49 protein-coding genes and 1 riboswitch (2 of these 50 cut by a window edge) are annotated in these 57671 nt (G+C 45.5%); of the genes, 18 read left to right on the top strand and 31 right to left on the bottom strand.

Translation table 11 applies throughout. The features are described 5' to 3' along the window. The 4 genes from OB236_RS17375 to OB236_RS17360 all read right to left on the bottom strand — a co-directional run. Nucleotides 1-995, bottom strand: the 5' portion of a protein-coding gene (locus tag OB236_RS17375; RefSeq protein WP_262685137.1) for an ABC transporter substrate-binding protein. Its footprint begins 28 nt before the window's first position; 995 of the gene's 1023 nt are visible here — the first part of the coding sequence; it begins with the start codon at nt 993-995; its stop codon lies off the left edge, out of view. Between the two features lie 164 nt (nt 996-1159). After that, on the bottom strand, nt 1160-2770 hold the full coding sequence (locus OB236_RS17370; RefSeq protein WP_262685136.1) for an AraC family transcriptional regulator: 1611 nt from the start codon (nt 2768-2770) through the stop codon (nt 1160-1162). Nucleotides 2771-2795: 25 nt separating this feature from the next. Then, nucleotides 2796-3299, bottom strand: a complete 504-nt coding sequence (locus OB236_RS17365; RefSeq protein ID WP_262685186.1) for a nucleotidyltransferase family protein — start codon at nt 3297-3299, stop codon at nt 2796-2798. Nucleotides 3300-3395: 96 nt separating this feature from the next. Beyond that, on the bottom strand, nt 3396-3710 hold the full coding sequence (locus OB236_RS17360) for an antibiotic biosynthesis monooxygenase family protein (protein WP_262685134.1): 315 nt from the start codon (nt 3708-3710) through the stop codon (nt 3396-3398). Nucleotides 3711-3970: 260 nt separating this feature from the next. Between OB236_RS17360 and OB236_RS17355 the strand changes: the two genes are divergently transcribed. Continuing rightward, nucleotides 3971-4228 carry a GlsB/YeaQ/YmgE family stress response membrane protein gene (locus tag OB236_RS17355; protein ID WP_262685132.1) on the top strand — a complete coding sequence of 86 codons (258 nt, stop codon included), beginning with the start codon at nt 3971-3973 and terminating at the stop codon, nt 4226-4228. 135 nt (nt 4229-4363) lie between these two features. On the opposite strand, the gene yicI is transcribed toward OB236_RS17355, so the two are convergent. Continuing rightward, a complete protein-coding gene (gene yicI, locus OB236_RS17350) occupies nt 4364-6694 on the bottom strand; it encodes an alpha-xylosidase (protein ID WP_262685131.1) in 2331 nt (776 codons plus the stop codon). 135 nt (nt 6695-6829) lie between these two features. On the opposite strand from yicI, the gene OB236_RS17345 reads away from it, so the two are divergent. From OB236_RS17345 to OB236_RS17335, 3 genes are all read left to right on the top strand, one after another. After that, complete coding sequence (locus tag OB236_RS17345; protein WP_262685130.1) at nt 6830-7732, top strand: AraC family transcriptional regulator; 903 nt, start codon at nt 6830-6832, stop codon at nt 7730-7732. A gap of 9 nt (nt 7733-7741) precedes the next feature. Next, the gene (locus OB236_RS17340; protein WP_262685129.1) at nt 7742-8404 is read left to right on the top strand and encodes a pentapeptide repeat-containing protein; all 663 of its coding nucleotides are present in this window, start codon (nt 7742-7744) and stop codon (nt 8402-8404) included. Nucleotides 8405-8503: 99 nt separating this feature from the next. Beyond that, complete coding sequence (locus tag OB236_RS17335) at nt 8504-8947, top strand: NUDIX hydrolase (RefSeq protein WP_262685128.1); 444 nt, start codon at nt 8504-8506, stop codon at nt 8945-8947. A gap of 98 nt (nt 8948-9045) precedes the next feature. Here the strand turns inward: OB236_RS17335 and OB236_RS17330 are convergent, their stop codons facing one another. Further along, nucleotides 9046-10545 (bottom strand): IMP dehydrogenase, encoded by a 1500-nt coding sequence (locus OB236_RS17330; protein ID WP_262685127.1) that lies wholly within the window; start codon nt 10543-10545, stop codon nt 9046-9048. 330 nt (nt 10546-10875) lie between these two features. Here OB236_RS17330 and OB236_RS17325 point away from each other — a divergent pair, with 330 nt between their 5' ends. The 4 genes from OB236_RS17325 to OB236_RS17310 all read left to right on the top strand — a co-directional run bounded on the left by OB236_RS17325 (nt 10876) and on the right by OB236_RS17310 (nt 17044). Next, nucleotides 10876-13881 carry a hybrid sensor histidine kinase/response regulator gene (locus tag OB236_RS17325; RefSeq protein ID WP_262685126.1) on the top strand — a complete coding sequence of 1002 codons (3006 nt, stop codon included), beginning with the start codon at nt 10876-10878 and terminating at the stop codon, nt 13879-13881. 114 nt (nt 13882-13995) lie between these two features. Beyond that, nucleotides 13996-14802 (top strand): DUF2935 domain-containing protein, encoded by an 807-nt coding sequence (locus OB236_RS17320; protein ID WP_262685125.1) that lies wholly within the window; start codon nt 13996-13998, stop codon nt 14800-14802. A 165-nt stretch (nt 14803-14967) separates the two neighbouring features. Next, entirely contained in the window at nt 14968-15543 is a 576-nt protein-coding gene (locus OB236_RS17315; RefSeq protein WP_262685123.1) for a TetR/AcrR family transcriptional regulator, read from the top strand. A gap of 73 nt (nt 15544-15616) precedes the next feature. Continuing rightward, complete coding sequence (locus OB236_RS17310) at nt 15617-17044, top strand: DHA2 family efflux MFS transporter permease subunit (RefSeq protein WP_262685121.1); 1428 nt, start codon at nt 15617-15619, stop codon at nt 17042-17044. Nucleotides 17045-17138: 94 nt separating this feature from the next. Here the strand turns inward: OB236_RS17310 and tenA are convergent, their stop codons facing one another. Together tenA and OB236_RS17300 are read right to left on the bottom strand one after the other, a co-directional pair. After that, nucleotides 17139-17810 carry a thiaminase II gene (gene tenA / locus OB236_RS17305; RefSeq protein WP_262685119.1) on the bottom strand — a complete coding sequence of 224 codons (672 nt, stop codon included), beginning with the start codon at nt 17808-17810 and terminating at the stop codon, nt 17139-17141. A gap of 27 nt (nt 17811-17837) precedes the next feature. Next, entirely contained in the window at nt 17838-19112 is a 1275-nt protein-coding gene (locus OB236_RS17300) for an acetylornithine deacetylase (RefSeq protein WP_262685118.1), read from the bottom strand. 193 nt (nt 19113-19305) lie between these two features. Further along, nucleotides 19306-19389: riboswitch (cyclic di-GMP riboswitch) on the top strand. A gap of 55 nt (nt 19390-19444) precedes the next feature. On the opposite strand from OB236_RS17300, the gene OB236_RS17295 reads away from it, so the two are divergent. After that, complete coding sequence (locus OB236_RS17295; RefSeq protein WP_262685117.1) at nt 19445-20266, top strand: transglutaminase domain-containing protein; 822 nt, start codon at nt 19445-19447, stop codon at nt 20264-20266. Between the two features lie 10 nt (nt 20267-20276). Here OB236_RS17295 and srtB read toward each other — a convergent pair whose 3' ends face one another. The 3 genes from srtB to OB236_RS17280 form a co-directional block, all read right to left on the bottom strand. Then, nucleotides 20277-21104 (bottom strand): class B sortase, encoded by an 828-nt coding sequence (gene srtB, locus OB236_RS17290; protein WP_262685116.1) that lies wholly within the window; start codon nt 21102-21104, stop codon nt 20277-20279. Nucleotides 21105-21195: 91 nt separating this feature from the next. After that, nucleotides 21196-27963 carry an SdrD B-like domain-containing protein gene (locus tag OB236_RS17285; protein WP_262685114.1) on the bottom strand — a complete coding sequence of 2256 codons (6768 nt, stop codon included), beginning with the start codon at nt 27961-27963 and terminating at the stop codon, nt 21196-21198. 609 nt (nt 27964-28572) lie between these two features. Then, on the bottom strand, nt 28573-29760 hold the full coding sequence (locus tag OB236_RS17280; protein ID WP_262685113.1) for a response regulator: 1188 nt from the start codon (nt 29758-29760) through the stop codon (nt 28573-28575). Between the two features lie 104 nt (nt 29761-29864). Here OB236_RS17280 and OB236_RS17275 point away from each other — a divergent pair, with 104 nt between their 5' ends. Next, the gene (locus OB236_RS17275) at nt 29865-30431 is read left to right on the top strand and encodes a GNAT family N-acetyltransferase (RefSeq protein ID WP_262685111.1); all 567 of its coding nucleotides are present in this window, start codon (nt 29865-29867) and stop codon (nt 30429-30431) included. Between the two features lie 40 nt (nt 30432-30471). On the opposite strand, the gene OB236_RS17270 is transcribed toward OB236_RS17275, so the two are convergent. Continuing rightward, complete coding sequence (locus OB236_RS17270) at nt 30472-30768, bottom strand: DUF6509 family protein (protein ID WP_262685110.1); 297 nt, start codon at nt 30766-30768, stop codon at nt 30472-30474. Nucleotides 30769-30897: 129 nt separating this feature from the next. Between OB236_RS17270 and OB236_RS17265 the strand changes: the two genes are divergently transcribed. After that, entirely contained in the window at nt 30898-31935 is a 1038-nt protein-coding gene (locus OB236_RS17265) for a CapA family protein (RefSeq protein ID WP_262685109.1), read from the top strand. 157 nt (nt 31936-32092) lie between these two features. Here OB236_RS17265 and OB236_RS17260 read toward each other — a convergent pair whose 3' ends face one another. From OB236_RS17260 to OB236_RS17250, 3 genes are all read right to left on the bottom strand, one after another. Then, the gene (locus OB236_RS17260) at nt 32093-32662 is read right to left on the bottom strand and encodes a 50S ribosomal protein L25 (protein WP_262685108.1); all 570 of its coding nucleotides are present in this window, start codon (nt 32660-32662) and stop codon (nt 32093-32095) included. Nucleotides 32663-32747: 85 nt separating this feature from the next. Beyond that, nucleotides 32748-33692, bottom strand: a complete 945-nt coding sequence (locus tag OB236_RS17255) for a DUF1861 family protein (RefSeq protein ID WP_262685107.1) — start codon at nt 33690-33692, stop codon at nt 32748-32750. Next, complete coding sequence (locus tag OB236_RS17250; protein ID WP_262685106.1) at nt 33658-33957, bottom strand: helix-turn-helix domain-containing protein; 300 nt, start codon at nt 33955-33957, stop codon at nt 33658-33660. Before OB236_RS17250 ends, OB236_RS17255 begins: the two co-directional genes overlap by 35 nt. Before the next feature lie 208 nt (nt 33958-34165). On the opposite strand from OB236_RS17250, the gene OB236_RS17245 reads away from it, so the two are divergent. From OB236_RS17245 to OB236_RS17235, 3 genes are read left to right on the top strand one after another with little or no spacing between them, the layout of a single operon-like run. Then, nucleotides 34166-35347, top strand: coding sequence for a glycosyltransferase family 4 protein (locus tag OB236_RS17245; RefSeq protein WP_262685105.1), 1182 nt, complete (start codon nt 34166-34168; stop codon nt 35345-35347). Then, nucleotides 35347-36453 (top strand): glycosyltransferase, encoded by a 1107-nt coding sequence (locus OB236_RS17240; RefSeq protein ID WP_262685104.1) that lies wholly within the window; start codon nt 35347-35349, stop codon nt 36451-36453. The genes OB236_RS17245 and OB236_RS17240 overlap by 1 nt, the downstream gene beginning before the upstream one ends. Continuing rightward, nucleotides 36446-37525: a mannose-1-phosphate guanylyltransferase gene (locus OB236_RS17235; protein ID WP_262685103.1), complete on the top strand. Its 1080-nt coding sequence runs from the start codon at nt 36446-36448 to the stop codon at nt 37523-37525. The genes OB236_RS17240 and OB236_RS17235 overlap by 8 nt, the downstream gene beginning before the upstream one ends. A 112-nt stretch (nt 37526-37637) precedes the next feature. Here the strand turns inward: OB236_RS17235 and OB236_RS17230 are convergent, their stop codons facing one another. The 3 genes from OB236_RS17230 to OB236_RS17220 form a co-directional block, all read right to left on the bottom strand. Beyond that, nucleotides 37638-39002, bottom strand: coding sequence for an MATE family efflux transporter (locus OB236_RS17230; protein ID WP_262685102.1), 1365 nt, complete (start codon nt 39000-39002; stop codon nt 37638-37640). 177 nt (nt 39003-39179) lie between these two features. Next, entirely contained in the window at nt 39180-40157 is a 978-nt protein-coding gene (locus OB236_RS17225) for an aldo/keto reductase (RefSeq protein WP_262685101.1), read from the bottom strand. A 155-nt stretch (nt 40158-40312) separates the two neighbouring features. Further along, entirely contained in the window at nt 40313-41191 is an 879-nt protein-coding gene (locus OB236_RS17220) for a CHAD domain-containing protein (RefSeq protein ID WP_262685100.1), read from the bottom strand. Nucleotides 41192-41389: 198 nt separating this feature from the next. On the opposite strand from OB236_RS17220, the gene OB236_RS17215 reads away from it, so the two are divergent. After that, on the top strand, nt 41390-42403 hold the full coding sequence (locus OB236_RS17215) for a serine hydrolase domain-containing protein (RefSeq protein WP_262685099.1): 1014 nt from the start codon (nt 41390-41392) through the stop codon (nt 42401-42403). A 69-nt stretch (nt 42404-42472) separates the two neighbouring features. On the opposite strand, the gene OB236_RS17210 is transcribed toward OB236_RS17215, so the two are convergent. The 6 genes from OB236_RS17210 to OB236_RS17185 all read right to left on the bottom strand — a co-directional run bounded on the left by OB236_RS17210 (nt 42473) and on the right by OB236_RS17185 (nt 48823). Continuing rightward, a complete protein-coding gene (locus tag OB236_RS17210) occupies nt 42473-44374 on the bottom strand; it encodes a heparinase II/III-family protein (protein WP_262685098.1) in 1902 nt (633 codons plus the stop codon). Between the two features lie 102 nt (nt 44375-44476). Beyond that, complete coding sequence (locus OB236_RS17205; protein WP_262685097.1) at nt 44477-45307, bottom strand: protein kinase family protein; 831 nt, start codon at nt 45305-45307, stop codon at nt 44477-44479. A gap of 93 nt (nt 45308-45400) precedes the next feature. Beyond that, nucleotides 45401-46189 (bottom strand): class I SAM-dependent methyltransferase, encoded by a 789-nt coding sequence (locus OB236_RS17200; protein WP_262685096.1) that lies wholly within the window; start codon nt 46187-46189, stop codon nt 45401-45403. Nucleotides 46190-46252: 63 nt separating this feature from the next. Further along, nucleotides 46253-47224: an ABC transporter ATP-binding protein gene (locus tag OB236_RS17195; protein ID WP_262685095.1), complete on the bottom strand. Its 972-nt coding sequence runs from the start codon at nt 47222-47224 to the stop codon at nt 46253-46255. 37 nt (nt 47225-47261) lie between these two features. After that, entirely contained in the window at nt 47262-48053 is a 792-nt protein-coding gene (locus OB236_RS17190; protein ID WP_262685093.1) for an ABC transporter permease, read from the bottom strand. Further along, the gene (locus OB236_RS17185; RefSeq protein ID WP_262685091.1) at nt 48050-48823 is read right to left on the bottom strand and encodes an ABC transporter permease; all 774 of its coding nucleotides are present in this window, start codon (nt 48821-48823) and stop codon (nt 48050-48052) included. The genes OB236_RS17190 and OB236_RS17185 overlap by 4 nt, the downstream gene beginning before the upstream one ends. Before the next feature lie 422 nt (nt 48824-49245). Here OB236_RS17185 and OB236_RS17180 point away from each other — a divergent pair, with 422 nt between their 5' ends. Both OB236_RS17180 and OB236_RS17175 read left to right on the top strand, forming a co-directional pair. Next, nucleotides 49246-50352, top strand: coding sequence for a DNA alkylation repair protein (locus OB236_RS17180; RefSeq protein WP_262685090.1), 1107 nt, complete (start codon nt 49246-49248; stop codon nt 50350-50352). A gap of 203 nt (nt 50353-50555) precedes the next feature. Further along, nucleotides 50556-50999: a LysR family transcriptional regulator gene (locus OB236_RS17175; RefSeq protein WP_262685089.1), complete on the top strand. Its 444-nt coding sequence runs from the start codon at nt 50556-50558 to the stop codon at nt 50997-50999. 300 nt (nt 51000-51299) lie between these two features. Here the strand turns inward: OB236_RS17175 and OB236_RS17170 are convergent, their stop codons facing one another. From OB236_RS17170 to OB236_RS17160, 3 genes are all read right to left on the bottom strand, one after another. After that, a complete protein-coding gene (locus tag OB236_RS17170; RefSeq protein WP_262685088.1) occupies nt 51300-51815 on the bottom strand; it encodes a GNAT family N-acetyltransferase in 516 nt (171 codons plus the stop codon). Between the two features lie 255 nt (nt 51816-52070). Beyond that, on the bottom strand, nt 52071-52883 hold the full coding sequence (locus tag OB236_RS17165; RefSeq protein WP_262685087.1) for an ankyrin repeat domain-containing protein: 813 nt from the start codon (nt 52881-52883) through the stop codon (nt 52071-52073). A gap of 154 nt (nt 52884-53037) precedes the next feature. Further along, the gene (locus tag OB236_RS17160; RefSeq protein WP_262685086.1) at nt 53038-53913 is read right to left on the bottom strand and encodes a LysR family transcriptional regulator; all 876 of its coding nucleotides are present in this window, start codon (nt 53911-53913) and stop codon (nt 53038-53040) included. A gap of 113 nt (nt 53914-54026) precedes the next feature. Here OB236_RS17160 and dapA point away from each other — a divergent pair, with 113 nt between their 5' ends. Continuing rightward, a complete protein-coding gene (gene dapA / locus OB236_RS17155) occupies nt 54027-54911 on the top strand; it encodes a 4-hydroxy-tetrahydrodipicolinate synthase (protein WP_262685085.1) in 885 nt (294 codons plus the stop codon). A 50-nt stretch (nt 54912-54961) separates the two neighbouring features. Here dapA and OB236_RS17150 read toward each other — a convergent pair whose 3' ends face one another. The 4 genes from OB236_RS17150 to OB236_RS17135 form a co-directional block, all read right to left on the bottom strand. After that, nucleotides 54962-55414, bottom strand: coding sequence for a GNAT family N-acetyltransferase (locus OB236_RS17150; RefSeq protein WP_262685084.1), 453 nt, complete (start codon nt 55412-55414; stop codon nt 54962-54964). 136 nt (nt 55415-55550) lie between these two features. Further along, nucleotides 55551-56339 (bottom strand): carbohydrate ABC transporter permease, encoded by a 789-nt coding sequence (locus OB236_RS17145; protein WP_262685083.1) that lies wholly within the window; start codon nt 56337-56339, stop codon nt 55551-55553. Between the two features lie 48 nt (nt 56340-56387). Beyond that, the gene (locus OB236_RS17140; RefSeq protein ID WP_262685082.1) at nt 56388-57260 is read right to left on the bottom strand and encodes a carbohydrate ABC transporter permease; all 873 of its coding nucleotides are present in this window, start codon (nt 57258-57260) and stop codon (nt 56388-56390) included. Between the two features lie 98 nt (nt 57261-57358). Continuing rightward, nucleotides 57359-57671 carry the final stretch of an ABC transporter substrate-binding protein gene (locus tag OB236_RS17135; RefSeq protein ID WP_262685081.1) on the bottom strand. It continues 1034 nt past the right edge of the window, so 313 of the gene's 1347 nt are visible here — the last part of the coding sequence; its start codon lies beyond the right edge, outside the window; it ends in the stop codon at nt 57359-57361.

Below are 57671 nucleotides of genomic sequence, written 5' to 3'. Positions count from 1 at the left end.
GCTTGATCCAGAATCAGCTCGGCAGCGAGTGGCCCGCGTCCTTTGGACCAAAGATCACGGCTAACCTCAAGTGCCTTTTTCTCTTTAACCGCTTTTAAGTTTTTATAGAGTGGATTGTTGTCCCATTTTTTCGGTTCTCCGTATAGAAACAGGTAGTCCGGGTTGTATTCGTTCAAACGCTCCAGATTGATCTTGGCAATGTCTGTTTTACTTTCAGCAGCAGACAAATCCTTTTTGCCTTCGAACAAGTAATTAGTGCCTACTTCGCTCAGCAATGAGCCAATGAAGGAGGTTTTGAGCCATACGGTCGAATCATCCTCGAACGCACCAACAACGAGCACGCTTGGCTTGTTCGTCAATTTTTCCTTACCCGATTTGATCTTGCCTTCAATGCTTTTCACGACTTTGTCCGCTTGCTCCTTCTTGCCAAGTACATCAGCCAGTGAAGTAAAGTTAGCAAGAATCGACTGATAGCTGCCATCATCCAACGCGACGGTCGGAGCAATTTCGGCAAGCTGTTTTTTGATCATTTCATGACGGTTCGGGCTCGCAATAATAAGATCAGGCTTCACAGACTTAATGATTTCCAGGTTGGGCTGCTTGGCCTGACCGGCATTCGCCACATTTTGCGGACTGAACTTGCCATTCAAATATTCAGGAAAACCGGAATCGCCAATACCGACAGAAGCTACAGGCTTCACATCAAGCGCTGTTACCATATCCACATAGGCAAAATCGAGAACAACTATTTTTTGAGGAACCTCTTTGAATTTCGTTTCTCCCCATACATGCTTGATCGTTTTTTCTGTTGCAGACGGACTCGCTGCCGGATTTGATGCTGTGTTCGTATTGGCTGTACTGCCTGCAGATGCCGCTGCACCCGTTTTCTCTTTATTGGTACCCGCAGCCGGAGTGGACCCACAACCGGACAGAACGAATGCACTCACTAATCCAACCATACTCATAACCAGCATCGACTTTCTTAAAGTAAACAAAGTAGTATTCCCCCATATCGATATCATCATGATTAACAAGGCTTCATGCAGATAATGAATATCATTATCAATGAGACTGTGTATTTGCTCGCTATAAAATTATATCTGGGGTGCTGCGAATAATCTATGAACATTTTTGCTCAATAGCTTGGACAATTCTGACATCATGGCTTCACAAATAAACCGATTGCTGCATCAATCATCATCTTATGACTCATCGCCGAGTAATCGATCCACGGATAAAGCTCAATCTCCAGGCACTGCTCCCGTCGTACCGCGGACAAATTGTTCCACGCCTGACTGGCTCGCAGCTTGCGCAGCAGCTTCTGATCGGCTTTATGCGAGGATACCATCAGCAGCATATAGTCAGCGTTTAATTCACTCAGCAGCTCTAGCGTTATGGTTCGTCTCCATTTGATCTGCTTCACCTCAGCAGGCGCATTTAATTTCAGATCCTGATAGAGCACACTGCCAATATTCCGCTCAACTCCATATATTCTCAGCTTGCCGCAGACGATTCTGAGAATGATGACCGTCGATTCCCCTATGAGGCTTTTGAGCGTTCGACTCGCCAGTGCTGCCTGACTGTCGTAATTCTGAAGCCATTCTTTCGCTTCCTTCCGCTTGCCTACCAGCTCCGCAATTTGATTCAACCTCTCTCGCCAAGGAATATCCCAGTAAGGTATAACCGCTGTCGGGGCGATCTGAAATGCATCTTTGTTGTACTTGGCCCACTGGGAGTCACATACAATCATATCTGGCTGCAGCTGAATCAAAGCATCCTTGCACGCCTTGCCATCCGCAGATATTCGGGGTACATGATCCAGCTTCCCCTCAAAAGAAGGCCCTCCCTTGCTGCCTACCCGCACCGATGCATAAGGAATGACGCCCAGTGCGACCAGATCACCATTAAAGGTACCCTTCATGATCACAATTTTTTGGCGGTGCAGCTTTACATAATAGGCAGGTGAATAGCCGGTTTCCTTCTTGAATACACGGCTAAAATACGATTCATCATTGTATCCCAAATGCTTGGAAATTTCGGTTAGGGAGCTTTGGGAAATTATCAGAAGCTCCTTCGCGCGCTTCATCCGCAGCATGGTCATATAAGCGGTTGGACTGATTCCCTTGAGCTTCTTGAATAAACGGGAGTAGTAGCTGGAGCTGAAGCCTGCAAGACGCGATAAGGCATCGAGTTGAATGGGCAGCATGTAATTGTGATTTAGGTACTCTACTGTCCGCTCTACGGCCGTCAGCTGCTGCTCCTCTCCCGTTTCGATTTCTGAAGCAGCCAGGTACAACAGTTCCTGTATCAGACAAGTTTGGCGATAGTGTCTGCGGCCTTGCTCCAATTCGCTCATACTATGGTGAAGCTGCTCGCACAGATGGAGCAGCTGCGGTTGACTATGTATATAAAATTCACCTTCCAGAGGAAAGGTCGTACCATCCTCCCGATACAGGTTCCCCTTTTCTGTTTTGCGGATTGGTGATTGATAACTGAATCTGATCCTGTAAATCGCCAATGGATCTGCGGAATCGGATGCGGCTTGAACCTTTTGTCCTTTTGCCAAAAATAACAAATGTCCCGGTCCCACACGAGTGGAAATTCCATCCATATTGAAAATTGCAGATCCTCTATGTATAAAAACGACCTGATAAGAGGAAAGGATCTCCGACTGCAGGCTCCATGGCTCAGATCGACGGATGTGATCCACATCGGAGACACGAACGACCAGCTCATTTAATTGGGAAAAAATATCATTCGGTACGATCATCGTGCCCTCCTTATGTAGTTTTCCGTCATAGTCCGATAAACGTAAGCTTCGGCCATATGGCTTCCCACTGCTTGCCGCGCACTCTCTTTTGATAATAGGCTTCATCCTTGAACAACGGGCTTTGCCTCACCCTGCATTCAAACATATCATCCAAACCATGCGGACACACATAGGATATTCGGTTATCTGCTTCCAAAGTAATCGCAACAGCCGTTGCCGTCTCAGGCCAATAGCTAATCGCATCCTGTATGGAAAGATAGGGCCTATTTCCGTTCTGAATATGCATGCGGGCCTGGTTTTTAACGGACCAGAGAGGGTTTCCTGTTGCTTGTTTTAGCTGCTGTTCCAGCTTTTTCTCGACCTCTTCGTCCAGCTCGTCTTTATTATAATAAATCACATCGATATCATTCAGCGGTGTCCGTGTATGGTATCCGTGCAAATAATCCCAAATATAATTACGGACATATCCCGCAGCAATGTGCCCATGAGGCAGCTCAAGCGATCGGACAACCGACAGATCGTTCATCATTTCAGCGTTATCCGATATTAGTTCAATAAACAGCTCATGATACTTCGACAACCAGCTTCGCTCCATTCCATTCATGTTTTTCACAGTTCCTCATTGTCAATTCGGTTCTTCATTTAAACCCAGCGGAATATCAATATAATGCTCAACAACTGGAAATGGATCGTAAAAATGATGCAATAAAGCCTTCCATTCCTCATAGGCTGGTGAGGTTCGGAAGCCTACCGTATGATCCTTCAGCAACTCCCATTTGACCTGCAAAATATATTTATTGTCCACTTCTACACATTTTTGCAATTCATGGCTGATGTAGCCGTTCATCTGGGAGATGATTCGGGATGCTTTTCTAAAATTGCTTTCGAATTCATTGCTTAAACCTGGTTTAACTTGTAAAACAGCAACCTCCAATATCATCGCATTCCGCTCCCTTTGTTTGATAAATCTGTATTTGCCTCTCCAACTGTAGAAGCAAATACGTACATTCATGATCATATCACATTTGTTGAAATCGTCGTGTAAACTACCCACAATTCCTTGAGATCAAACCGATTTAGAGCTTTATTCGACAAAATTTGCTTTGCTGCTTATAGTTTCAGACCAATCTGGAAAGGTTAATAAAAAGCAAGCAAGTAAACAAGTAAGTCAAGCAACATACATTAAAGGAGGAATACACAATGAGCTTTTTATGGTCATTAATTGTTGGTGGTATTATCGGTTGGTTAGCGGGTCTCATCATGGGTAGAGATATTCCAGGTGGTATCATTGGAAATATTATTGCAGGTTTCGTCGGTGCATGGCTGGGTGGTTTGCTGCTCGGAAGCTGGGGACCTGTAATGGGCGGTTTTGCTCTACTACCCGCGCTTATCGGTGCGATCGTGCTCGTGTTCATTGTTAGCTTGATTATGCGTTCAATGGGTAAGAAACGAACCTAAAACATAAGCGAAACCGTTAGGTATATCATAAGCATTATCGCAGCAAACAGCGTCGTTAGTCAGGAATTCATTCCTGGTTAACGGCGCTGCTGCTTTCCATACGCAATACCTATTCGACAAGCTGCTTATTTATGCCTAAAGCTCTATAGTAATTGCTGATGAGGTACCTGCTCCTGGTGTCACAAGAATGCCTTGCTCCGTAGCTTTCCAATCCGCGCCCAACACATTGTCAACCTCTGTAATCCCTCTCAGAATGAGACTCCAAGGTTTGGTTGAATGATGAATACCGATCACCTGAACATGAATCGTTGAGCCCGTTCGTTCAGCCTTAACGGTCAGCTCCAGTTCACCCTGTGTGCTATAGATGGCTGCTTCTGCCGCGCTCTGATCCTGCAGCTCGAAAGCATGTACAACAACATGATCAGCATAATCATAATCCGGACGCAAATGATTACTGCCGACGGCAATCATACTGTTCGGTCTGACCCATAATGGTAAACTGAAATAATCATGACGCTCGGTTATCCAGCTGCCGCCTTCTTTTCTTTCACCGGTCCAATAATTCGTCCAGGTTCCTCGCGGTATATAATAGGTAGCATCTCCCGTTTCATTGAAGATCGGCGCGACCAGCAAGGACTCACCTAACATATATTGCAGATCGAGTGGATGTGCTGCCCGGTCCTCAGGAAATTCAAGCACCATCGCACGCATCACGGGCAAGCCTCGGACCGTTGCTTCTACCGAAGCACTGTACAAATACGGCATTAAGCTGCATTTGAGCTGGGTAAAATGACGCAGCACATCCACCGCCTCAATCCCGAATAGCCAGGGCACCCGATACGATTCATTACCGTGCAAACGACTGTGTGAGGATAGCAGCCCAAAGGCGACCCAGCGTTTGTACACATCAGGTGGAGCCGTTTTTTCAAAGCCGCTAATGTCATGACTCCAAAAACCGAAACCGCACAGCCCTAGCGACAGACCACCACGCAGTGTCTCTGCCATCGAAGCATAATTCGCAGAGCAATCACCGCCCCAATGAACCGGGAACTGCTGACCGCCAGCTGTCGCCGAACGGGCAAATACCGCTGCTTCATGCTTGCCCAGTGATTGCTCCAGCAGCTCGAAAGTCGCTTTATTATAAAGCTGCGTATAATAGTTGTGCATTTTCATTGGATCAGAGCCGTCATAATAAACGACATCCGTTGGGATCCGCTCACCGAAATCGGTTTTGAAGCTGTCCACGCCCATATCGACGAGCCGTTTCAACTTACCCTGATACCATTTGACCGCAGCCGGATTGGTGAAGTCGACAAGCCCCATGCCCGCCTGCCACTTATCCCACTGCCAGACGTCACCTTCCTTGGTCTTCACCAGATAGCCTTGCTCCATCCCTTCATCGAACAGGGCTGATTTTTGCGCGATATACGGATTAATCCATGCACAGATTTTCAAACCCTTGCTCTTCAGTCGCTTCAACATGCCCTCTGGATCAGGAAATACGTCCTTATCCCACTCAAAATCGCACCATTGGTATTCCTTCATCCAGAAGCAGTCAAAATGGAACACATGCAAGGGCACCTCACGCTCGATCATCCCATCGATAAAATGATTGACCGTCTCCTCGTCATAGCTGGTCGTGAAAGAAGTCGTCAGCCAGAGCCCAAATGTCCACGCTGGTGGTAATGCAGGTTTGCCCGTCAAGGTCGTATAGTTGTTCAATACATCCTTGAGCGTATCGCCACCGATAATAAAATAGTCAAGCGATTCTCCCTCCACACTGAACTGCACCTTCGATACATTTTCCGATGCAACCTCGAACGATACCTTTTCGGGATGGTTAACGAATACGCCGTAGCCGCGGTTGGATAAATAAAAAGGGATATTTTTATAAGCCTGCTCGCTGCTCGTGCCGCCATCCTCGTTCCAGATATCGACCGTTTGGCCATTTTTCACAAATGGAGTGAACCTTTCGCCCAAGCCATAAATATATTCACCGATGCCCAGCTCAAGCTGCTCGCGTACATAAGCGCGGTTCCCCGGCGTCCGCATATAAGCGGAAGTGCGGTTTCCATTTCCCGTTAGGCGTTTCTCGGCATAATGGTAATCGATTTTCCACGTATCGGTTCGGGAAATATCGACCTTGAGCTTACCGCTGGACAGACTGGCTCCTTGCTCGTTATTCTCAAGCTGTACATGCGTTTCCCCGGTATTGAGCTCAAACGCTGGCCCCTTCACTGCCTTGCCTTTATGGTGCACAATCTGTACACGAATAACATCAGGGATAGGTGAGCTGTAACGCAGCGTCAATAAGGGACTATTCAGGGTGTCTCCCTTGCGCTGAACCTTTTTATCTGCCGCATATACCGTAATTGAATCTGCATCTGTACGAATATCGCGCACCTCTACCGCATAATGCGCTTCTACGCCTTCTCTGATTTGCCAATAACCATCCGTAAACTTCATTATTGTCCCCTCCAGACATTGAACTCTAATTTATCGAGCTTCCTATACTTCTATAATATTGATATGATTGAAGGAATTCTTCTACTATTATGACGAATACTAACAGTATCCTGATATTCAATGGAGGTCGCCGAGATGAACCGCGATACGTTGAAAGAAAATCGTATTCACGGACACCCCATGTATCCCGTTAGTGTCTATAAGCTGCAATACGCGGCTGGAGAGCCGATTCTGGATTGCCATTGGCATGAGGAATTAGAGTTCCTCATCGTGACATCCGGCCAAGCGCTCTTCCAGGTAGGAACCGAGATGATGGAGGTGAGCTCAGGGCAAGCTGTGTTCATTCCGAGTGGCGAGATTCATGCCGGGTTTCCGCTAGAAGGGAGTCCTTGCAGCTTTGACGCTTTTGTGTTCCACAGCGATTTTGTAGCCAGCTCCACCTATGATTCCATTCAGGAGAAGTTCATCGCTCCCCTGCTTAATCGTCAGTATACACCACCGATTCAGTTAAAAGGCGAGCTCGATTGGGAAAAGGGCGTGCTAATACTGCTCCAGGACATGATCCGTTCCAATGTGGAGGCAGAACCCTTACGCGAGCTGACGACCAAAGCTCGGCTGTATCTTATTATTGCGGAGCTGTTCTCACATGCTGCCGAGCGTGCTCAGGATACAGAAGCCTACATGAACCGCGAGAAAACGGAGCGCTTAAAAACCGTACTCCATTACATCCACGAGCATTACCAAGAGCCGATCCGACTTAAGGAGCTTGCTGTTCAAGCCAATATGAGTGAAGGACACTTCTGCCGATTTTTTCGTGAAATGATGCGTACAAGCGCTATTGATTACGTCAATCGTTTCCGAACCCGGCAAGCAGCCATACAGCTGGAGCAGAGCGACCACCAAATAGCCGCTATCGCTCTCGATACAGGCTTCGATAATATCAGTTATTTTGTTCGTGTTTTTAAACAGCATATCGGTCATACCCCATCCCACTACCGCAAAAATAGACAAGCCGAGCTGCGAGAATATGATACCTAAGGAGATCCTATGAATAAACCTGTGAACAAGAAAAAAACACCTGCACCACTCGAGGCACCCAAGCTGCCGGCCCACCTGCCGGAGCTTACGCTTGTTAATATGCAATCCTATGATAATATCGAGCTGGGAAAGGTCCAAGATAGCTTTATCGATAATTGTACCGCTCGCAAAGTCTCTTTTGATAAAATGATTTTGAATAACGTCACTTTCACCGAGACTTCACTGACCGAACTTGAGCTTACTGATATTGTTTTTGAACGCTGCGATCTATCCAATGTCAATTTTCAGGATGCGACCATCCATAGAACGGAGTTTAGGAACTGTAAGCTCATCGGCCTGGATCTGACTGGCGCTACACTTCGAAATGTGCGATTCCATCAATGTCTCGGTGATTATGCGACGTTTCGTTTTGCCAATTTCAAGCAGGTGCTGTTCGATGACTGCTCCTTACGCAGTGCGGATTTTTACAATTCCACGTTACACAAGACGATGTTTCAGAGCTGCCTTATCGATCTGGCACAATATTCCGGCACCAAGCTCGACGGCATCGATCTCAGCAATTGTCAATTCAGCTCATTAGGCGTAGGCTTGGAGGATTTACCAGGCTGTATCATTTCCCGTGAGCAAGCAGCCGTATTTGCCAATCTGATGGGGCTGGTTGTAAAAGATTAAACAGACTAGCACATAAACAGGAACGTATGTTTGCCATTTATTAATTTTTTGTGGTAATATATGTATCAAATCAATTGAATTCGTACAGGTGGTGCTTGGGTGAAAAGAGTCGATGTCGCTTCTGCTTTAATATACAATGAACAAGGTCAGCTGCTGGTGGTTAACAATATGAAAGGGAACGCTACCTATTGGAGTCCTCCGGGTGGGGCGGTTGAACAAGGGGAAACCTTGGAGCAAGCGGCGATACGTGAGGTCAAGGAGGAAACCGGATATGACATTGCCATTTCAGGCTTAAGCTCGGTCAGAGAAATTGTGTTCGCAGATGCAGGAAGCCATGTCCTGATCTTCACCTTTTTTGCCAATATTACGGGTGGGGACATGCTTATTCAGGATCCTGATAATGACATTACTGAAGTGCGCTGGGTTGACCTCCAAACAGCCAAGCAGCTCATGCCAGAACTATTTGAAAATCTACAGATTGATACTGCTTATCCATCCCCGGCTTTTTATGCTTTCGAAGGAACACGCTTACGCGGAATATAAAGCACTTATGGTTTTCAAAAGCTGCATTCCTATTTTAATAAAATGAAAAGGACGTGACCTGCCACAATCGCAGAAGACACGTCCCTGTATGGAATCCATTATTCTCCGGATAAGCCGCTTTCCTTCAGTATCACATCATGCGCTCCGCCTTCAACAAGGCTGGTTGCCGATACAATCGTGATTCTTGCTTCCCGCTGCAGCTCGGCAATCGATTTGGAACCACAATTACACATGGTCGATTTGATTTTGCTGGTCGTTTTCTCCAGGTTTTCCTGTAGGCTGCCCGCATAGGGCACGTACGAATCTACACCCTCTTCAAACATCAAGCCGCTCTTGCCGCCAGAATCGTACCTTTCCCAGTTGCGTGCCCGATTGGAGCCTTCGCCCCAGAATTCCTTAACGAAATTGTTGTTCACTTTCAGCTTGCGGGTTGGACTTTCATCGAATCTCGCAAAATATCGGCCCATCATCACAAAATCCGCGCCCATCGCCAAAGCCAAAGTGATATGGTAATCGTGGACAATTCCGCCATCAGAGCATATCGGGATATAAATACCGGTTTCTTCATAATACTGGTTCCGCGCTTCAGTAACCTCAATTAATGAGGATGCCTGACCGCGCCCGATTCCTTTTTGTTCCCGTGTAATACAAATCGATCCGCCACCAATTCCGATCTTCACGAAGTCGGCTCCCGACTCGACCAGATAAAGAAAGCCTTCACGATCGACAACATTGCCGGCTCCGATTTTCACATCAAAGTTGGCTTTCACATATTGAATCGTATCCCGCTGCCATTCGCTGTATCCATCGGAGGAATCAATGACCAATACGTCAGCTCCAGCATCAACAAGCGCCGGTACTCTTTCCTTATAATCCCTTGTATTAATGCCCGCACCTACAATGTAGCTTTTATTAGCATCCAATAGCTCATTCGGATGGTCTTTGTGCGCCTCATAGTCTTTGCGGAAAACCAAATATTCCAGACGCTGGTCATCGCCAACAATCGGCAAACAGTTGATTTTATGCTCCCAGATCAGATCATTCGCTTCCGACAGCGTAATTCCCAGCCTGCCATAAATTAATGAAGAATACGGCGTCATGAATTGGCTGATCGGCTTGTCCAGGGAGTCGCGGCTAATCCGGTAGTCGCTGCCCTTCACAATACCCAAGAGCTTGCCCTTCGCAGTTCCGTCATCGGTAACAGCAAGAGTTGAATGGCCTGTTTTTTCTTTTAAATCGAGCACATCGGCAAGTGTATGCTCGGGAGTCAGGTTCGATCGGCTGACGACAAAGCCAGCCTTATAGCCTTTGACTTTACGCACCATTTCCGCTTCTTCTTCAATCGGCTGAGATCCAAAAATGAACGAAATACCGCCGCTCCGAGCCAACGCAACCGCCATATGATGATCCGATACTGCCTGCATGACTGCTGATGAAAACGGGATATTCAGCGAGATTGCCGGTTTCTCCCCCTTTTTGAATTTGACGAGCGGTGTTTGTAAGCTTACATTTGCAGGTGTACAATCCTTGGTCGACAAGTTCGGTATGAGTAGATACTCGGTAAACGTACGCGAAGGCTCCGTGTAGTACTTGGCCACTTTTTCTCACTCCTCTTAAAGTTTTGATCACATATTTTCAGATAAATTTTTACAATCTTATCATTCAACCTACGGTGAGTCAACCTATTTTTTCTATTGGATACAATTAGCATACAATCAGCCGGTAGCACTTCCAATATACTCCCTCCTGAATACAAATCATGCAGAAATTTGGAGAACCAGGGGCTTTCGGTTGGCTCCTGGCCAGGAAGGATTTATACAACCCGTGTCGAAATATTTATTACTATGTCAAAAACAAAAATCCTCATCCTTATAGGTATCTTCCTGATTGTATTAACCGGGTTACGCTTAACTTGGTTTGTTTACCATATGACCCCCGAACATCCTCAAGTGACAGCAGGGGTGCTGGACTTACGAGATTGGGATCTGCCATCCGAGCACACGATTTCATTAAACGGTCAGTGGGAATTTTATCCGAATCTGCTTTTACATCCAAATTCAATTCACGCGCAGCCTTCCTCTAAGGAAAGAGGCTTTATTCAAGTGCCATCCAGTTGGGATAACAATCCTCAGTTTGATCTGGATACTTCATTTAACTACGGGACTTATCGGCTGCGAATTTTGACTAATCACACAATTGATCAATCCTATGGCATTCGAATCCCCAAAATCCAAACAGCTTCTCAGCTGTTCGTGAACGGTCGACTGCTCGGAAGCGCTGGTCATCCTGCAGAAAACCCTGATGCGTATATGGCTGTTGACATCCCTTACTCCGTATTTTTCACACCGGATACGTCTGAGATCGAGGTTGTTATTCAGGTATCCAATGCCAGCCGCTTTGGTCCCGGAGGCATCGTTCAGCCTATTCGATTTGGATTCCAGCCTGCCATCAACCATGAAACCCTATTTACAATGAGCATGCAGCTTCTGCTGTGTGTCTTTCTATTACTGCACGCGGTATATGCCATCTTGTTGTATTTCATAGGCTCTCGTCAAAAGGCATTGATCTACTTTGCTCTATTAAACCTGTTTACGATCCTTAGTGTTGTTATTGATGACGACCGATTACTGCTGATCTGGATGCCAATTCAACAGGATTGGTCTTTAAAAATTTTTTTTATAGCTTATATTGGTCTTACCGCATTCTTGGTGCAATTTATGAAGTATTTGTTTCCTGATTATACGAAAATGAAGGTTTTTGTCTGGTTTCCCTATTTTTGCAGTCTTTACAGCTTATTTATTGTTTGCGCTAATACCGAAGCTATCACTAAGACGTTGTTTTTGCTCGCCGTTATTTTATTACTCTCTAATCTGATTGTTCCAGGAATTCTGCTTCGTGCAGTAATTAAGGGGGACAATGATGCCATCTTTTTACTGCTGGGGGCCGTAGGCATCACTGCCAATATCGTATGGGGAATTACCCGAAATGCCGGTTCGATCGAGATGACCTACTATCCCTTCGATCTGATTTTTAACTTCCTCGGGTTTGCGATTTACTGGTTCAAACGGTCTTTCCGGAATTCTATTGAAATTGTGAAGCTTGCGGACAAGCTCAAAAAAGTCGACAAGCTGAAGGATGATTTTCTGGCGAATACGTCTCATGAATTACGCAACCCGCTTCATGGCATCATTAATATCGCCCAAACGGTCCTGGACAGCGATGGAAAAGCTATGAATGACACGAATACGCGAAATATGGAGCTGCTGATCAATGTAGGTCGTCGTATGACCTTCCTGCTGAACGATCTGCTGGATTTGAATCGGCTTGAGGAGAACAAGATTCATCTGCAGCGAACCCGAATTGACCTGCATTCCGTGGCCTCGGGTGTTGTCGATATGCTGCAATTTATGACTGAGGGTAAGCCGATTCAGCTCATTCTGAATATCCCGGAACCGTTCCCGAGTGTCTATGCCGACGAGAATCGGCTTATCCAAATTTTATTTAATCTGGTTCACAATGCTATCAAATATACAAACGAAGGCTATGTCACCATTACCGCTCACGTCGAGGCTGGAATGGCCAGCATTCATATTGCCGATACAGGAACGGGTATGGATGAAGAGGTACGGCTGCGGATCTTTCAGCGATATGAGCAAGGTGATTCCAGCATCACAGCTGTAGGCGGCGGTCTCGGACTTGGACTCAATATTTGCAAGCAGCTGGTAGAATTACACGGAGGTAATATCCACGTCAGCACGACATCATCCCAAGGCTCCATATTCACCTTTACCCTGCCGCTGTTCGACCCGGTAGAGCATCAGGAAGCAATTCTAAGAGAGCACCCTGCCCCCACCTCCGTCTATGAGGCTTCAGAAGTTATTTCAGAAACAGCCGTCGCGAGCGAGATTTCGCAGCATTCTCCTGAACCGATAGCTGTGGGCACGGGTATAAGACAACGCATCTTGGCTGTGGACGATGATCCACTTAATCTCAAAATTCTTCAAAGTATGCTGGAAATCGAAAATTATGATATCGTCACGTTAACTAGCGGCAAGGAAGCGATAGCACGTGTTGTAAGTGAGCATTGGGATCTGGTCATCACCGACATTATGATGCCGCATATGTCTGGCTATGAATTGTCGCGTCTCATTCGTGAGCGCTTCTCCTTATCAGAGCTGCCGATTCTGCTATTGACCGCACGAAGCCGTTCAGAGGATATTTATACAGGTTTCCATGCAGGGGCCAATGATTATGTAATCAAACCGATGGACGCACTGGAATTAAAATCCCGTGTGCGTGCCCTGACGGATTTAAAAAAGTCGATTGGTGAACAGCTTCGGGTGGAAGCAGCATGGCTGCACGCCCAGATCAAGCCGCATTTTTTGTTCAACACGTTAAATTCGATTTCTGCTCTTGGTGATCTGGACATGGAAAGAATGAGGCTTCTCCTTGAGGTATTCGGGACTTATATGCGTTCCAGCTTCAGCCTGCAAAACCTGGAACGGGAGGTTACCCTGGATAACGAGATTGAACTTGTCCGTTCCTATTTATATATAGAAAAAGAAAGGTTCGATGAACGGCTGCAGGTTGTCTGGGAACTTCAACAACACCTTCATGCCAAGCTGCCTCCGTTATCCATCCAGACGTTGGTGGAAAATGCGTTAAATCACGGTATACTCCAACGTGCCAACGGAGGCACGGTACGGATTCGGATTCGCCCTGCTGCGGACCATATTGAAATATCGATCATGGATAACGGTGTCGGTATGGATGAACAGAAGCTGCGAGGACTACTCGACGGTCGCCACGATAAAAAGAGCGGCATTGGTTTGTTCAACACCGATCAACGCTTGAAGCAGCTTTATGGTGCAGGACTTCAAATTCAAAGCACAGTTGATCAAGGTACGACCGTCAGCTTCAAAATACCTAAATAAACGGCGGACACACAAATTTCTTCCTACATACTGACATTTCATTTCGTCCAAATAATGTATAATCATGAACGCCTCGCATATGGTATTACAAATATACCTAGGGAGGTTATTCGTGTGCCGGATGCTTTTGTCGTACGTTCTATTGATGAAATTCGCTTTTGGTCCCGCATCATGAAAGAACATTCATTTTTCTTGAGATTGGGCTTTCGCTGCGAAGATACTCAACTTATTAATGAAGCGAATTACTTTTACAAATTGTTTGAAGGCATTGAACACAAATCGCATGCTTTGGGTTTGGATACGGATCCTTCCTCTATACGACAATTCAACACGGAAGTACATACAGCCGTTTCGCATATATGGGTGTTCAAAAGAAAAATATTAGGTCTGATATTGACCTGTCAGCTTCCCGGGCAAAACAACTTCCCCCTATTGGTCGATCATGTTAGTCGGGAAGCGAATTATTTTAGAAATCGTCTGGAAGAACTGAATCAAGGCAAGCTGGAGCCGCTGCAGGATGCGATTCTTGATGAAAATGTATTTTTCCTGAAAATCATGGCAGATCATGCCAAATTTATAGGACATCTTCTTGACCCATCCGAACGTAAGCTGGTAGATCAGGCCCGCGAGTTCAGTCAGGATTTTGATCAATTGCTGTTCCAGGCCCAGGATTTGAGCTCTATGCGGCCACAATCGCAAACGCAGCCTCTTTTAACCCAATTTCTGGATCAGAATCGAGTCTCCGTGAAATCATTACGCGATTTTAAACAAACGGCGAGAGATCTAATCTATGCTTGTAAAATTAAAAGTATCATCCACCCCTTATTGGCGGATCACGTTTTCCGGGAAGCGGAACGGTTTCTGGAAATTATCGATATGTTTGAAGGGGTATTGACTGCCTCAGGCAAGAAAAGGGAATGACCTCAAGATTAGACTGCATGATAAGGGCATGTTCAGCGGCGATCACTTTACGGTATTGTACCGGGAGTGGTCGCTTTGTTTTGTGAATGAACGTTGACAAATCCGGGATATACCCCTATCCTACTAATAGACCGGTTGTTATAATTTCAGGAGGAGGATTCAGCTATGGCAGACAAAAAAAATTCCAGAGACATTCTGATTGAAGTCGCTTCTCGGCTTTTTCGAATACATGGCTACTATGGTGTAGGACTTAATGACATTATTGAGGAAAGTGGTATTCCTAAGGGGTCACTGTATCATTATTTTCCCAAAGGCAAGGAAGAATTAGCTATTGCGGCAATTCATTATACGAAAGAGATCGTTATTGGCGAAATTCAAGAGGTATTTACAAGCATTGAAGACCCTGTACAAGCGATTCAGACTCATATTTACCAATTGTCCGAGGGGATTTTTGATAAAACAAATGCATTTCCCGGTTTGTCCATCGGAACGATAGCAGGTGAAAAACATTCAACAAGTGAGCCTATACGAATAGCCTGTCATTCTGCTTTTGAGGAGTGGCAATCTATGTACACTAAGAAATTATTAGGAGCAGGCTACAGCGATAAGCAGTCCAAGGATTTAAGTATTGTCATCAACGCTTTAATAGAAGGCGGAATTGTTTATTCATTAACTGCCACAAACGGTGCCCCTCTCCGGGCCATTGCTGAACAAATACCGTTATTATTATCTATAAAATAATTTCATACCGCATACGGCTTCAGAAAATACTATCAACACAGGTCAATCAAAGCTTTTATTGGAGGAATATCGCATGTCTACACTGGCATCACAGCAGCAGCAAGTCATTAGAACAACCCCTATTTTAATTTCCTTTTTAATTGCAGGGTTCATAGGATTATTTAGTGAGACAGCTTTAAATATGGCACTTGGTGATTTAATCAACGTATTTCAGGTTAGCTCTTCCACGGTACAATGGCTGACAACAGGTTATCTGCTGACCTTGGGGATTCTGGTTCCCGTCTCTGGCCTCTTGCTTCAATGGTTCAGTACTCGTCAATTATTTACAGCGTCATTGGTCTTCTCCATTATCGGAACGCTCGTCGCGGCAGTAGCACCGGGCTTTGGCATGCTCATGCTAGCCCGTGTTATTCAAGCCATCGGCACCGGTTTATTGTTACCTCTTATGTTCAATACGATCTTATTGATTTTTCCGATTCATAAAAGAGGAGCGACCATGGGGCTGATGGGATTAGTCATCATGTTTGCACCCGCTATTGGTCCATCGGTTTCCGGTTTAATTATTGAGAATCTGAATTGGCATTGGATCTTCTGGGTATCGTTACCGTTTCTTGTCATAGCGTTATTATCTGGCATCACCTACATGCAAAATGTATCGACCATCACCAAGCCCAAAATCGATGTTCTTTCGATTATTTTATCTACTATTGGTTTTGGCGGCATTGTGTACGGCTTCAGCAGTGCAGGTGAAAGTGGTTGGGGCAGCAGTATCGTGATTTCTACTATCGTTGTAGGTCTCGCCGCATTACTCCTGTTTTCGTTGAGACAGCTTAAAATGAGCAAGCCGATGATAGATTTGCGCGTTTTTAAATATCCCATGTTTACTTTAGGTTTATTAGCTGTATTTATTACTTTTATGATCATCTTATCTTCTATGATTCTGCTACCCTTATACTTGCAAACGGGGCTGGCTTTAGCGGCATTCTCAGCAGGGCTTGTGCTGTTGCCAGGAGGCGTATTAAATGGTTTGATGTCGCCATTAACAGGTCGTATTTTTGACAAATATGGACCTCGGGGACTGGTTGTTCCTGGTTTTGCTATCATGATTGTCATGTTGTGGATACTTTCAACCGTCAACACTGAAACTTCTATACTAACAGTGATCTTGCTGCACTCCTTTCTTTTTATCGGTGTGTCCATGGTGATGATGCCTGCTCAGACCAATGGCCTGAATCAATTACCCAAAGAGCTGTATCCCGATGGGACAGCTACAATGAATACACTGCAGCAGGTGTCGGGAGCTATCGGTACGGCTGTTGCCATTACCATTATGTCAGCGTCCCAAAGCAGTTATATGAAACATGTAGCAAATCCAGCTGATCCAGCAGCAATTAGCGCCGCATTAACCGCAGGCGTTCAAGATTCCTTCATTTTCGGTCTCATTCTTGCCATCGTGGGTCTGGTTGTATCTCTCTTTATTAAATCTTCTCGTGTAAAATAAGAACGTCAAACAAGCCAGAGAGCATGTATGTTCATCCTCTTCCGGCTTGTTTTTCTATATGGTGGTCAAGCAAATTGCAGTTCATTACTTCATTTTAACGAATTGGCCATGTTTCCTGATGATAAGCCATATCCCAGAACAGCGTTTCATAGCGGGTCGTATTCAAGAAAATCATTTCCAGCCGATCCAGCTCTGCTTGCGGCTTACCCTCTGTCAAATGATCGAACAGATCCAGGCACCAGCGAGCCAAATCGCCAAATTCCTCTGAGCTGTACATCCGCACCCACTCTCCATACCATTCATGCTCGGACGCTCCTGGTATTTGATTCAGCTCCACCCCGATCTCCCAATAACTCCACATACACGGAAGCAGCGCCGCAACCAGATCAGCCAATGACCCATTGTTCGCAGCGTGCAGCATATAGTGTGTGTAAGCCAGCGTGATGGGAGAGGGTTCGGCTTGCTCCAGCTCGTCTAGCGAAATCCCAAAACGAGCCGCGTATTCGCGATGCAAGGACATCTCCTCATTCATCGTGGAGTTCAGCAGCGCAGCAAACTTGCCCATCGTCCCGATATCATTCGCTTTTACAGCGCCCAGAGCAAATAGCTTCGCATAATCAATTAAATACAAATAGTCCTGAACCATATAGAAGCGAAACTTCTCGATGGGGAGCGTTCCCTGCCCAAGCTCCTGTACAAAAGGATGAGTATGATTTTGGCGCCAGACATGCTGGAGCTTTTCATATAAGTAGGTTGAAAATGTCATCGACAGCTTCCTCTTTTCTTTAAAGGGTTATTTCTTCGTATGTCCCCATTCGTATATAAATTGAAGCATCACTTTGGTGAAATCTACTACCTGCTGGATCGATACCTGCTCGTTGACGGAGTGGGCATTGCCCAAATCGCCCGGTCCATAAATAGCTGCGGGAATACCAGCATCCCCAAACCAGCCCCCATCGGTGACAGTCGGTGATACATCAACAATAGGCTGGCTGTTCAAAATACGCTCGTGAGCCCCTATTAACGCACGAACAGCGGCATGCTGCGGGTCCACCTCCAATGAAGGGAAGATTTCGCCGCGATCTTCAATCATCGACGACCCGCCCCATGTAAACTCAGGGGGATTGTCTCTAAGCCATACATCTCCAGCAGCCACCAGTCTGATATGCTCCTCGATTTCTTTGGCTACTTGTTCATGGGTCTCATTCGGATAAAAATGTACGGTGATCCATAATCGGCATTCATCGGCAATGAACGCGGCATGTCGACCGCCTTCAATGACGGCAGGATTGATCGTACTTGCTCCTGGTGGACAATCCGGATAACTTTTAATTACGGACCAGTGACGCTCCAAATCCTGCAGCCCTTGAATCAACTTCACCATTTTCTCAATAGCGCTTGCGCCGAATAGCTTGCCTCCGGCATGGATCATGCTCCTTCTCGTCGCGTCGTGAAAGGTTTGCTTGCTCTTCACCGTGATCCAGCCTGTAATGACGCCGCCCTGCCCTTGAATATGCAAATCACTCGTATCGACAACAACGGCAAAATCCGCGCTGTACCCGCGTTTGCAGCATTCAAGCGTTCCCGCTTCGCCTATTTCTTCTCCAATCACGGATTGGAACGTAAGGTCACCGGGCAGCCGGATACCTGCTTCATGAAGCAGCTGAGTAGCAAACAGCGCCCCGGCAAGCCCCGCCTTCATATCCGCGGCACCTCGGCCAATGATCGCACCGTCCCTGACAATCGGGGTGAAGGGTGTCGTTTCCCAAGCTTCGTCTGGACTCACCTCAGCCACGTCCATATGACCATTAATAATCAAGCTTTTATACGTATCTGATGCACTGCCTTTTAACACACCAACGACATTCGGATCTCCAGGGTATACGTCCCATTTGTCAATAACAAAGCCCTTATCCTGCAAAAATGCAGCGACAAACTGCTGTGCCTCCTCCGTATTGCGAGCGGGTGGCGCCGGTGTTTGAAACCGGATCAAACGCTCGACCAGATCGATGAGCTCCACCTGTCGCTGGTCTACTTGTTGAAGCAATGCTTCCAGATTTATCTTCACTATCTTAGCCCCCTTCCGTTACATAAAAAGACGCCTCTCCTGAAGAAGAAGCCCTGCTCATAATGATCAAATAGTAGCATACCTGCACGGGTTTACTCAATCGAGTCTTTCGATTCATACCATGTAGCCTTCATGGCTAATACAGGTTGAACTTCATAGTACCCTGTGGTATGATAGGCTCAAATCTAATAACTTTTGAAAAGGGCAAACCTGTCGAAAGGCAGGGACGCAAAGCCACGAGTCTAAAGCATTTTGCTATGATCGTCGGGTCGCCAAGAGGCAACAGTACATTGTACCCTCTTTTGGCTTAATGACAAGGGAGGTTTTTTGCTATGTATTCCAAATTAAAGATTTTCGTTACCTTACTCACCGTTATGCTTTTTCTTATCTCTTCGTTGGTACAAGCAGAAACTGCAAGCGCCAGCGCGCCACTGCAAGCTAGTAATTTAACAGAGCTGGAATTAACAATTCAAGCTGAGCTTGCTAAAAAATCAGATTCCATTACAATCACCTACACAGCTAAAGATACAGAAGATTCGAAAAGTTACGTTCAAGCAATTAAAAATACTATAGACCTTGCACAACGGAATCTTGAGGAAGAACTTTACTGGAATATGAAAGACCTGTCTATGAATATGAAGGGAAGCATCGGTAATATTACGATTACTCTAACGCCACAATATCTTACGTCAGTAGAACAAGACCAATACGTAGACAATGAGGTTGACCGTATTCTGAAGGAAATTCTGACACCAAACATGAACAATCTTGAAAAAGAAGCTGCCATTCACGACTATGTCGTCTCCAATACCTCTTATGAAAATTTAGACGACATTGGTCATACGGCTTACTCAGCACTCTTCAACAAAAAGGCCGTGTGCCAAGGCTATGCGATCCTAACGAATAAGCTTCTCAATAAAGCAGGAATCACAAGTCGGCTCGTGGTTGGTTACATAAATGATGATCCTGCGCAAACGCACATGTGGAATGCAGTAAACATAGATAGCAACTGGTATATGCTTGATACCGTCTTTGACGACCCTACACCTGATAATCCAGGTGTTCAATCTACTAAATATTTTAATGTAACAAATGAAGCTCTTCTGAAAACGGGTCATACTTGGGTGGAAAGCGATTATCCGATTGCAAAATAAGATATGATTGTTAAGAAAAAGGGACCCTCGGCCCCTTTTTTACTGCATGTATGACTAAACGAGTATCATCTGTCTCATTGCTGCATGTTACCAATGTAAGAATTTGATCATCCTTTTGCAGATTCACAGCCGCCTGATACATAGATTTTTTTCGATATTGGTCTAAATCAAGAAGAAACGCATCGTCGTTTTCATATGAAATATCGACAGTATCTTTTCTAGCGTCAATGGTATAAACGGAAAATATTTCCCAATCGCTCATTTTCCCTTGTATTCCCCAATTAATATTGCGGTGCTCCGCAAAAAAATCTTTGTTTTTATAATTACCAAGGCTTCCGAACATGGAGCCATCTATCATATTATGTCCATAAATGACAAGATTACGTTGTTCTTGATTCGTGTCCAGACGGTAATCCATAAACACACTGCCATAAATGGACTTTTTACCTGATGCGTCTCTGTTTAAGTAATAATCATTGTCTTTATGCTGTAGGACCGGATAATCGACACTAGTGCCGTCAACACGGAGCCATCCAATGATTTCTTTATTAATAGCCAATAAACTTTGGAATCTCTCATTTTCCGTTGGGCCTTTGGCTACAGCGCTTGCTTCTTTGGTTAGTTCAGTGGACTCATTTGCCTGTTCTGTATTGGGTTGTGCTTTTGTATGGTATAGACTTAACATCTGATTTTTTAACTGAAGTGAATTGTTTCTTTCGGTATGTTGTATATAGGCATCCATACTTATAAGCACGAATCCAGCACATACCAATATGGAAGCTGCCCAATAAAAAAATCTATAACTTCTAGCAGCAGGTTGGGGAAATTGCTTTGTCATAAGATTCTCCTCTCTCCTATGAACTCGTAATAGCTTGTGTATACGATTGAAGTGAAACAGAGGCACATGATGTGCCCCTGCTTGTAGGATTTTATTTTCTGCGTTGCTGCCAACGTGTAGCTCCAAATACCCCAAGTCCAGCAAGTACCAAAGCTAGTCCTGTCAGATAAAAGTTGCTATAAGCCTCTTGGCCTGTTTTCGGTACTAGGGAAACTACCGGTTCAGAGGCCTTTTTATTGCTATTTGGAAGTACATTGACCGTAACATCATGGAAATTAATATCTCCATTCTCATCCTTGATACCGATGGTAAAGGTATCTTTGCCGTTAAAGCCTTCCTTCGGTTTATACACCCATTTTCCATCATCCGTTAATTCAACAATTCCATTTTGAGGCTCAACTTCAAGCGTATACGTCTTCGGAACCGTTATATTACCCGTATCCACTATCGACGGCACTGCTCCTGCTACGGGGGTATCCTGATCCGTAGTTACAGGTTGTGCTGGAGTTGGCACTGGAACTGTTACTGGAGTCGGCTCTGGTGCTGGCACTGGAATCGTTCCTGGAGTCGGTTCTGGTGTTGGCACTGGCGTTGTTCCTGGAGTCGGCTCTGGTGTTGGTACTGGAGTCGGTTCTGATGTTGTTGGCTCTGGTGATGAACCGCCACCGCCACCACCGCCTCCTCCTCCGCCACCTGAGTAAAGAATATAAACCCCGGCATCTATCGTTCTGTTATCGTCTCCAGAAAGCAATATAATAGGATCCGTAAAACCTAAATTATTGACATCTGAATCGATAGTTTTGTCCGTCCCCATGTTCTTAGGTGTATATATATAACCGTTACCGGCCACGAAACCTACTACATAAGAACCTGGCACCAGATTGTCAAACAGATAATTGCCGTTAGCATCCGTGACGGTTGTTGCAATAACTACAGCTGGCGCATCGGAACGATACAGGTTAACTGTAACATTCGCAACACCTTCATCGTTCACATCCTGTATACCGTTCACATTGAAATCTCTAAATACTTTGTCGCCGAGTTTAGCTAGCTTGTAGAAACCAGCATCCACGGTTAAATCATTAATAGTTGTGCTTAATGTAAGGGTATGGCTGAAGCTTGTTGTGATGTCTCTATCCGAATCTTTGCTGTCATCTGTTCCTGCATTTGCCGGACTTTCCTTGTACCCGTCTGGTTTAAGGAATTTCACCTTATAGTTACCTACGAGAATAAGGTCTGTAAACAGATAGCGTCCACCTGCATCTGTAGTTCGGGTACCCAGCAGCACATTCGTATCTGCATCATACAACTCAACGGTTACTCCCGGAATGCCTGGTTCTCCTGCATCCTGTATGCCGTTTGCGTTCAAATCATGCCAGACAATGTCTCCGATAGAACCCTTGGTAGAATTATAAATTCCAGCATCCACGGTTCTGTTATCGTCTCCAGAAAGCAATACAACAGGTTCCGTAAAACCTAAGTTATTGACATCCGAATCCATGGTACGATCTGTCCCTGCATTCTTTAAAGTAAAGCTATAGCCGTTAACAGCCGTAAACCCTACTACATAGGAACCTGGCTCCAGATCGTCAAACAGATAGTTGCCACTAGCATCCGTGACAGTTGTCTTGACAGGTACCGCCAGCGCATCAGAACGATACAGGCTAACCGTTACATTCGCAACGCCTTCTTCGTTTACATCCTGAATACCATTTTCATTAACATCTTTAAATACTTTGTCGCCGAGTTTAGCTAGCTTGTAGAAACCAGCATCAACCGTTAAATCATTAATACTTGTAGTTAATGTAAGAGTATGGCTGAAGCCGGTTGTAACGTCTCTATCCGAATCCTTGCTGTCATCCGTTCCTACATTTGCCGGACTTTCCTTGTACCCGCTTGGTTTAAGGAACTTCACTTTATAGTTACCTGTAAGCAGAAGGTCATTGAAGTAATAATGTCCTAAGGCATCTGTACTTCTAGTACCCAGCAGCGCATTCGTATCCGCATTATAGAGCTCCACCGTTACTCCCGGTATGCCGGGCTCTCCTGGATCCTGTATGCCATTTGCATTCAAGTCATGCCAGACCAAGTCTCCAATAGAACCACCGCCGCCTGCATTAGGAACGTAAATCCCGGCATCCACCGTTCTATTATCATCCCCGGAACGCAATACAATGGGATCCGTAAAACCTAAACTATTAACGTCGGAATCAATTGTATTGTCGATCCCTACGTGCTTATACGTAAAGCTATGACCGCTAACAGGCATAAATCCTACCACATAGGAACCTGGCTCCAAATTATCAAACAGATAGTTGCCATTGGTATCTGTGACAGTTGTTGCGATAATTGCTGTTGGGGCGTCGGAACGATACAGATTAACTGTAACATTGGCTACGCCAGCTTCACTAGCATCTTGTATGCCGTTAACATTCACATCTTTAAACACTTTGTCGCCGAGCTTGGCCAGCTTATAAAAACCGGCATCGATAGTTAAATCATTAATAGTTGTACTTAATGTAAGAGTATGGCTGAAACCTGTCACGATATCTCTATCCGAATCCTTGCTGTCATCCGCCCCAACATTTGCCGGGCTTTCCTTGTACCCACTTGGTTTAAGGAACTTCACCTTGTAGTTACTTGTAAGCAGAAGATTAGTGAAGAGATAGTTCCCGCCAGCATCTGTGGTTTTGGTATCCAGCAGTGCATTTGTATCGGCATTATACAGCTCAACGGTTACACCCGGAATGCCTGGCTCTCCTGGATCCTGTATGCCGTTTGCATTCAAATCATGCCAGACCAAGTCCCCAATGGAGCCATTGGTGGGAATATACATTCCGGCATCTATTGTCATGTTAGCTTCCCCTGATGATAGGGTGACACTGGCTGTTTTTCCAGTAGTCGGGTCTGCATCCGAATCTAATGCGGCAGAACCGCCTTGATTTTTGGAAGTGATAGCATACCCTGCTGGTTTGATGAATTCAACGAAATAGCTGTCTGGATCCAGATTCGTAAACTCGTACAAACCTGTTAGACCCGTAACCGTTGTAGCGACAGGGGTATCAGGAGCAGAAGTCTTATACAGCTTAACCGTTACGCCCGAAATCCCCACTTCCCCAGTGTCTTGAATGCCGTTTTTGTTGGCATCGAGAAAGACTTTATCTCCAAGACTTGCTGGATTGAATACACCCGCATCGAAGGTATAGTTGCGACCGCCTTCGAGCAGCGTAATACCAGTTACAACAGCTTCTGCATCAGTCCGAGCTGCATAGGTCGCGTCGCTATCCAATGCATCATTGGATCCCTGATTCGAAGAAGAGAAATAATTGTAAGCCGCTGGACGAGTAAACTTAACTACATAATCTCCTGGAAGCATATCAGAGAATTTGTAAATCCCGCTTGCATCAGTCGTAGTAGTTGCTATAGGAGTTGTAAGGTCAGCTGCCTTATAGAGCTTAACCGATACACCTGGTATACCTGGTTCTCCTGCATCCTGAATACCGTTGGCATTCCGATCATGCCAGACCAGATCGCCGATTTCACCGAGATAAAATCCTGCATCTACCGACAAGTCTGTTTGGCCTGCGCCTAATACCACGATATGGCTTAAACCACTCGCTTCATCACGGTCAGAGTCTTTTTCATCATCATTCCCCTGATCCTGAAGCGTCGACTTATACCCGTCAGGCTTAATGAACTTCACGCGATAGCTTCCTGGATCGAGGTCAGCAAATAAGTATCTACCAGCTCCGTCAATCGTCGTGCTAGTCGTCGTGAATTGCAATCGAGTTGTAGGATCAGCAGCAGCATACAGTTCTACCGTTACACCATTAAGACCAGGTTCACCTGCATCCTGAATACCATTGGCGTTCTTATCCACCCACACAAAATCTCCAATTGAGCCTTTGGTATAGATACCCGCATCCAGAGTCATATCAGTTTCTTCATTGCCAAGAATTTTTCTTACCTGATAAGTTCCTGTTGATGGGTTGAAAGTAAAATCGCTATCATTGGCACGATCTGAGCCCTGAATATGAGGTGATAAATAATGGCTAGCCGGTATTACGAATTCTACCGTATAATCACCAGCTTGAAGATTAGGAAACTCATAATAACCTGGCTCATTCGACCCATGTCGATCTCCGGTTCTTGTGTAGCCTATACGAGTAGTGGGATCGTTGGTTTTGTATAGATTCACAAGAATCCCATTGACCCCTTTCTCGCCCGCTTCCTGAATGCCATTCGCATTCGTATCCAACCAGATAAAGTCGCCTATATTGCCGGTACCTGCAGGATCAGTATCCTTAATCAGAAAACCTACCTTGATAGGCTCCGAAGGTAAGAATGACTGCGGTCCGCCCTCATCGGGATAAGTTGCTCCATAACCAAATGAGTTCCAGGCGATCTTGTTTCTTGGCGCATTTACTGGTGCACGCATATCCCATTCCAAGGTGACTGATTCTCCTTGGTTAAGGGTAATAGTGCCGAAGTCGAACTCCAGTGCGGTGACAGTCGTAATGTCTGCAGGAGGCGTTAGAGTCCAACCTGTATGAGTCGGATTCAACGGTTTGGATATATCACTGACATTCGGATTTACATCTGTCGAATAATATACCTTAATTCTTGGATCCAGTGGTGCTCCGCCTGGTCCCGTAACGTTATTTACCAGATAAGGTCTCCAGTCAGATAGACGAGCATTTGTATCAACTACACCTGTATCTGTAATACGAGGCAGCTTGTCTACAATAACGATATTGGAAATAGGACCATTGGAAGTAACATTACTTACGGTCAGTTGATACATCGCTTTACCACCAGGCAGCGTCTCTCCGTTAGCCGGGTACTTGGTGAACGCATTATCGACTTCTCCTTTTACCCATTTGATGGATTCCAGAGAGCCTGTGAATTTCACATAAGCGTTAGCCGAGGACTTTACGAATTGTGTCGTAGTCGGATTATTATCCCGGTCTTCCGGTACATCGCTCACTACTGTACCTTTATAGGTATTTGTAGCTGTAGTCGTTGCGTACATCGTATTGCCAAAATTCCCATTAGGTGTAGCATGCTTGACAGTACCACTAATGGTAACATCGATATACTCGTTTGGCTTCAGAACGGCAGTCGGGAACTCCCAACTATAGACCGAATACGTTACTGAACTTACGGTCTTGTTATAGCTGTTAAAAACAGGGGCTCCAATAGATGTGCTGGAGTTATTTGTTATACCCACCACTGTGAAATTTTCCAACTCATTCGGAAAGAATTCCACTATTTCCGGGTGCGTCATATCCCCCGTAGCAAACTCATGATTCTGTACCCGCAGCTTATAGGTGAGCGTATCGTTCTCTTTCACCGATGCACTGCCTACAACCGATTTATTCGCGACAACCCAAGGTATAGGTTGTACAACCTTAATGTCTACTGAGCTGCTGCTATTAAAAGGTGTAGCTCCATAATTAGCTGTAAGCACAGCCGTGTTGTTAATTAGTTGATTATCAACTACCGGTTGTGAGTTATGATCCGTACTAAGCAGGGTCCCCTGCAGCTGGATATCGGAGGCAACACGGAAACTGCTTGGCACTGTTCCATAGTCCAACTTCACTTTGGAAACATAATCCCCAGCCCCAAGTCCTAATGAAGCTACATTTAAGGTCTGGCTGCTGCTGCTGTTGAGATTAACGCCTCCAGTCCAACTCAGCCAGGTATTAACTCCATTTTTCTGGTAATACACATTTACGGTAACACCCGTATTATTACTATAGGAGCCTGTAGAAATCTGAGTCAGATTAATTTCTTTCGGTATAGCATCCTCAACTACAAAGTTATCCAAGGGCACATTGCCCCTGTTCCCAAAGCTATTAATCTTATACTTGACAGTCTGTCCTATGGAATACTCATCGCTCGCTTGACGTGCTTCCTTTTTAATGCCATAAATTCCCGGGTCAGGAGCAGCTAGCAGATGTGTAGCATTAGCCGTATTCGTCCTAAGAGCAGCTCCAGTCAGACTGGTACCGACCGCATAGACGGAATTCGTAACCGAATCGCCAACATGAAAGGTCGGACTTGGATAACTCAATACAACTTCATAGGTATTTTCCTGCCCGACATTTAAAGTTGATGAAGGCCAAGAAACCTTTCCGTACACGGCATCATACACACCGCCCCCAGTGGCGGAAACAAAAGTAGACCCTACCGGGAGAGTATCCATAACTCCAACGTTTTGGATATTAGTGCCACCCAGTACACTGTTCCCCTTCAGCTTGATCTGATAGGTCACATTGCTGTTCAAAACCGGATCAACTGCCGGAAGGATTTTGGATTTGGATATCAACCAATCCGGAGCATTAACCTTTGCGGTGACCACCGGTGCTGGTTCCGTAATCAAAGGGCTATTATCAGCCTTGGCTGTCACACTATTTTGGGCAGTGGCTCCATTCAGGGTTACCCCTTCCTTGAACTTGGCTTTAAGCTTTATGATACCGGTTTTGCCAGCTGCCAAAGGACTAACCATGTTAAACTTCACTGTTCCCGCGACTGAAGTATCGACAAAACTAACATCTGCCGGGGTGTCGACTCCCACATAATCCAGAGTACTTGGCAAGACGTCGGTGATAATCATATTCTGAGCAGCTTCAGTCGTGCTTGGGTTCGCGTATTTAATCGTATACGTGATGGTTTCCCCTGGAAATGCTGTCGTCTTGTCTACCGTTTTCTCTAGAGATAAGGTAATAGCCGCCATCACACCAAAATTGTAGTAAGGCAATATGGCCAAAGATAATGCCATAAACAAGAAGAGAACTCTTTTGGGAAACGCCAAAAGGGATCGGCTTCTTTTTGATAATTGTTTCAAATTCCCCATACATCGCTCCCCCAAATCGGTTAACATGAGCTGGCAATGTATTTTATTGAATAATATTCCAACTACATGTTCCTCAAACATCTTCATTTTTAATTCTTCATTCTTGCCACGGGTATAAGATATACCACACTATGGTAATGCATATTAATTTCAAGACGAGCAACCCTACAATCAGATGTATGTATCCTCTATGTATATCGAATGACTGTTGATCAAGCCCTGTTAAGAAGCAGCTTGAATGATTCTCGAGTTCCCGTTCCTCCTTCCACCTCCTGCAATAAAAGATTTTCAGAATAAGCAATTAACCACACATAACCAATAATCGATTATGTACAAAAGATGAATCCATTTATTTATATCAATAAGAACTGAAAAACTTCTGAACAAATATATGAATTTTGATAAATCATTCAGCAATTCGCCAAAATACTTGTCCCAAGTCCACCAAATTTATAACGTGATTGCGTGTACGACAAAAAAAGACAGCATCAAGCATCGAACTTTGTCCGAATACTACTGTCTTTTGTATTATTATTCGTATGAGCTGACCCTTACCTCTGCTGCATATGCAGCCAACACTGTGAACGGTTATTGTCAGGTTGTTTCAAGCTACAATAATTTTCGTTTGCTGACTATCCATAGAGGTACATGTGTCCTCGTGTCACTGATCTGCTGCTTCCAGCACTCAAACCAATGGGTAATTTCCCCCTTAGGCTCGAGGTTCAGCTCCTGTTCCAGCATCTTCAACAGCAGTTGATACTGCTCTTCTACAGACGCGCGCTGGCCCATAAGATCATACAATTTCATTAATGCAAAGAAACTGTCCTCCGACAAAGGCTGCTCCTGTTGGATTCGATGATACACCCCCGCAGCCTCGTTCCACATTCCGTTCTGCGAGTAGCACTCTGCGACCTGTTGGGCATGGTGCAGCCAGCGCATTGCCATTCGCTGACGATCTCCCTCTGCCCATAAATAATCATGTTTGCCCAAATATTCGCCTCTGTACATGTCTAACACCCGTTGATGCGCGGCTAAATTATTCACGTTCACATGCTCCAGTGTACGCAGGTTGTGCTCCCATTCATCCGACTCCAACCGCACCCGCCCGGCATCCAGCATATAGCCTTCCTCCGCACTCAAGCTTTGAATGGGGATATCAATCGCATTGCGCTTGAGGTTCTGACGAATTTGATAAATGGTCGTATATAGCAAAGTGATCGCTTTTTTGGGGTCTATGTCTGGCCATAATAAATCAAGCAGCTCACTTTTACGTACTAATTGTCCTCGATGATGAAGCAAGTAGGCGAATAGCTCCTGACCCTTGGTGGTTCTCCATTTGATGAGTTCCTCAGCTTGATTTTCTTTATATTCGATTTGAAGCGATGGGAAGCAGCGAATCGATACAGGCTCTCCAAGGAGTGGGGTTTTAGGAGGGTTAACATTCGGCTGCTTTAACCGCTGAAGTGTCTTTATTAAACGTTTTCGCTGCAGCGGTTTGAGCACATAATCAAGAGCTTGAAGTTCAAACGCCTGGATCGCGTACTCATCGAATGCAGTGACAAAAACGATCTCAGCTGATGGGCAAATCTCTTGCAGCAGCTCAGCTGCCTGCAGCCCTGATAATTCCGGCATCTGGATATCCATGAAAATAACGTCCGGCATTAAATTCCTGGCCATCTCTATAGCTCGCAGCGGATTCATACTTGTACCTACAATTTGGATGTCGGTGAGCTCTTTTAACATTTTTTCCAGCTGCATGAGTGCAAGTCGTTCGTCATCAACCAATAGAGCCTTCAACGTATTGGTCACCCTCCACCTGAAATTGTTTTCATACTAATTTCATAAAGATAGGCTATAATTTGTATATGTTAACCTTCTAACGAAAGTGTGGATTCATATATATGTATAATAATTCAGATTTTCCCAACTTGTCCACAGAACGTTTGTTATTAAGACAAATGACGCAGGACGATGCCGATGAGCTTTATAGCTTCTATGCTGAAGGATCCCCTATTATCAAGTATCTCGATTGGCATGGACCTTCCTCCATGGAGCAAGCCCGTGAACTGATCGTCGCCTGGAATAAGCAGTTTCAAGAAAATAGGCTCCTGCCTTGGGGGATAACCCAGCATACGGACAATAAATTAATCGGAACCATTATGTGCATGCCCGTTCGCGGCACGTTCGATTATCATCCGCTATCTCCTGTTTCCGTAGGCTTCGAGCTCACAGATGCCCATTGGCATAAAGGGTTTATGTCTGAGGCCTTGGGGGCCGTGATCCAATATGGCTTTAACCATATTGGCGTTCATCGCATGCAAGCGGAGGTTGTCCCCCAAAACAAAAACTCATTAAGACTCCTGGAGAAGTTTGGCTTTAAACAGGAAGGTTTGTTGAAGCAATATTTGATGCACGATGTGACCAAAGTATTTTTCGATGTGATTATGCTAGCGTTGCTGGAAGTTTAATGTCGTTAATGACTTTCGTTATATGCAGTCGATATCTCTACTACTCCTCAGCATCTACCAAATGCTCTTTACAAAAAGCTTCAATGACTGCCAATTCATCATCTTCAAGCTCAAAATCCACGTAATTATCATTGGTTTTCTCATGAATGGCATATTTCGCCATGCCGGAGCGACTTTCCTCCACCACATAAATGACCCGTACATACAATCCATTCTCCGAGTATAGTTCGTCATCCTCCGCCACCTCTATATCCAGCAGCAGCTCATAACGCTTACCAGTCAAAATCCCGAACGGATCCTTGATCAATTCCACACTATAACCAGTAATGGTTAACATGGTATCATCCTTTCCAAATCTCTGCATCTTATCATTATACTTCCTCAAACACATAAACGGAAGTCTCTCGGACACTTGCCCACACTATCAAGTAAGGTCATGAATATCTTGGTAGCAAGAGGTGATCCGATGCAAGAAATAACGATTGCTGCAGTTGGTGATATTTTAATCAATGGGGCTATATCGATGTCCGTCAAGCAGCGTGACGCCAACCTGTATGATTTTGATTCCATTTTTGAAGGCGTTGCCCCTATTTTACGGGATGCTGATCTGACTATCGGCAATCTAGAGGTTCCTTTAAAAGGAAATACGCCTTTTATTAAAAAAAAGAACCCGCGAACAGGGTTTCCTATGTTCAATGGACCCGAGCAACTTGCCGCGGCGTTAAAACGAAACGGTTTTGATGTATTGGTAACGGCCAACAACCATTGTCTTGATAATGGGATCGAAGGACTGCGGCGTACCCTGCAGGTGCTTGATGCCAATCAACTAGCCCATACCGGTACTTATGCCGCTCCCGAGCAGACTCGGCAGCCACTGATCATGGACGTTAAAGGGATCAAGGTCGGGATTCTCGCCTATACCAAAACGACCAACCAGATCCCCCTTCCTACCGCCATGAGAGGGTCAGTCAATCTGATCAACGAAGCTCAAATGATAAGAGATTTACGCAAAATTAAGCCAAAAACCGATCTGAATATTGTTTGTCTCCATGTAGGACAGGAGTACCAGGCAGCACCGACCTTGGAGCAGCGAGCGCTCGTTCGCAAGCTTTTACAACATGGAGCAGATGTTATCCTTGGCTCGCACCCCCACGTGCTGCAGCCGATCCTCAGGACGAGTTCCAACCAACTGGCCATATACTCGCTTGGTAACTTTGTATCCATTCGCTTAAACGATAACCCTTATACCAATAATGGTTTGATACTTCAATTGACCATACGCAAGGATGAATCCCGTACCACAATCAGCAGCGTGGACTGGGTATCTACGTGGACTTATCGTAATTTTCGGGGAAAGCGGCCCATCTACCGTATCGTCCCCAACACAGCAAAAGCCAGTATACAAAGCAGAGAAACCGGCATCTCCCTGAAGCAAAGAAAACTAATGGAACAAATGCGGATTTACACCTCGAACTTACTGAGATCTCGCGATCATAAGCCATAGTGAACCCTATTGGCAAAGATGATTTCAGGTTATATTCATAAAAACCAAAAATCCCCTTCCAAGCAGCCGTGTCCATATTCATGAAATCATGAATTTCACACTTCCTGTTAGAAGGGGATGTACCCTATACTCACTATTTATGTTTAGTCGGGATCTACTATGCGGTTTCTTCAACTTCCTCGTGCACCGTTTTGATCTGAATCATGACAGTACTCGGATCCGTCAACACTTCAATTCCATCCTGGAAAATCAGGTCAGAAACGAGAAGCTGATCGCCAGCATCAAGGCCGCTAATATCCACTTCCATGGAAGTCGGCAAATCACCAGGCATACAGCGAACTTCTACTTCATACTTTTCCACCTGCAGGACGCCACCGGATTTCAAACCGATTGCTTCACCCAGAAAATGGATCGTAACCTTACTATCCATGCTTTCCGTCATGTTCACATGATGAAAGTCAATGTGCAGCAGCTTACCTGACAAGGTTTCCCTTTGGATGTTCTGAATAACGATCGGCAGTACTTTTTCATCGGAGGTTTTCCCCTGCAAAATAGCACGCGGATTTTTTTTCAAAATGTTCAGCATTTCTTTTTCATTTACTTCTAATGACAAAGTATCTTTACCAATCCCATACAACACAGCGGGGATGCGTCCCTGTTTTCTTGCTTGATTGATGTGGGACTTTGTTTCACCGGTGCGCTTGTTTAATTGAATAAATTTACTCATTTGTTGGTTCCCGCTCTCTTTTGACCATAAATTCTTGTCAATTCATTATAACATGACCATAGAATCTAGTCAAATTCATCGATTTTCAAGATTCATATTCGACAAAAGGATCCGGGATTTCAATCTGATAGGCTTCAGCATCACTCACACCAACGGAGAGCACGGCTCGACCATGGCCTGACCGTATAAGCCCACCGCTAAAAATAACATCCTCCAAGTCTGGCCGTTTGCCGGGACCTCTTGGAAAATCACTTCTTGCTGCAATAATTTTTAAAGGCGTTTTCTCACAAGTTTCGGGGTCTATCGAAAATACCATTGAATAATAGTGCTTGTTGCCTGATAGATCAAAGCAGGCGATATGCCCGAGCACGCCCACATGCCCATTGCTCAATAAATGTGCTTCGTTTGCCCCTCCCCATTCCTCGGGGACAAATTGATTGCCAAGCATCTCTGCATCAATAAACGTCTGCTCATCAAGCTCATCAAGCGAATCTATAATGGTAAATCCAATTTGGCCTCTTCCTCCTTTCACTCCTTGCGGTCTTGTGAATATACCTATTCTGCCGTCCATAAGCTCAATCAGACGAATATCCTTCATCGTACCGGGGCCAGATGAAAAGTGGCATAACGAATCTATATGAAATCCGCGATAAAATTGAGTGACCCACGACACGATTTTACCCGGATTATCGGCTGCAGTAATGACTTCAACACCGCCAACTATTAATTCACCCTTGATAATCGTTGTACAAGGGTCCTGCAAATTATAAGTATGTGTATGCATACGAGGGCTCCACACCTGATTGTCGCATGTAAAAAAGAAGACTTGAGAGAACTCGCTGTCCCGTTCCTCAACTCTTCCCAAGAGTACTTCCTCCCCGTCATATTGAAACGGAGCCGTTATATTATATACATCTCGGTTTCCAACCCCAGAGAACGTGAGCTTCTCTACCTTCGTTATGCGAGGATTCGCATAAAATGTATCCAGAAGCTGTTTACAGGTTTCCACTTGTGCCGCTTTCCTTGTCATTGCCGTCCTCCTGATGTTCAATCGATTCATCTATCGGCCAATCGCTTTCCACAATCTCTTCCATTATTATAAGCTGCCCAGGCTGTACTTTAAAATACAAACAAAGCTTTAGCAGCAAATCCCTCGGATACTGTACCATCTCATCCTTATACATACGACGTACCGAATCAAAGTGGTAATCTATATCTTTGGCAAGCTTACGTATCGATAATTTGGGATCGTGATTTTCCATGACCGCTTTTAAATTACTACGTATAACTGACATACTTACACCTCCAACATTAATATATATGGAGAAGGGTGGAGAGTCAATAAAATTGACAAGAAAAAATGGTCATGTTATAGTAGTTAAACAGGAAACAATTTTGAATTTTCAGAAAATTTAATACCATTTCCCCCTAATTAGAAATAAAGATCTCTTTATCTTCTTTTTTTTTACCCAAAAATCGTGAACGCATATGGAGGCTATTGATATGAGAAATACAAGCAGTAATCGGAATATCGTTTTTCTTGGTACCAGTCTGCCAAGAGAATGCGGCATTGCTACCTTTACACAAGATTTACTGGATCAATTTGAACATATACAAGGCTTCAATAAACCTCGGATTATTGCCATCAACAACAACGAGACTTACTCGTATCAGGAACAGGTCATGAGAGAAATTGACCAGCATAATCTGTCGGCATATATCGATACGGCTGATTTTCTGAACTCGTCAGACGTTGATCTTCTCGTTATTCAGCATGAATTCGGTATTTACGGCGGAGAAAGCGGGGAATATTTGATTCCTTTTGTCGAGAGACTAAGGATTCCTTATATCGTCATTTTTCATACCGTGTTAACGAAGCCTTCCGCCAAACAGCGACACATTATGAATCGTATCGCGAAGCTGAGCGTTAAAGTCGTAACGATGGCGCAATCTACCGTCAAGGATTTGATTTCTATTTATGGGATTGATGCCACCAAGGTCACCTTCATTCACCATGGCGTGCCCGATGTCACAACAGATACAAGGGCAGAGCTCAAAGAACAATATGGTTATGCAGACCGCAAAATTTTGTCTACCTTTGGCTTCTTAAGCCCTGGCAAAGGAATTGAGTACAGCATAGAGGCCATGCGCGGTGTCGTTAAGCAGCATCCGGAGTGTCTCTACATCATTTCGGGGAAAACACATCCGGTAGTCAAACAAGAAACCGGCGAGGTTTACAGACATAGGCTGCTCGATCTTGTGAAGGAATATGATTTAAATCATAACGTTCTCTTCATCGACAAACTATTGACTCAGAAGGAAATTATACAATCGCTTGTTATATCCGATATTTACATGACCCCTTATTTGGGCAAGGATCAGGCCGTTAGCGGTACTTTGGCATACGGAGTCGGCTATGGAAGAGTCATTATTTCAACACCTTACCGATACGCTGAGGAAATGCTCGCAGAGGGCAGAGGTTTACTGGCAAACTTCCGTGATTCGGCCTCTTTGGAAGCTTGCATCCTCCAACTGCTGAACAACCCTGCTGAAGTAAAAGAAATGGAAAATCGCACACTTGAACTAGGCAAAACCATGCTCTGGAGCGAAGTCGCCAAAACCTACGCTACGCTTTTCCAGGAAAAAATAACGATTTCGCAGTTAACGAACAGGAGTGTGATTTAATGGAGGTACAGACGATCATAAAGTTTAAGACCGATTATATGCGCAGGATCACGGATGATACGGGAATTTTTCAGCATACGAAGTTTGGAGTTCCCGATCGTGCGAAGGGCTATACAACCGATGATAACGCACGGGCATTAATCGCAGCCGTTTTATCATACAGCAGCAGCAAAGATTCAGTCACGCTGGACCTCATCCATACTTATATTTCCTTCATTCATCACGCACAAAATGCAGAGGGAAACTTTAGAAATTTTATGGATTATAATCGTTCATTTATAGAGGATAGCGGCTCTGAGGATTGTCAAGGACGTACGTTATGGGCACTTGGATTCGCACTCTCTCATTCTTCCTCCCTACCCGATAATTTACTAAACACGTGCCGTTATTTAATCAATCAGGCATTACCGCATATTCATTCGCTTGGTTCACCACGTGCCGGGGCCTATGCCATGATCGGTCTCAGCTATCTAATAGAAACCCCTGATGCTTTAACCTACTCCTTCCCATATCTCCATAAGGCAAATACCGCGGAAGATAAAACATTTTTACCCAAAGCCTTTATTCTTAATTTGATCGAAAATATGGCTGTCCGGCTGCACAATCAATATACGCGCAATAAGGGAAACGGTTGGAACTGGTTTGAAGACAGCCTTACCTACGGAAACTCGATGCTGCCCTGGGCACTTTTAAAAGCATTCCGTATTTCAGGTAATGTGTGTTTGAAGGAAACAGCCAAGGAGAGCCTGGATTTTCTAGCTTCGAAAACCTTCTCCAAAGAAGGCTATTATAAGCCAATTGGCAGTCACGGCTGGCTGCTGCGCGACGGACAGGCCGCTCCCTACGACGAACAGCCGATTGAAGCATGTGAGATGCTGCTTGCTTGCAAGGAAGCTGCGGTCGTACTGCAAGACCCCGCTTATCTGAAGCAAGCAGCTTTATGTTATGAATGGTATCTTGGTCATAATTCAATTAAAACGTCTCTGATCGACCCCCAAACCGGTGCCTGTTACGACGGTATCCATTCAACAGGGTTGAATCTTAATCAAGGCTCCGAAAGTATCATTTCCTTCTCCATTGCACGTTTGGTGATGCATCATGAATAAATTTGCAACTATCCTTGCAGGCGGTGGCGGAACACGGTTTTGGCCGCTGTCCAGGCAGGAGATTCCGAAGCAGCTACTCAATATTAGCGGAAACGATATTATGTTAAACGATACCATCGAACGATTCAAAGGGATTATTCCTCAGGAAAATACAGTTATCGTGACGAATCGTTCCCAAGCTGTGTTGATGGAGAGCATTATGCATAGCAGTGTGTCTAAAAGTAATATTTTGATTGAACCCGTGGCGCGAAACACAGCTGCCAGCATTTTGTTTGCAGCGTTATCTATTGAAAAAAACCACGGCGATTCATTAATGGTCGTATTACCATCCGATCATTATATAACCGACGAGGACCAATTCCGGCTTACGCTCGACGAAGCCTGTACGGTCGCGATGGAATCAGACAAAATCGTAACTATCGGAATAAAACCGACATTCCCTTCTACCGGCTATGGCTATATCGCTTTTAATAAGAATCCGATTTCCTCCAAACCTGTAGCTGTATATGAAGTAGCCGAATTTGTTGAAAAACCGAATTTTCAGAAAGCCCAAGGCTATCTGTCCTCAGGTAATTATTTATGGAATAGCGGTATATTCATTTGGAAAACATCCGTAATTATTGATAATTTCAAGCGTTACCTGCCTCGGTTGTATAAGACGATGCTGCCAATCAGGGAATTTCTCGGTACGGAGCAGGAAGAAGACATCATTAATCAGGTTTATCCGACACTTCAAAATATTTCGATTGATTATGGCATTCTTGAGCGATCCGATGATGTCGTGGTGCTGTCTGGTCAATTCGGCTGGAATGATATCGGCAGCTGGGATGCACTTGGTTCGATCTTCCCACCCGATGAATCAGGTAACATAATCAAAGCGAATCACTTGGGCATCGATACACGTAATTCAATCATCTATGGAAACGGCAGACTCATCGCGACTATAGGCGTAGATGGATTTATCATTGCTGACACCGGTGATGCCCTATTAATCTGTCCCAAGGACAAAGCACAGTCTGTCAAAGAAATCGTCGAGCTGCTGAAGGAAAATGGAATGACTGAATATATTTAGGGATAGCACTAAAAACCGGATCACCCGCAGATGTTTAGCTGCGTGAATCCGGTTTTTGTGCTGCCGCTCAGACACAGATGTATCATCGACGAACAGGCTTGATCATACAAATTTATACAGTAGCTTGAGCTTCCTTCGCGTCCGCCTGAACCAGCACCTTTTTCTCCCAGGCTCGGCTGCGCCAACGGTGCAAAATAATAATTCCCCGCACCCATTCGTCAAGGATAAACACGATCCAAATTCCCATCAGTCCATAAGCGAGATGAATACCCAGAAGATAGGTCAAAGGAATACACATACCCCATACAACCGTAATACCGGTTATGACCAAAAATCTCGCATCACCCGACGCTCGCAGCGCTTCGCCAATCACAATATTCAAGCATCTACCAGGCTCCAGCACAAAGCCCAACAGCAGCAGCGCGGCACCCAATGTAATAATTTGAGGGTCACTCGTAAATAAGCCAAGCAGCGGCTTTCTAAATATGGCGATTACAATGACAGCCCCCATCGACAGCATCAGACTTAAGGCAAGGCTGCGGAATAGCTGCCGATAGGCTTCTTCCTTTTCCCCGCCGCCGATGAGACGGCCAATAATAATTTGCGTGCCACGGCCTAGTGAAATGGAGAGCACCATGATGAAATACATAATATTTTGCGTATAGATGCGAGTCGACAGCATTTCGGCACCGAGCGACGTAATGAAATACGTAGTAACGATTTGACTAGCTGCATACGACAGTTGATTGCCCGCCGTGGGGATGCCAATCGACAAAATCTTTTTCATATCCTCCAGCTTGCATCTCACGAGCTCCTTCAAGCCCAGATCCAGCTTAACAACCTTACGTAATATCAGAATATAAACGCCAAGCCCGAGGCATTGGCTGATGACCGCCGAGATGGCCACACCCGGAACACCCAGCTTCGGAAATCCCCACGGACCAAAAATGAACAAATAATTGCCGGTTAAATTAATCAGATTCATGCCAATGGCTACCATCATCGTATATCGGGTGAATCCATGGACCTGAACAATCGCCGAAATCGTCAGATTGAGCGCCTGAATGAATAAAGCCCCTCCGACAATAGACAGAAATGTTTGTGCCGTTCCGAGCAAGTCCTGCTGCAGCCCGAACAGTCCGAGCAGCGGCCTGCTGAAGATGACCATCACGATACTAATGGCCACGCCCGATATAAAATTCAGCAGAATCGCACCGGCCGCAAATCTGCGTACTGCTTCTAATTTATTGGCTCCCAAATATTGCGAAATGACGATAGCTGATCCCGCAGAGATCACCTGCAGCAATAAAAACGTAAAAATAATGAGTTGATTGGACACTCCTACTGCAGCTACCGCGCCATCCGATACGTTACTGACCATAAAGGTGTCTGCAGCCCGCATCGCCATTTGCAGAGAGGATTCAATAAATAACGGCCATGTAATCGTAAATAAAGCCAGCTTGTTAGTGTTGGTCATGGGTTCATCCAGCTTCTGTATTATTTTATTTTAGATCTTGATCGCCCTCCAATGAATGAGAGCGCTTTAATAACAGAGTACCACACTTACTTTATTTATAGAACACTTACCGCGACTTAATTGTCTACTAATCCCCATAAAAAAACATCTTGATTGGCTCAAGATGTTACGCAATTCCTATGGAACTTTGACACCTCTGGATGTCACGTACAGATCGTACCATTCTTCGCGCGAGATCACGATTCCGGTTGCTTCCGCGCAAGCACGTATCCGATCCGGGCTTGTTGTGCCTAGTACAGGCTGAATCCCTGATGGATGGCGCATGAGCCAAGCAAGTACTATAGCTTCCAGTGATGCGCCCTTCTGCTCCGCCAATTGCCGAACGAGTTCAGCAGTTTTGCGCACTGTCTCTGGCTTGTCCGTCAAATCCTTACCACTGAACAGCCCCTTGGAAAGCGGCCCCCACGATTGAACCTGAATATGCTCCATCTGGCAAAATTCAAGCAGCCCTTCGGGAAATGACAGCTGTGTTCCTGCTTTTTGATTGACAGATATCCCTGCATCAATCCAATCCAGCTTGGCAAGATTCAATTCGAGCTGATTGACGATCAACGGCTCGTCCAAACAAGATTGGAGCCAACGAATTTGTGTGGGACTCATATTGGAAACGCCAAAGCTTTTGACCTTCCCCTGCTTCTTTATCTTGTCAAAAGCGCTTGCTACCACTTCGGGCTCCATTAACGGATCCGGCCTATGAAGCAATAGAATATCGATAGACTCCAAACCAAGCCGTTCCAAAATGCCGTCTACGCTGGAAATAATATGTTCCTCGGAAAAATCATACCGCGCTGGAAGCCCTGGACCCTCCTCCATCCGAATGCCGCATTTGGATTGGATGATCATCTGATCCCGCAGCTCGGGACGCTCCTTCAGTACTTGTCCGAATGCAGACTCCGCCTTGCCGTAGGCATAAATATTGGCATGGTCGAACATATTGATTGACACGGAAAGCGCTGCATCTACAGCCGCATGCGCCTTTTTCATATCATCAGCCGTTATAGCTTCCCGCGTCCATCCTCCACCTAAACCCATACAGCCCATAACGAGACGACTGGCCTGGAAGCCATGTTTATGTAATGCCAACTTATTACCCATGATTGCTGTCATCCTCCTTTGTTAATAACCATCAGCTTGTCCTAACCATTATAAACCAAAAGGAGGACCGTACATAGAAGTGCGTGTTAAAATCAGCTGCGTGCACCTTTATCTGTGTAGCGGATTGGATTCATCCCATCCTGCTGCTATGTCGATCACTCTCCTACAAGCTGATTGGCACGCAGCGCCTGACGTATTTCTCCCATAAGGCTGTCTTTGAACGCTTTCCATGTTTTCTTGCTAACATCCAGCTTGTCCTGACCGATCGCTTGGACCGTTTCCAGCCATATTCGCCGATCATTGATTTGACCCAGCTGGTCCTGAATGTCTTTATATAGCTGTTCATGCGAATGAAACTTCTGATCTAATGCAAAGGATGCGGCAGATGCTGTATATCTCAGCTCCTTGGCTGCGATTCTCAAATCATGCAGAGCGTCGAACGCTTCCTTCGTTTCAGCACCGTTGTGCCGACTAAGCTGACGATAGGCTTGCTTATGCTGTTCATAGGAAACTTCAAGCTCACGCATCACCTGATTTACGTTAATATCGGCATTTTGCGATTCCAGCTCAGGCAAATCCTTCAGAAACGCCTCCCATTTCTCGTCCAGTGCAGGATTAATCAGTTCCGGCAGCTTATCGGCCAGCTTTGCTCTGCTGCGTCTCCGTTGTTTTCTCTGAATTTGGATGACTGCCTTTAACAAATCGGCCTCTTTGCGTCTGCCGCTTCGCTTAGCCCTTTTCCGTCTCGCTTGAAAAGACTCGATCAGCACATCTGCATCCCTGACCTGACCGAGGCGTTTTTGCGCTTGCTTGATTAATGGATACAGTCCGGAATGATCATGCTTGTCGAGGATACGCAGCAGTGTCAGCAGCTTCCGGCTGTTGACCCGCGCTTGATGAACATCCTCATTATCAAAGCTGCGGCTTGCCCTTCTGCCATACTCGCAAAACTGTTCATATAAGCGATCCAAAGCTTGTTTCCATGCATCTTGATGAGGTTTTGCACCATGATCCGGCACACCTGTACTCTCCATGCAGCATCTCTCCTTTACTCATCATTACGACAAGACAATGGGAACCAAACAACCGATTATAAAGGTTTCCCCGTAGATCATCGTGAACAGCAATACCTTATTTCGTAAAAATTCCCAATTCGACATGAAGGATTGTTCAAACTGCTCTCGAATTACTCATGTAAACCCTTCCCATTTAAAAAGAAGGAGCCCACTGCCATGCAATTGAAAAAAAGTACATTGACACACTACAGCTTAGGTGAACTTAATCAGTATATGCTAACCATCCAGCATTTAATCTCAGCTACAGCTGCATCGATGGTCGTCATTCATCATGGACAGATTGTTAACGAATGGTATTCCGGCAGCCATGGAAGCTCAAGCGAAAGTCGAACAGTCGATGCCAGGTCCCGTTTTAATGTGGCCTCCGTTCGCAAAACTTACCTCGGTGCGGCAATCAGTCTTGCTATATATGAAGGAAAAATAAAAAGCATCGATGACCCGGTAACGGAATACATAGCGGATTACGCCCCCGAACTATTAAGCCATACAACCCTTCGGCATTTATTAACGCATACCCATGGTCTTAGGGGACACAATCAACGACTGTTCCCTCCAGGGACCGAATGGAAATACAATAATGCGGGTGTCAATCTGCTCATCCAAATGGTACGAAATGTGTTTGACCAGCCGCTTGCTCAAGTGATGCAGGAACGTTTTTTTGTACCTTATGGATTCACAGAGACAGGGTGGGTACAAGAAGAACAAGACCATTTGGTTTGGCTTCATGAAGCTTACTCATCCGATCAGGGCAGCGAAGCTAATCTCTTTGCCAGTACGCGGGAATTAGCCTATTGGGGGTATCTGCACCTAACGAAAGGTATGTACAAAGGCAAACAAATCATTCCAAGCGCCGTATTCAATACCTGCAGTTCCATTGCTACCCCCGCAGCACTTAATCAGACAATAACCAGAAATGGCTTCTTTTGGTGGGTGCAGGATATACCGCGTCCGACGTCCGAGCTCGGGGATCAGCTTCCTGTAGGTTCTTATCAATCCCTGGGGCTGTATGGGAATGCCGTGCTGGTTATTCCTGCGTATCACCTAGTCGCCGTCCGTATGCTGAATCAAACAGAACCAAACCCGCCGACTTATGATTATATCCATGATATCCAAACCTTTGGCAATCTCGTATGTCAGTATGGCGCTGCAGTCAACTCCAAATCATCTTAATCACTCAAGATGATTTGGGCTAGTTCATGAGTTCGTTTGTTATATTTTTCTGTTGGAAGCTCTTCTTATTCACACAGCAGAAGTTGTACCCGTGTTTGCTTCGGAAATTGTTACAACGACTTCACCGGCCCGCACAGGTTCCAGCAAGCGAAGCTGCAGCCGATATAAGGTATCTCCCCATATAGACTGCATTCTGGCATCACTGACCGTGATCGTCTCCACCACAGCTTGCAGTCGATTGGCTGTATACTGAATCCATACCCGTTCGCCGTGCTCATTCATTAGCTCGATGCGTCCATCCTCTAACAGCTGTGGCATTGGAAGCAGCAAGCCGTTAAACACCACATCAGCTGATGCCTCTTTCAATTCGAAACTATCCTTGATCTCAGCATAAGCCTGATCTCCTGGTGTCCGATGCAAAGTGATGCTTCGTTTCCAGAATTCGATCCCCGCCGACTCAGGATATGCAGGTGTAAGATTCAAGGATAAGCTGGCTGCTGAATCTGTGTTCACGTATTCGACGTCGGTCGCCCTGTAGGCCTCACCATCCTGCTGCTCCACACCATTCACAGTCGGTAAGCTGTGGTAGCCTGATTGCATTGTCCAGATCTCGTATCTCCGCTCGCTGAAGGTTTTGGCTGTGTAGCTTTCTGTGCCTGCATCAATGAAAAACGGATGTCCGTTGAAGTAAATGATATAATGTCCGACATCATTATGGTTATGGTTCTCATCGTTGTGACCACCTTTGGCTGCGAGATACAGCCCAGCCGAGCTCCCCTCATGCTCCCTTGCGACAAAAATATGGGTATCCTTCAGCCATACATCCCGTTCAAAGGGTGCCACTGCCCGCTGCCCTGTAAGCTCGGTATAATTCGTGAACTCCCCCAGTATCCTCGTACATGAAAAAATCCGTTCACGCGTAATACCATTAGCCTGGAAGGTATACGCACCGAGCGCACTCATTTGTGAATCATCAATTCTTTTTCCATAACGATATACCACATCAGCAGACAGACTCAGCCGAGCGTCGCCATCGGCAAAGTTAACAAAATCGTTACCGGCAATATGCACCCGATAAATATATTTGCCCATTTCCTGCACAAGCGGCTCCTTGTAAAAATCGATGCGTCCTGCTGACCCTTCATATAGAAGCTCCAAACAATCGAACAGGGATGCGCCTGCCCGCCCCCAATAACCCGGCCCTTCATCACAGCCACCGTCAGGATGATAGATCCCCATAAAGCTGTCGAGACTTTGCATGCCTTTCGCTACAGCACGGCTCCTGACTGACACGTCCTCCTCCAATATGAGAAAAGCTGCCAAACAATTGGAATGAATCCATGGATTCCAGTTGTTGACGCGTTTCGGCGTATAGCCCATCCACCAGAAATCCTCGCGTTCCAAATAAGGTTCAAAAATACGCCTGTTCATCTCATAACGAATACGCTTCAGAATCATCGGACTTTCCGCTTGCAGCTTGTCTTTAAACAAGTATGTCGCCCAGGCAAGTAAACCACCGGTATCCGCGGCAAATAAATCGATCACCTGCTCCGTGACATCAGGCAGCGAATAACCATCACTCTGGGAGGACAGCGTCATATGAGCGGGAATCACCCAATACGATTCCTCACATAAGCACCACAATCCATTCATGATTTGCTCGAAGAATCGGCCCTGACCCTCGACACATTCTCCGAACAGCAGATCGCCCAATACTCTTCTTCTTTCAAAATAAGCCTCTTCATAATGCGTACGATTGCCATTACGCACATAATCCATATAACGAACGGCTGGAAGTGCCGGCCATGTATAATCCAATCGCTCCTCCGCCCAGCCTATCCAGGTCGCACGTGCCTCCTGCGGGAGCTTCTCCCAGAACTCACGCTCTGCAGCTTTTGGGTACGGGTGGAACTGCTGCGCTGATACCAATAGCTCACTCAAATTATGCTCTTTTGCAAATTGATCAAACATCCCATATCATCTCCTTCTAAGGTATAGAATGGACTTGCTTCAAGCCCATCATACACCTTTCAAAGGAGAAGAACTACATCTTCTAGTAGGATGAATACCTTATTAGTTCTTAGCAGCTGCCTCCAGCCAGTCATGGTAAAAAGCAGCCACACTACCGTACCGATCTTTTCGATCCGCAGAGGCAGCCTTGCAAGCAATCCGATACAGTGTTTCAGACGCCAGCCAATCCTTCGAGTCCCGACTGCCCTCATCAGCCAAAAAGACGAATGCGGCAGCACCCATTGTGAACACGTTAGTAAGGTGGTCAATCCGGCTTCCCTTCACGAATTCCTCCGGTGCCATAAACCGACTTGAGCCATATAAACGATCCATCTCCAGTGTAAAAGCACCTTGTGCGTAGCAATCCAAATCGCACAAGTGCAGCTCATCCCGATCGAAATCGTAAATCATACTGCCGTCATAAAAATCTACCGCAACAAAACCCTCACTCTCCAGATAGGTGTGTACTTCATATACTGCCGATAAAGCAGCAATTATCTTGTGTACAGGCAGCTGCCTGAATCGGTAGTGTGGCGATTGCGGCGAGCTTCTACCCTCTTTGCCCGGGAATTCCGGTGTTCCGAGCACCTCACCGTCTACCCATTCATACACAAGAGCAAAACCTTCAGAGGTATGGATCGAATTGAGCAGCTTGGGGAGCCGCGGATGCGCAACAGCGCGATGAAGTCGTTCCACATTTTGCATAAAAGCAATAGCTTCAGCTCGTTCCGCATATTTGACGAACCAGCGTTGACCCATAGCCTCGATACCATAGGAAATACATCCCGAGTCCTGGTGGTTGAATACTTTAAATATTTGACCTGCTTCCAACAACAACGCTGTGATATTACCATCATATAGGCTTATTTTCAGCAGAACGTTTTCTTCTGACATATGAGCCCTCCTCCATATTTCGCATCCCTCTGACACGCAGCACCACTTCGATGTAGTCAACTGGCTTCATCCACGCTATAAGATTCCTATAGATCAGTTGGTTCCTTTCGCCTGAACCAGATAATAAAAGCTGATCGTTTTCAATCCTTGTTGACCTCGGTTCAGATCAAACTGGCGACTAATTCCTTCTAGGCAGTTTACTCGCACGAATTGATTGAAGTCCTCGGTTTGCCCGAATCCGATGATTTGGAGCACATCCTCCACTGTTGGCAGGTACGTCGTTTCGCGCAATCTACGAATAGAGAGCACATCGAGCTTGCTTTGTGAAAGCATGAGGTTGATTTTATCCAGAATCGGTGTTCCTTGCTGCGGTGGCGCAAACAGTCCAGGAAAATAGCTCCCCAGCTCGATACTTTCACCATTTCCATCGCCAGGATGCAAAGACAGGACATCACCTCCCGGCTTGAGAATTCGATTTGCTTCGGGATACCAGCTGGTTGGACCTTTCTTGGTATAAGCAAGATCAAATTCATTTTCCTTGAAGGGCAAGCCATCGTGGGTATTTCCCAGAACAAATGAGACGTTCGGTTCACGGTTCTGTTCCGCTGTATGTAAAAAGCCCTCCGTCATATCATAACCAACGACCTCCGCAGCCTGACTCGCCCATTGATTCGCAAAAGCTCCATGACCGCAACCTACCTCGAGAACCTTACCGCGCACCAGCTTCGCCAGCTTCTCACTGAAGATATCTTCCGCGGCCTGCCCTTCAACGATCGTTGTCCACGGATACTCGTATTTACCTGTCTGCCCAGCAAGTCGATTGCACCAGGCTAGCGTTTGTCCCCGCAGCCATTCAGGGTGCTGTGTAATATCAGGAAACATATTGAGTTTCACCTCTCCAATTTAGGTTTATGTTACTAACCTTTCATATATTTAATTGTTATATTAACCGTACACACGGTGGATGACCTCTTCAAAGTCTGGCTCCTCCATGTGCACGTCCTCGATAACACCCCAGGCACTCATGGCCTGAAGCACCTCCATCGCTGTTGTTTCCTGCCGATTGCAGGCTACGGACATCATTCGCGAATCAATCATCTGAATCTGAAAAGGAGGTGTGTGGGCTGATGGCTGTTTAATCGCTTCACGAAACGTTATTTTCATCCGCGTCGGAAGCCCGATTCTACCCCTCAGCTGCTCCAGCGTTCCATCATAGATCGCCTGACCATGATTAATAACGATGACTCGGCTGCACAGCTGCTCAATATCGTCCATATCGTGTGTGGTTAGCAAAATCGTTTTGTTCAATTCCCGATTTAACAGCCGCAGGTGCTCACGAATTTGCTTTTTGGCGAGAACATCCAATCCGATCGTCGGTTCATCCAGAAACAATAATTCGGGGTCGTGGAGCAGAGACGCCGCCAGATCAGCCCGCATTCGCTGGCCAAGGGACAGCTTCCGTACCGGTGTGTCGAGAAAATCGCGCAGATTCAAGACCTCACTCAGCTTACCCAACTGGCGTCTGTATGCTGGTTTACCGATCTTATACAGCGATGCGAGGATCTCGAACGAATCCTTGACCGGAAGATCCCACCACAGCTGAGTACGCTGACCAAACACCACCCCGAGCTGCCTGACCAGTTCCATCCGATTCTTTTGCGGACTGCGTCCGTTAATCGTTACTTCACCTGAGGTGGGATGCAAAATGCCGCAGAGCATTTTGATCGTGGTCGATTTCCCTGCCCCGTTTGGCCCGATATAACCGACAAATTCACCTTTTGGAATCTCGAAGCTGATATCCTTCACCGCCTCAACCAAGCGGTAATCCCGTGTAAGTAAAGTTCTTAGCCCCTGCAATCGACCTTGCTTGACGACAGGGATTCGGAACGTTTTGTGCAAGCTTTTGGCAATAATCATAGGTCTCCTCCTTTTAAAAATCCGATAAATCCGTCTGTCAGGTACCCGTGCTTTGATAATGAGAAATGCCGTACCGCCACAACCGCAGCGCCGCAAGCAGCAGCAGAATCGCTACCAATAAGGTAACCACCACTACCCAAGGTCCCTGCTCACCACGAATTACGTACAGCGATGGTACATAAGCAGTAAAGCCCATCGGTACAATCGTCAGTAGAACGACGCGCATCCATTGCGGATAAATAGTTAGGGGATACTGCCCGGCAATCGTGCCTGCATTGTCTGTGATCCGTTGTAAATCATCGATCCGATGCGTCCAGAAGCCTACTGCCGCTGTCGCCAAGCCGATCGAAAACGTAATCATCGTCCCGCTCGCCACAACCACGCAGGTTAACGGGATCGCCCACCAGGTCACCTGCCCGCTCGCCATCAGATGATGGAGACAAACACTAACCAGAATCAAGCCAAGAATCAGCTCACCGAGCATCGGGCGAAAATTCCGTGTCATTAGCACCAGCAGCACGGGCGCTGGACGAATCAGCAGGCTATCGAGCAACCCCTGCACCAAATATTTTTCGAACCCGTTGACTTCAGAGGCCAATATCCGGTAAAAGGCTCTGGTGAACATCATGATGGTAAACAGATACCCAATCTCGTACACGCCCCAGCCTTGAATACCATTGAACCGATAAATGACGGTGGCCACAGTAAGAAATTCCAGAGAGAACATGAATAACGCCATCATCGAGGAAAAAATAAAATTGAATTTATACTGCATTTGCCCGCGAAGGCTTGCTCCCGCCATCCGGGCATACAGTTGTATCCAGCTCATCCGCCCTGCACCTCCACCTTACGACGCATCGTATGAGTCATAAGTATCGCTGCAGTTGTTAACAAGCAGCACCAGATCAGGGAATCGCCGAGAACCGTAACCGGATCCAATTCAAGATAAATTCGCGTCGGATAATATTGCAGACAAGGGTAAGGGGAGAGCAAGCTTATGGTCTTAAGCCAACCGGGCAGCCAGGCTACAGGAATGAAAAAACCGGAGAGCAGCATATTCAGTGCATGATGCACATGCCATAGCCAACGTGACTCAGTGGTCCATAAGGCTGTGATTCCAACCAAGTAGGAAATACATAGGGCGATATAAGCGGATAGCATGAGGGCTATGAGGGTCCACAGCCAGGTTAGCGGATGCTGAGGAATTTGAATCTGCAGAAAAATAACATAGATGAGATAGATCGGGACGGTACTGTAGAGAAACTGATAGATCAACTGTCCCCACTCCCGGCTGAGTAAATACCAGAAGAACGGCATTGGCTTCATCAGCTCGTGAGCGATCTGTCCCGTTCGAACCATACCTTCAATTCCCAAACCTGCTGTCGGGAATAAAATCCAGATACAGGCTTGATTGAATGCAATATAGCTGAGCATACCCTGCAGCCCGTATTCGCCAAGTGATTGGTCATGGCTGATACCAGCCCAGATCGACATGTATACGTATCCGATCGCGACACTGGCGAGCATGCGAAGCAAGTGCGCTTTCCGGTACTGCAGTTGATTTAGATAACCTTTGCGGGCTAACGTTAAGGAAAACATGAGCACCTCCAGCTCTTTTCGTTCTGAGATCTGCTTGCAAACTTACGATCTAATCGAAGCAACATGTAAAATATAAAGTAAAATGGAAAAAAAGACTAGACTGTTTCTTTTCCGTGTGTTATTCTAATATTATAGACAGCGATTACAGTTCTATTTCTAGTTGAACTTTGAAAAAAATCAACTCTAGTTAAAATTTACCTACGGGGCCATTGTGCGTCGTTTATTTTAGTTTTATGGCACTTTAAGTTTAAAATCGTTAAGCAATTCAATTACTATCCACCTTTGGGGTACTGCTCCAAAGGTTTTTTTCGTACATTTATCTACTACACTCATCTGCAATGAGATATGATGATTTCACCAGAAGCACAGTGAAACGCCGGGAGCGATCCGTTATAATGGTTAACAGAAGGAGGAGATACATAATGGGAGAACCTTTAAAAGCCATGTACAATGAACAGTTTTTGCGCAGCTTTAGTGAGAAAGTACGTACTGTATACGAGGCTTTCCATACAGAAGGTTTCATTGCTGCGGCGATTGACGATACATGGGATGGGCTGGAGTTGAAAGCCCGTATGCGGCGGATTACCCAGACGCTTGGGGCGCATCTGCCGGAACGGTACGAAGAAGCGCTGGAGATCCTGTTTGCAATCGACGAGACCTGTGTCGGTTTTCCGTATTTATTCTTTCCCGATTTCGTGGAGGTGTACGGTCAGGCGGAGGAGCACTGGGCGCTTTCCATGAAAGCACTGGAACGCTTTACGCCAAAATCATCAGCGGAGTTTGCCGTAAGACCGTTCCTGCTTCGTGAACCCCAGAAAATGATGGCTCAAATGGAGGTATGGTCCGAGTCTCCGAATGAGCATGTAAGGCGGCTTGCTAGCGAGGGCTGTCGGCCACGTCTGCCGTGGGGACAAGCACTCCCGATGTTCAAACGCGACCCGGCTCCAGTGCTGCGGGTGTTGGAGCTGCTAAAAGCAGACCCTTCGCTTTATGTGCGCAAAAGCGTTGCCAATAACCTGAACGACATCGCCAAGGATCATCCCTCCGTTGTACTCGATACCGCCCGACGCTGGAGGGGCGTCGATCCGAATACGGACTGGATTGTACGGCACGGCTGCAGGACTTTGATTCGTAAAGCAGATCCCGAGGTGATGACACTTTTTGGATATGCGGAAGCGTCAGAATCCGAGGCACTTACAAGCAGCGAAGCATTCGCAGCAGCACCCTCTGTGCTGTCAATCGGTGGAGTCTGCGAGCTGCGGTACGAGCTGCGGATCCGGGAAGGCGAACCCGCTCATGTCCGTATTGAATACGGAATCGATTTTGTAAAGGCTAGCGGCCGCAGCTCACGCAAAGCGTTCCTGCTGTCGGATAAAACAGTGCCTGGCGGCACCTTGCTGAACGGCACTCGAACTCACCGTTGGTCGGACCTTACAACCCGTCGTCATTATCCGGGGGAGCACCGGATTGCCCTGCTGGTGAATGGACGCGAGGTCGCTTTTACGATAATCCAGTTGGAACAGAACTAACCTATTGATCCCATGCCGATGATTCATTTTCGACACCGAGCTTGCGACTCCTGTTAGATTGGAAAGCATGGAGATCAGCAGTATAATACAAGGATAACATCCCATTCGCTTAGGCTTGCTCAGATTAAACCGTTAGAGGAATTGCGTGGTGGACGAGAAAGACTGTAACGTATAGAATCCGGCAGCTGGAAAAGCAATATCAATTGCAAATCGTTCAAAAGGTAGGCAAGAACATCAAGTTCACCTCAGAAGGCAAACATCTTGTTGACTACGCCAGAAAATCGTTGCAAGAGGACCAACGGTTTAAAGAATTCATTATTAACTTAAAGAGCGAGGTTCAGGGAACGCTGCGGCTTGGGGTTTCCAGCCATTTTACACAATACAGGCTTGCGCCGATTCTTCAACAGTTTCTTAAGCTATATCCCAAAACCGAAATATTTCTCAATACGAGCACGAACCAGGAGATCTTTCAGGCTCTCGAAAACGGCGTCCTTCATGTCGGTATTGTCAGAGGAGAGTTCAACTGGATTAATCAAAAATATTTGATGAGTGAAGACCCTTTTTATATCATTTCCAAAAATGAAATCGACCTGGAGCAGCTGGTCACACATGGGCTCGGTTATTCCATCGTTTATCAATCTGGTTAATGAATTTATCAACCATATCAAATCGTTAAATCTTCATGAATTGATAGGCCGCAATCATGAAAAAGAGACAAAAGGATGATGATCAACATCGCTTCTGTCTCTTTTTTGTTCATGCTATAAGCTGCTCATAAATGCACCTTTGGCTGTATCGAATTGATGTTCTTCGATATAGCGATATACAAGCTCCATAAGGTGTCCTCATCTCCGTATTTCCTGGAAGAAGCATATACGCGCAGTCTGCTTTGTCGTGATACCCCTCCATGTAATGATTCGTAACATGATATTTGTACCCATTTTTAATTATGCGTTTTCATTACCTTTTACACCTGAATAAATATAGTGATTTCTATTGAATACAATAGCTTCTTCTTCTTTACTGAACCCGATCTTCTCTGCCACACGAATAGATGCAATATTTCCCGGGGCTATGATGCTGATCAATCTGCTCAAACCAATTTGGTAAAACCCATACTCCTTGCAAGCTAATGCCGCCTCCGATGCATACCCTTTTGACCAATGCCCCTTGCTGATGTGGTAACCAATCTCAATTTCTGTTTTATCGTTTATTTGCTGTTTAACAAGACCACAGTCGCCAATACATCCGTCGGTCTCCTTCAAGCATACAGCCCAAAGTCCAAACCCATCCTTATCGTATCTCGTCATATTTCTCGAAATCCATTGTTGGGTTTGATCAAAACTAAAGTGAGAGGGATAAAACTTCATCGTTTCCGGGTCTGAAAACATGGGGTGCAGCGCATGAATATCCTCATTTATATAATGTCTTAAGTATAGTCTGGACGTTTCAAGTATCATCATGGTTTCCTCTCCTATATACAGAATCCAGCTATTGATTGCCTTGCCGCTGTTTGTTGTGACTGTTCTGAATCTCAACTTCCGGTTAGCCTGCTCATGAACTGGAAAAAGCCGCAGTAATCGCGGCCGAATTGTGTTTTGAACATGGTTACGATAGGGAACTCCCGTTAATACTGAGTTGTGACGCACATTGTGGTTGTCGGGCCCACGTAGCGTTTCTACTTGGGTGTATCTGGCCCAGGGCAACCTCACCTTGTTTTACGGATACAGCACACCCTTTCCACCCACACTTTTCAAATAGTCGTACATATTACGACGCTCCCAGATCTTAGCCGCATCCAGGGCGGTAAATTGTTTGGGAATATATCTTTTTTTCTCGTTAACCCAATACTCCCCATATGGGGCCAGCCTATCAAGATCTGCTCCGGCTTTGACAAGCACCTGCAGGGTTTCCATGTTGTTTTCATCTATCGCATGAATAAGAGGTGTTTGTGCGTTCCATGAATAATTCACATCGGCCCCTTTGTCAATCAACAATTGAACCAGCTTCGTGTTTGCATTCTTGGCAACCGCCCAGGACAATCCAGCGAAGATACCCTTATAGCTTTGATCCGATGGGCTTAGATGCTCAAGGATAATACTGGCCACTTCGACGTTTCCTCCGTAAATAACTTCATATATCACAGGAAAGTTCGAGGTGTTGTCGGGATCCTTCGGGTCAATTTTTACCCGGACGTCAACACTAGCGCCTTTATCCAACAAAAGCTTGACGATATCCGGACGGTTTTTGCGGACAGCGATCTCCAGAAAGGACAGTTCAATCTTAACACCAGGCACACGTGCAATCGAGTCAGGAGACATCCCATCCTCCAGTGCAGCTCGCACTTTATCTGTTTCCCCGTTAATAATCGCTAGCATGGCCGTATTTTTTTCTTCCTTAGTGTGCGTTTTTTTCTGGACTTGCACAGGCTTGATCGGCTCTTCTTGAACTTCAGATTTAGAAAAATGATTCCAAGCCACAAATAAAATGATGACTACTACAATAAGGCCAGCTAAGTGCTTAATCGTCAACAACTCCTAACACAATCGAAAATAGTTAAATGCTATCCGTTTATACTCCGCAAAGATTGTATTATACATTTGACCACAAGTAAATAATAATCCATCCCTAATCTAAATAATGATCGACCGATCCTTTCATGGTTAGGCACTACTATCTCCCCGTTTATGAACTCGACTTGAGCATTTCTATAAAATCCGACAGTGCGTGTGACATCCATTTTTTCGGGTGAATAACCATGTGCAGGTCCAATCGGATGTCGGGATGTGCAAATGGAAGGACTACTAATTCCCCTCTCTGTATCTCTTCTTCAGCTGCCATTCTCGGCAATAGGGAAATACCCGAACCAACCCTAACACATCTTTTAATAGCTTCGGGGTTGCCTAATTCCAATCCAATTCGATACGAAATTCCATGTGTCCGCAGTACCTTTTCCAGCATAATCCGGTAATTGCAGCTATCCTCTGCCATAATCCACTCAACACCATTTAGCTGCTCCAACTGTATGTTACTAAGTGCAGCTAACGGATGATTCGGATTGGCGATCAGCACCAGAGGTTCTTCTTTAATCTTGATCCACCCGAGCGTTGGATCTGACGGTTTATTTTCCAGGATAAGCCCGATATCGACTTCGCCTTCCCTTATTTTGTTTATAATAAGTGCTTCACGATCAGGCTGAAGTCGAATGGCTAGATCAGGGTATTGCAGTCGAATGTGCTGAATCCAAGGTGGAAGAAAATATGAAGCCAATGAATCAATCGTTCCGATTGAAAGAGTCCCCCCTCCTTGCTTGGCCAGCTTTTCCTTAGACTCCTGATATAGTTCAAGCATCTGAACAGCGATCTTCAGCAGCTCCTCCCCAGCCGAAGTCAGACGAAGCCCTCTGCCATAACGTTCAAATAGCTTGACTTCATAAGTCTTTTCTAATTTCTGAATCTGCATGGTCACACTGGATTGTGCATACCCAAGCTCTTCCGCTGCCCGGGTAAAGCTTTGACGTACCGCTACTTCCCTGAAGGTTTGCAAATAGATAAGCTCCATCATATCCCCCACACATCAATATTATTGATACCATCTATCACTTATTATAGATAACTATGATGCAATATTCCATGGTAAAGTAAATTCACGAAAGAAAAACAGGAGGAATCGTTATGTTGAAAGAAACAGATGTAAAAGGCATTTATGTACCCGTTATAGCCCCGTTCACTGGGAGTGAAGAGTTAGATCTGGATTCGTATCGGAATTACATGGGGAAGCTGTTGGCACACGATATTCAAGGGTTGGTTATTAACGGTACTACCGGCGAAGCACCGACGGTTACGTGGGAAGAGGTTGCCCAGCTCGTACAGACGACACAGGCATGTATGCAGCAGAAACGAATACCCATTGTCATCGGCACAGGAACGAATAGCACCGTTTCTACAGTGAAACGAACAGAACTGGCAGGGTTATTAGGCGCAGATGCTGTTCTCGTTGTGACGCCCTACTATAGTCGACCTTCGCAAGAGGGCATTCTTGAACATTATCGGAGGGTGGCACAGGTTGGAGTACCGATTATTGCCTACGAGGTCCCTTCCCGTACTGGAGTTCGGTTAACCACGGATACGATAAGAAAAATTATGGATTTGAACGGGGTTATCGGTTTAAAAGATAGCTCAGGCGGCATTGAGCTCATCTCGGAGTTGACACGTCATGATACGAAGCCGATTCTTTGTGGGGAAGACCTTTATTTCCACGCCATGTTAAGTCAGGGGGCGAGTGGTGGTATGCTGGCCTCAGCAAATGTCATTCCAGAAGCTTTAATCCATGTCTTTCGTCTTGCCAGCAATGGTAACTTTATTCAAGCCAAACAGGCATTCGATCTACTGGTCCCGTTGATTCGAGGTCTTTTTCAGGAATCGAATCCCTCACCTATAAAATGGATACTTGCCCGACATGGTATCATCTCATCTGACACCCTGCGTTTACCGATGGGGCCGATTTCTAATCAATTACAGCTGGAATTGGAGCAGATAATACCGAAATCCGGTTACTAATAGCGTTCTCTACCAATTAAAATAAATAAGCTGCCTCGCGGCAGCTTTTCTTATAATTCCTGAGATAATCGCACCATGTCTCTACAGGGGATGCCGTTTTCAAAAATTTCTTCCGCATAGTGTCTGACAAAAAAATCCCTATCAATGCCAATCATTCTAAACCCACATTTTTGGTATAGCGCCAGCTGTCCGATCCCAGAGTTGCCCGTGCCAACCTCGATTGTTCTATATCCCTGTAATTTAGCGTTATGAATGGCGTGGTGGACTAACTGTTTTCCTATTCCTCTGCTTTGATGATCCTCATGGACGGCTATATTCACCAGTTCAATGGTATTAGGTCTTGTTGGCAGTAATACATAAACAGCGATAACAGCTTCGCCCAGTTCTGCCACATAACATTGCCCTCGTTCCAAATATTCTCTAACAATCCGTTCAGAGGGGTCTGCTAATAATAGCAAATCCATGGGGGGTGATTCATTAGGACCTAACATGCGGATTTCCATTGATGTACTCCTTTATAAATGACCGAGTGCTATTTATGCTATACCATCAATCATCATATGGCAATCAGAATCGATAAACGCTGTTGTTGCGGTCATGCTGCCGGATAATTATCTTCATCAAAGTAAGCCGATACCTTTATTTAATAGCCCCCGTCGTCATTCCATCCTCAAAATACTTTTGCAGGGACAAGTAGGCGATAACCACTGGAAGACTAATTAATACTAAAGATGCAAAGATCTTACCAATATCCACCGAATATTCGCCGGTAAAAAATTGCGGTGCCTGCGTAATCGTCTGCATGGTGTCCTTACGCATGAAGACAAGCGCCAAAAAGTATTCGTTCCACGAATTCAAGAAACCCCAGATGATCACTACAACAGACATTGGCTTGCATAATGGAGCGATAATAAACAGCAGCGTTTTAAAAGAACCGCAGCCGTCAATTCGCGCGGCGTCCATCAGTTGATTAGGTAGATCATCCATGAAGTTTTTGGCGAGCAGCAGGGTAAATGGCAGCGTAAAGGCGCAGATCGGACCGATCAATGCCAAATAATTGTTGAATAGTCCAAGGCTTTTCACAATTAGAAATAGCGGGACGATCAGCGCAATTGAAGGGATCATCAAGCCCATTAAAATAAGGTTCATTAAAGTGCCTTTAACCGGTAGCTCCAGCTTGGAGAATGCATAAGCAGCTAATATCGTGACACAGAACACGATCGCAATCGTGCTGGCCGATACGATCAGGCTGTTTAGAAAAAATCTTGGGATCGCCGGATGGGTTAGCACAGCGATATAATTCCCTATCCCTTCTCCCTGCAAAGAAACCATCATCATAATGACAAGGGGAGTTGCAAAAATCGCGGCGATAACAGTTAGTATAATTTGATTCAGAACGGTCGTCGCCTTATTGGATTTTGTTGACATAAGCTCCTCCTAATATTTTCGTTAAGAAAACTTACTTCCTAAGCGATACTATGGGTTGCGATAGGCCCGCAATTGAATAACCGTGATAAGTAAAGCAATCACTAGCAGGATCATCGCTAACGCGGAGGAATACCCTGCGTTGTACTCAAGTATAGCTTTTTTGTAAATATACGTTGAGATCATTTCTGATGCCCGCCCTGGACCACCGCCGGTCGTCAAATACACGTAATCGAATTGTTTTAAGGAACCGATAACACCCAGAATGATTAACGAAAAATGCGTCGAACGCAGGAGCGGGAACGTAATCCCGATCACCGTGCGCAGTGGGCCCGCTCCATCGATTTTCGCGGCTTCATACAATTCTTTATCAATGAGCGATAAGGCCGCATAATACATCACAAAGCTGAATCCGGTCCATGCCCATATATTGATGGCAATGATAGAATAAAGTGCAATATCGGGATCTGCCAGCCAGGCAAGCGCCATGAAATCCAGTCCTAAAGCGTGAAGCATATGGTTTAAATTCCCGTCGTTCGCATCGTAAATGTGTCTGAACACATAAGCGACCACGGAGTGGGATAATACCACCGGAAGGAAAAAAATCGTTTTATATACGGATTTTAATTTCACATTCGTTTTCAGCAGCAGAGCGATAAAAAGACCGAGAACCATCTGGATGAACAAGGTCAGCACCATATAAATAAACGTATTTTTCATCGCCTGATAAAATATCGGGTCCGTAAACAGCTCCACATAGTTATCCAATCCGATAAATAGTTTATTTTCCACGCTAATTCCATTCCATTTATAAAAGCTGGTGATTAGTGTATCGAATAATGAGTAATAGATGAACACACCCAAGAAGATAAGAATCGGCAGGATGTATAACACATTCAGCCACTTATTAAACCGCAAGCTCATACGGATTGAACCTCCTTCCATAAACAAAACTTCACAGACCATCCAGACATCGGTTGAAGGTCTGCGAAGAAATATAATTTGCACCTTTTTTATCCTACCTATTTTTTTATCTTATCGGAGGCCGTTTGTACGTTCTTCATCCCTTCTTCCGGTGTGGCTTTGCCGGTTGCAATCATAGCTAGCGCATCTCCGAGAGCTGTTTTCAATTCGGGATACAGGAATTCCCGTTTACCGATAGCATTTTCAAGATCCTTCATTTGCTGTTTCATATTTGCCTTCTGGCGGTCGGTACCAATATCTGCATCATTGATCTGAATTCCTTTAATTGAAGGGATCTGCATGACGTCGGCGTTCATCTTTTGCGCCTCTTCTGATACCATCCATTTCACAAATTTCCAAGCTGCCTCTTTC

This window comes from Paenibacillus baimaensis, assembly GCF_025567575.1.
Note: the sequence above shows the minus strand (reverse complement) of the source record. Positions and strands in the feature narration are given on the sequence as shown.

Coding starts and splice junctions, on each gene's coding strand:
- OB236_RS17370 (WP_262685136.1), bottom strand. CDS start 2,770: ATGATCGTACCGAATGATATTTTTTCCCAATTAAATGAGCTGGTCGTT.
- OB236_RS17365 (WP_262685186.1), bottom strand. CDS start 3,299: ATGATGAACGATCTGTCGGTTGTCCGATCGCTTGAGCTGCCTCATGGG.
- OB236_RS17360 (WP_262685134.1), bottom strand. CDS start 3,710: ATGATATTGGAGGTTGCTGTTTTACAAGTTAAACCAGGTTTAAGCAAT.
- OB236_RS17355 (WP_262685132.1), top strand. CDS start 3,971: ATGAGCTTTTTATGGTCATTAATTGTTGGTGGTATTATCGGTTGGTTA.
- yicI (WP_262685131.1), bottom strand. CDS start 6,694: ATGAAGTTTACGGATGGTTATTGGCAAATCAGAGAAGGCGTAGAAGCG.
- OB236_RS17345 (WP_262685130.1), top strand. CDS start 6,830: ATGAACCGCGATACGTTGAAAGAAAATCGTATTCACGGACACCCCATG.
- OB236_RS17340 (WP_262685129.1), top strand. CDS start 7,742: ATGAATAAACCTGTGAACAAGAAAAAAACACCTGCACCACTCGAGGCA.
- OB236_RS17325 (WP_262685126.1), top strand. CDS start 10,876: ATGACCCCCGAACATCCTCAAGTGACAGCAGGGGTGCTGGACTTACGA.
- OB236_RS17315 (WP_262685123.1), top strand. CDS start 14,968: ATGGCAGACAAAAAAAATTCCAGAGACATTCTGATTGAAGTCGCTTCT.
- OB236_RS17310 (WP_262685121.1), top strand. CDS start 15,617: ATGTCTACACTGGCATCACAGCAGCAGCAAGTCATTAGAACAACCCCT.
- tenA (WP_262685119.1), bottom strand. CDS start 17,810: ATGACATTTTCAACCTACTTATATGAAAAGCTCCAGCATGTCTGGCGC.
- OB236_RS17295 (WP_262685117.1), top strand. CDS start 19,445: ATGTATTCCAAATTAAAGATTTTCGTTACCTTACTCACCGTTATGCTT.
- srtB (WP_262685116.1), bottom strand. CDS start 21,104: ATGACAAAGCAATTTCCCCAACCTGCTGCTAGAAGTTATAGATTTTTT.
- OB236_RS17285 (WP_262685114.1), bottom strand. CDS start 27,963: ATGGGGAATTTGAAACAATTATCAAAAAGAAGCCGATCCCTTTTGGCG.
- OB236_RS17275 (WP_262685111.1), top strand. CDS start 29,865: ATGTATAATAATTCAGATTTTCCCAACTTGTCCACAGAACGTTTGTTA.
- OB236_RS17270 (WP_262685110.1), bottom strand. CDS start 30,768: ATGTTAACCATTACTGGTTATAGTGTGGAATTGATCAAGGATCCGTTC.
- OB236_RS17265 (WP_262685109.1), top strand. CDS start 30,898: ATGCAAGAAATAACGATTGCTGCAGTTGGTGATATTTTAATCAATGGG.
- OB236_RS17260 (WP_262685108.1), bottom strand. CDS start 32,662: ATGAGTAAATTTATTCAATTAAACAAGCGCACCGGTGAAACAAAGTCC.
- OB236_RS17255 (WP_262685107.1), bottom strand. CDS start 33,692: ATGACAAGGAAAGCGGCACAAGTGGAAACCTGTAAACAGCTTCTGGAT.
- OB236_RS17250 (WP_262685106.1), bottom strand. CDS start 33,957: ATGTCAGTTATACGTAGTAATTTAAAAGCGGTCATGGAAAATCACGAT.
- OB236_RS17245 (WP_262685105.1), top strand. CDS start 34,166: ATGAGAAATACAAGCAGTAATCGGAATATCGTTTTTCTTGGTACCAGT.
- OB236_RS17240 (WP_262685104.1), top strand. CDS start 35,347: ATGGAGGTACAGACGATCATAAAGTTTAAGACCGATTATATGCGCAGG.
- OB236_RS17235 (WP_262685103.1), top strand. CDS start 36,446: ATGAATAAATTTGCAACTATCCTTGCAGGCGGTGGCGGAACACGGTTT.
- OB236_RS17230 (WP_262685102.1), bottom strand. CDS start 39,002: ATGACCAACACTAACAAGCTGGCTTTATTTACGATTACATGGCCGTTA.
- OB236_RS17225 (WP_262685101.1), bottom strand. CDS start 40,157: ATGGGTAATAAGTTGGCATTACATAAACATGGCTTCCAGGCCAGTCGT.
- OB236_RS17220 (WP_262685100.1), bottom strand. CDS start 41,191: ATGGAGAGTACAGGTGTGCCGGATCATGGTGCAAAACCTCATCAAGAT.
- OB236_RS17215 (WP_262685099.1), top strand. CDS start 41,390: ATGCAATTGAAAAAAAGTACATTGACACACTACAGCTTAGGTGAACTT.
- OB236_RS17210 (WP_262685098.1), bottom strand. CDS start 44,374: ATGTTTGATCAATTTGCAAAAGAGCATAATTTGAGTGAGCTATTGGTA.
- OB236_RS17205 (WP_262685097.1), bottom strand. CDS start 45,307: ATGTCAGAAGAAAACGTTCTGCTGAAAATAAGCCTATATGATGGTAAT.
- OB236_RS17200 (WP_262685096.1), bottom strand. CDS start 46,189: ATGTTTCCTGATATTACACAGCACCCTGAATGGCTGCGGGGACAAACG.
- OB236_RS17195 (WP_262685095.1), bottom strand. CDS start 47,224: ATGATTATTGCCAAAAGCTTGCACAAAACGTTCCGAATCCCTGTCGTC.
- OB236_RS17190 (WP_262685093.1), bottom strand. CDS start 48,053: ATGAGCTGGATACAACTGTATGCCCGGATGGCGGGAGCAAGCCTTCGC.
- OB236_RS17185 (WP_262685091.1), bottom strand. CDS start 48,823: ATGTTTTCCTTAACGTTAGCCCGCAAAGGTTATCTAAATCAACTGCAG.
- OB236_RS17180 (WP_262685090.1), top strand. CDS start 49,246: ATGGGAGAACCTTTAAAAGCCATGTACAATGAACAGTTTTTGCGCAGC.
- OB236_RS17170 (WP_262685088.1), bottom strand. CDS start 51,815: ATGATGATACTTGAAACGTCCAGACTATACTTAAGACATTATATAAAT.
- OB236_RS17160 (WP_262685086.1), bottom strand. CDS start 53,913: ATGGAGCTTATCTATTTGCAAACCTTCAGGGAAGTAGCGGTACGTCAA.
- dapA (WP_262685085.1), top strand. CDS start 54,027: ATGTTGAAAGAAACAGATGTAAAAGGCATTTATGTACCCGTTATAGCC.
- OB236_RS17150 (WP_262685084.1), bottom strand. CDS start 55,414: ATGGAAATCCGCATGTTAGGTCCTAATGAATCACCCCCCATGGATTTG.
- OB236_RS17145 (WP_262685083.1), bottom strand. CDS start 56,339: ATGTCAACAAAATCCAATAAGGCGACGACCGTTCTGAATCAAATTATA.
- OB236_RS17140 (WP_262685082.1), bottom strand. CDS start 57,260: ATGAGCTTGCGGTTTAATAAGTGGCTGAATGTGTTATACATCCTGCCG.